The following is a 57,671-nucleotide window of genomic DNA, read 5'->3' on the forward strand; positions in this document are numbered from 1 at the left end:
GAACCTATCTTTTTGCTCTCTTCATCATGTCAAAGAACGTTGCTTCGGACTTCCCGAAACTCGTGGCCCTGATCGTTTTCAGTGCCGTTGTTCCCCGATTGGGAGTGCAAAAGTGGGGGGTTAATTTTTAAGAAGCAAGCGCCGAATGCAAAAATTGTAAAAAAACTTTTTCACTTTTTCGCAACCGATTGATAACCAGAAATTACCGATCCGTAATTCTTTCACAAATTTTTGAAGTACTCGATCACGTGCATCTTCAAAAGCGCTTCCTGCTTCAAAAGATCGCCCGGAGGCAGGGCCCGTTCAAGTTTGTAATGCGGCCAGCCATCTTTGTCGGTGTATTCAAGACTATAATAAGACGACAGGCTTAGTACTTTGCATATTCCAATATGCATGAGATCCTGTTTCTGCTCTTTGCTAAATCGCTTTGCGCCTTGCCCCAATTCCTGCACACCTATTAAGAAAAGCACGCCGTTCAGATCGCCGGGGCGCTTGCCTACCATTTCTTCCAGCTGCCCGAGCAGGTGCTCCCATTGTACTTCCAGCGGTTGGTCTTCTATATTCATTGTACTCATGTGCTCTGTTCGCGTGCGGGCGATGCCCTATATATATGATGAAACTTGAAATTGTTGTTAGTTAACCAACAATGCACACCTTATGTTCTGATCCCGGAATAATATTTCTGGGAGAGGTCGCTCTTACAGGCGCGGAGTTTCAGGATGCTTTTGACGGTTTTTCCTAACTTTGGCTTTTGCTATATATTATAAGTAATTGGAAAAGCATACAACTTTGAACCACAACGATTATCTCTCGACCTTGAATGAGCCCCAACGGGAGGCTGTGCTGCATGGAAATGGCCCTTTGATGATCATTGCGGGCGCGGGTTCAGGGAAAACCAGGGTACTTACCTACCGCATTGCGCGGCTGATCGAGACGGGTGTCGACCCGTTTCGCATTTTGTCCCTCACATTTACCAATAAAGCTTCCGGCGAAATGCGCAGCCGGATCGAAGGTGCAGTGGGTACGGAGGCGAGGAATATCTGGATGGGTACTTTCCACTCCGTTTTTGCTAAAATACTCCGCATCGAGGCCCGATACCTGGGCTATACCAGCGATTTCTCTATCTATGATACCGACGATTCAAAGTCATTATTAAGAAGTATCATTAAGGAATTTAACCTCGACGACAAGGTTTATAAGGCCAATGTGGTGTTTAACCGGATATCGGGCGCAAAAAACCGTCTCATTTCCGCGGACGACTACAAGAATAATGCGGTAATCCAGGCTGATGACGATGCAGCCAAGATGAAGGAGATCGGCAGGATTTATAAAACCTATGCAACGCGTTGTTTCCAGGCCAATGCCATGGATTTCGACGACCTGCTTTTCAATACCAACGTCCTTTTCCGCGATTTCCCCGACGTATTATATAAGTACCAGCACAAGTTCCAGCATGTGATGGTGGATGAGTTTCAGGATACGAACGTTTCCCAATACCTCATTACCAGGAAATTATCGGCAGTGCACCGCAACATTGTGGTAGTAGGTGACGATGCGCAGAGTATTTATGCATTCCGCGGCGCGAACATCGAGAACATCCTCAATTTCGAAAAAGACTTCCCGGATGTGCGTGTGATCAAGCTGGAACAGAACTACCGCTCGACAAGCACGATCGTGAATGCGGCGAACTCGGTGATTGCGCGTAACAAATCACAGCTTGAAAAGCATACTTTCACTTCCAATGAGGAAGGCTCACTGATCGACGTGATCAAGGCGGGTTCGGATAATGAGGAAGGCCGGTTGGTAGCAACTGCGATTTTTGAGGAGAAAATGCAGAAATCGCTTCGTAACGAAAACTTTGCGATTTTGTACCGTACCAATGCGCAGTCCCGCTCGTTTGAAGAAGCTTTGCGAAAACTGGGCATCAAGTACCGTATCGTCGGCGGGCAGTCATTCTATCAAAGGAAAGAAATCAAGGATTTGCTGGCTTACCTGCGATTTACAGTGAACCAGCGTGACGAAGAAGCTTTCAAACGGATTATTAATTTACCCAAAAGAGGAATTGGCGATACGACCGTCGCCAAAATCGCGGTGACCGCTTCGGAAAATAACGTGGCGATCTGGGATGTGGTGGCCAATATCAACCAATTCGGTTCCGGACGTTCTATTGCCCCAATCGAAGGGTTTGCCACGCTGATCAAGAGTTTCAAAATTCTGGTCGAAGAAGGTAAGGATGCTTACGAAATATCATCGCATATTGCCAAAGCCTCTGGAATCCTGCGGGAGTTGTATGAAGACAAGACCGTTGAAGGCCTTTCGCGTTACGAAAACGTGCAGGAATTGCTGAATGGTATCAAGGAGTTTGTCGATAGCGACGAAACGGAGGACAAAACGCTCAGCGCATTCCTGCAATCGGTTTCCCTGTTGACGAATGCCGACGAGCCGGACGATAACAACGACCACGACCGAGTGACGATGATGACGATCCACTCGGCTAAGGGTCTGGAATTCAGGAATGTATTCATTGTTGGGCTGGAAGAAGACCTTTTCCCAAGCCAGATGATGCTCGAAAGCCGGCAGGATTTGGAGGAAGAAAGAAGGCTTTTCTACGTGGCGATCACGCGCGCGGAAAAGAAATTGTCATTCTCCTACGCCGAAAGCCGCTACCAGTGGGGCCGCCTGAAAATGTGCGAACCGAGCCGTTTCCTGCTGGAAGTCGATCAGAAGTATTTGAATGTCAACAGAATGGTGCAGAGCGCGTTGGAACGCGATACTACGCCCCCTGTAACGACTTTTGCACGTAGCCTGGTGCAACGGAAAACGGAGGCAAGGCCGGTTGCTACGGCCGCCACCAGCCACGTTCCGTCCGCGGATTTCGTACCGACCGATACGTTCGACCTGGCCGAAGGCGACAAGGTGGAGCATTTGAAATTCGGTTTCGGGGTGGTGACAAAAATGGACGTCAATGGTACCGATAGAAAAGCGACGGTCAAGTTTGACCTGGTGGGTGAAAAAACGCTGCTTCTCAGCTTCGCCAAGTTGCGGGTGCTGAAATAAATGCGGTAAAAATTGATGAAGTTGTTAAAATTCCAAGCTTTTTTTGTAATAAATCTTACCCTAAACTTCACTGATTAAAACCATACATTATGTTTATTGAAAACGATATTCAACAGATAAAGGAAAGAGGAAGCGATTTAAGCGTCGTGGAAGAACAAGTCCGTTATTTTGAAAAGGGCTTTCCGTTTTTGCAGTTGTCGAAAGCCGCTACGGTGGGTGACGGCATTATCAGGCTTACGGACGAAGAGATCGCACAGGTAATCAGTGAGTTCGACAAAAGTGCCGCCGATGGGGAAATTGCACTTTTGAAATTTGTACCGGCTTCGGGTGCGGCTACGCGCATGTTCAAATCGCTGTTCGGCTTCTTGCAGGAAGATAAGAAGGACAAATCGGTAGACGAGTTCTTCGCAAAGCTGAAAGATTTCGCATTCTACGAGGATCTGAAAACCTCACTGGCCGCAGATGGCTACGAAATCGACTCTGCCGATGAGAAAACGATTGCTTCGTACTTCCTCACCGCCAAGGGGCTAGGCTACGGAGAGCTGCCGAAGGGTTTGTTGAAATTCCATAATTATACCGAGCGCTCGCGCACGCCGCTGGAAGAGCATTTGGTGGAAGGTGCGAAATATGCGAATGCGGGCAGTAATGTGCAGATCCATTTCACGGTTTCGCCCGAGCACCGCGACAAGTTTGAAAAGCTCGTCGTGGAAGTGCTGCCAAGCTACCAGACGCAATACGGCGTTCGCTACATTGTTTCTTTTTCAGAGCAAAAAAGCTCTACGGACACCATCGCGGTGAATCTCGATAACACGCCTTTCCGCGAAAAGGACGATTCACTATTGTTTCGCCCGGCTGGCCACGGCGCATTGCTGGAAAACCTCGGGCAGCTCGATGCGGACATTATTTTCATTAAAAACATCGATAACGTCGTTCCTGACCGCATTAAGGGTGATACCATTACCTATAAAAAGGCATTGGCAGGGATCGTTTTGAGATATCAGAAGAGAGTTTTCGGGTACCTTGACAAGCTCGCCGGAAATGCTGATTCAGCGTTGCTCGCGGAACTCGACAGCTTTTTCCGCGACGAACTTTGCGTGATTCCGCCGGCCGGTTTTGAATCGTGGAGTGACGAAAAGAAGAAAGAATATTTTGTAGGAAAGCTCGATCGCCCATTGCGTGCGTGCGGAATGGTGAAAAACCAGGGCGAACCGGGCGGCGGGCCGTTCTGGGCCGAGAATGCCGACGGATCATCGTCGCTGCAAATCGTGGAATCGGCGCAGGTGGATGTCGATAATGCGGATCAGAACAGCATTTTCAAGAACTCGACGCACTTCAACCCGGTGGACCTGGTGTGTGCGGTGAAGAATAAAAAAGGCGAATTGTACGACCTGAAAAAATTCCGCGATCCGCTAACCGGCTTTATTACAGGCAAATCCAAGGATGGTAAAGAACTGAAAGCCCAAGAGCTCCCAGGTTTGTGGAATGGCTCGATGGCCGACTGGAACACGCTTTTCGTAGAAGTACCACTGATCACTTTCAACCCCGTGAAAACGGTGAATGATCTGCTTCGCGAGCAACACCAATAGGTTTCAATGCATACCAAATAAAAAATGGTCGGAACTGCTTCCGACCATTTTTTATTTCAAATGACTTTATCAAATCAAGGTATCGGTAATACTTTGCTTTCTTTGAAAGTCGACAGGATTACCATCGTTTGTGTGCTGGCAACCTCTTCGATTTCATTGATTTTTTCGAGCATCAGCTTCTGATAAGTGCTGATGTCTTTGGAAATTACACGAAGGAGAAAATCGCCCGTTCCTGTAATGTGGTGACACTCAATGACTTCTGGAATTGCGTGAATTTTCTCAACAAATGACTCCGTAACTGCTTTACGGTGCCCTACCAGCGAAATCTGAACAAAAGTGCTTACGCCCAATCCTACCTTCTCAGGTTCCAGCTGCGCGTGGTAGCTTTTGATGATCCCCGACTGTTCCAGTTTTTTCACACGTTCCAGCGTGGGAGCGGGTGAAAGTCCTATTTCTTTGGAAAGTTGAGCGTTGGTTATCTTCGCGTTCGTTTGTAAAATCTCCAGTACTTTGCGGTCTATCTGATCTAACTTAATAATGGCCGACATTTCTCTATGACTAAGGTTTATATGACGTGCCCATTTAGGGTACGGCGCAAAACTAATTAGTTTCCCGAAGATTCTTGTAATATTATACTGAAATTTTGTCTAAAAATAGAATTATCGTGGGTGAAATAGGATTTTAGTATTGAAATATTAGGCTATACCAAATGTAACCTGTCTTTGCATACTGGTTACACGGCATATGTTTCTATTTTTTCGAGAAAATCCTGGTATGTCCGCGTAATACCTTCTTCCAGGTCGATGGTGTGCTTCCAACCCAATGCGTGCAGCTTACTCACGTCCATCAGTTTCCGTGGCGTACCGTCGGGTTTATCGGTATTCCATTTGATTTCACCTTCATATCCGACCACTTGCTGGATCATTTCTGCCAGATGCTTAATGGTTACGTCCGCGCCTACCCCGACGTTCAGGAAGCCGGCCTCGTTGTAATTCTGCATTAAGTAGTAGCAAGCAGCAGCCAGGTCGTCGGCGTGCAGGAACTCGCGGAGCGGCGATCCCGTACCCCAGAGCTCCACAAACGGCTTACCATCCTCTTTTGCCTCGTGAAACTTGCGGATCATCGCCGGCAAAACGTGCGAATTGTTCAGATCGTAATTATCATTCGGTCCATACAAATTGGTAGGCATCACGGAAATGAAGTTACTGCCATACTGTGACCGATATGCCTCGCACATTTTAATGCCTGCAATTTTCGCAATCGCGTAAGGTTCGTTGGTAGGTTCCAAAAGACCTGTCAGGAGCGAATCTTCCTGCAAAGGCTGCGGTGCGAGTTTCGGATAAATGCAGCTCGATCCGAGGAACATCAGTTTTTTGGCATCGGTGCGGTAAGCACTATCGATTACGTTGTTCTGGATGAGCAGGTTGTCGTTCAGGAACTCTGCTCGGTAAATATTGTTTGCCATGATGCCGCCCACTTTGGCAGCGGCCAAAAAGATATATTCGGGACGTTCCGCTTCAAAAAATGCCCTTACATCGGCCTGGTTGCGGAGATCGAGCTCGGATGAAGTTCTGGTGATGATATTGTGGAAACCTTCTTTTTCCAATTTTCTGAGAATAGCGGATCCAACCATTCCCCTGTGCCCGGCAATATAAATTTTAGCGCTTTTTTCCACGGTGTTTTTTTAAATTTGTCTTGGAAATCAATATAGAAAAAACCAATTCGTTACAAAAGTAACAATCTTGCCCTGAAGAAAAATCCTATATACATGCAAAGAGTAGCACTGTTCTGCGGCTTTTTTTCGATCTGTCTGACGGTTTCCGTTTCGGCCCAGAATGGCCAGAAGGATACCTCTACCCCATCCTGGCTGCCCAAGGAACAGGTGAAAAAGGATACGGCAACGCGTTCCAATGACCTGAAATCGTTCGTTTCGGGCCTGGATCCGGTGGTGGGAGCTTCTGTGCCGGGGGGTAAAGGCAAGTCTACCAACCTCTCTACACTATTCGGCGAAACGATCCCTGATCTCGGGCTTCGTGTAAAAGAATACAAAAGCCAGAAAAAAGACCGCAAAGCTAAAAAGGAAAAGGCGCGTCTCGCCAAAGTACAATATGATGGCATTCCAATGCAGAGCATGTCCGTCAAATACGGCAGCGGCGACCGTGCCACGGTGGAGAATTTCCATGTATTGAAGGAGTATAAGCCCATGAACGAGTACGTACGGGCTACTGAAACGCGCTGGTACGACAAGAAATCCAGGAAATTGAGTTCTTCGGTGATCAAGGACAAGGCACAGGCGCTACCGCTCCATGGCTCATATAAAAAGTACAGCGGCGAAAACCTGATCGAGGAAGGCTACTATTATATGGGTGTGAAGGACGGCCGCTGGGTGAAATATGATACCAAGTACAATCTGATCGATAAGTCGGTTTGGAACCGCGGATTCCCCGCCGAATCGCGTATTACCTACTACGACTCCGCGCATACACAGGTAAAAGAAGTAATGCCGGTCGCATTCGGAGAAGTGGAGGGCGAGTACCTGCAATTTTATAAGGAAGGCCAGCTGGCCGTCGATGGTAAATATGATTCAGGGAAAAAGGTAGGCCGCTGGGTGGAATATTACCAGTTCCGACGTCAACGCAAGAAAGAAACCCAATATCCGAAAACCGCTTGGGACGAAGATTTCGAGCCATTCATCCTGAGAGAATGGGACGACAAAGGCAAACTCGTCTACGATCATACCAAAGATCCCCGTGCCTCCGCTGAAGAGGAGGAAACTGAAAATTAGGCAGCGCATGGTTGAAAATCACGGCTCACCTGCTTAATTAGCACGCATGTTTTCATCTTTCCTCCGTTTTGTCAGAGAAAAAAGCTGGCTGGCATGCTTGTTGGGCCTGGTACCCGTTCTGATTTATATTTGGGTATTTAAAGTCATTGCATTGAATGTCAACTATGTGGCATTCGATGACATCCTTATCCTCGGTATCATCCCCGAATTTTCGAAGGCCGATCTGGCAGGTAAATGGAAACTGCTGACTACCCTTTTTCCCGAACACCGGCTGGTATTCTCCCGCTCGGTAATCCTTTTGCTTGAAAAGACATTCGGCACGGTCAACCTGGTTTGGCCCATGATCATCGCCAACACATGCTGGGCGCTTTGCGCATGGGTTTTCTACCGCGCGTTCAGGCATTTACGGTTTTCGATTTGGTATTTTGTGCCGGTTATGTGGCTGTGGTTCAATATACAGTCATTTGAAAATATCTTCTGGGGCGTAAGCTCGCTTTGCAATTTCGGTGTGATCCTTTTTGTACTTTCCGCGCTCTATTTTGCGGTTTACAAGCCGGAGCGGATTGCCATTTCGCTGCTTTTCGCCGTCGCAGCTACATTTACATATGGTAATGGATTGATGGTTTTTCCGGTGATCGGGCTGCTGTTTTTGCTGAGTGGCTACCGCAAGCAATTCTTTATTACCCTGGCGACAACACTTATTATTGCGGGCATTTATTTCATCGACTTCACCCCTATTACGCAAAATCTTGACTTCTCGAATCCGCAGCAGGTAAAAGAAGGTTTCTTCGGCTTCTTCGGGTTTATCGGCTCATGGGCAACGCTTTCCGCCTACGGTACGCCTGCGTCGGGCTTGTACATTGCCGTGGCGATGGGAATGCTGATGATCGCCGCATTACTTTTCTTATACCGAAACCAATACATTTCGCTCTGGAATTCGACCTGGTTGAAAGGACGCTATTCCAATCAAACGGCTCTTTTTGCACTCGGAATAGCCATTTTTACGGGTATTACAGCTCTCGCGCTCACGTATAAGCGCATACCTACGGATACATTCGAAGGGATGTTTAAAGGGCGTTACCGGATGTACTCGGCGCTCTGGTGCATTGCCTTGTATTTTGGATTTCTGGCAATTGTACAGAATGCAATCAGGAGAAAGTTGGCCCCTGGAATGCTGGTGGCTGCCATTATCATAAACCTCGTATTACTGCACAGCAACTTCGCCGAAGCTGTCAACGGCCGTCGCGCAGCTATTGCGCAGGAGTTTAATGCACGTTACAATGCCGATTGGCTGGGGATCCGCATGTTTTCGATGGATCAGCAGCATTTCGAGAAAATCCGCTCCTATTACCGCTCGGCGGATCCGCTGGCTGAGGATTGGAACCCGCGGGCAGATTCGGTATCATGCGCCAGCACATATCCTCCTGACGAAGTCGGGCAGCTTGGAGATCACATTGTGGTTGGTTTCCACCAGGAATTCTTCCCACCCGAAAAAGACTATTCCGATGGTGCATATGTGATTCTGAAATCAACGGAGCATGTATACGCAGCACAGCCCAACCAGGCCTCCGTGCCGTTGAAAACGACGATCCGCCGCGGAATGTATTTTAACAAAGGCGTAAATGCGAGCTTCCATAAGGCTAATGTAGAGCCCGGGCTGTATCAGATTTACCTGCTTGTTCGCAAAAATGGACGCAATACCATCTATTGCACCGGCAAAACCTGGGAAGAAAAAGAGTAATTAATATTTGTTGCGGACGCTGGTCAGAATGCGTTCCACTTCCTTGCGCACATCGGCGGTAGGTTTGGTGAAATTGTTATTCATAAAACTGAAAGCCAGTATCTTACCTTTTTTTGTAATCAAATAGCCACTCAGGTTATAAACATTGCTTAAACTGCCTGTTTTAGCGAAGATAAAAGGAGGTTCCTCTTTGAACAGGTTCTTTAAAGTCCCGCTCTTCCCGCCCGCGGGCAATATGTGGAACAATCTTTCCTGCGGCACTTTCGCGTAGATCTTTTGCAGCAAGGCCACCATGGTGCGCGGCGTGAAAAGATTATAGCGGCTCAATCCCGAGCCATCTTTCCAGACCGGCTTATCGGGCAAATCGGCCAAATGGTGCTCCAAGGCATGGGTAATGGCTTTTTCGGTGCTCAACGGCAGCTTGTTTGCCGTCGCGTAAAGCAGCATAAGCTGCTCGGCGAGCATATTGTCGCTTACCTGCATCATACGCGTGTACAACGAGTCGGAAGGAATGCTGTTGACGGTCTGCAATTCGATTTCGAGCGGGATATTGATCAGTTTGATTTCTTTTTTCAGAGTATCACTCAAAAGCTGCAACATCACCTGGTCGGTCATGTGAACGGGGACATCCTTGGTAACAGCCTGTGAACCTGATAGTTTTGAATGGTGAAATACATTCTGCAATTCTTCTCTTTCAATTCCGGAAACCGCCGTATCCATTACCAGTGCTTTTTGCCAGAAGCGCGGATTGGCCCGGTATTGGCCTGCCGGTGTGCTTTTGAAACGGGCAATATTGCCGTAAATCGGCATAGCCGTCACTTCGGGCTGGTAGTATTCGTTATAGTCGCTCCAAGCCCAGCCTGGGCCGAAACGTTTATTTTCAAAATGGTATGGGGTAAAGAATATCTGGTCTTTGCGGCCTTTGAGAAAGTCGAAAACCTTGCTGTGCGGCAAATCGGGATGTAATAGCGAAGGGTCGCCGGTGCCGCGAATGATCAACAGTTCGCCCCATTCGAGGTATTCGAGGCCGGGAACGGAATCGCCGAGGGCCGATAGGCCTGCATAAAAGCTGAACAGTTTGGTGTTGGATGCCGGCACGAAATATTTATTGTCCTGATACGAAGCCAGCGACTTCTGATCGCCGATGCGCGCGATGGAAACGCCCGTGTGTTGCTGGCTGAGGACCGCCGAGCGGTCAATTTCACGTTTCAGATAGTGGGAGGCCGAACAGCCCGACAGAGCAATAATACTGATGAAGAAGAGCAGCGTGCGCATGGAAATGGTTTAAAATGAACTTTAAACAAAGATAATATTTTCGGTGTATTGGCAAATCCGGATGTCAGGGGTTTTGAATGACCAGGAAGTAGCCGCCATGTAATGTGACAATGCTATCTCCTTTCATATCAAATTGCGGCAGGCATGCTGAATCGGCCAGAACATATTTCAGGGAATCAGTTCCCGTGGAAAGCGATAAATGATGGTAGCGCTGAAAATTGGCGTGAATATCGGCTCGCTGGAATAAATCATGGCAAATTCCGATCATAGCCGCTGACGGTACCAGTGTACGTAGCTGTTTTGCATTAGCCGAATGGACATCGGGCGGAATAGTGGTCAGCTTTCGGAATGTAGCGCCCCAGCAAACCAATGTTCCGATACTTAATGCGATGATAGTCAGCTGCCTTTTGAATGCCATAATGAATGCGATTCGCTGCACCAGTAGCAGTGCGAAGAGCAGTGCCACAAAAGGCAGCGCAGGCAAAAGATAATGCGGATATTGCTTGATACTCACCAGCATAGGCACAATGCCCGAAGCGGCAACCAGCGCGGTCAGGATAATATTTTCGGATATTGCTCTTTCCCGGGTAATTTTCCATTTCAAACCGAAGGATAATCCGTACAATGCGGCACATGTTGCCAAATGCGGCAACAAATTTCGAAAGAGTTCCGATATGAGTGTAAAATGGGCTGCCCAACCCGTGCCGGCTTTTTCACGCTTCTGTAACAATGCCTGCACCACCTGACCATTGAAATAGGTCGTCATGAACTCGCGGGCGGGCGTATACGCGAGGATGCAGGCAATGCCAACTGCGATCATTGCAAGCATCATAAAGGTCGGCCGGAACATCTTTGAGAGGCTGTAATAAGGCGTAGAAATAGCATAGATGGCCGAGAATGCGAGTGGATAAAGCCCTACCGGGCCCTTGGTTAAAAACGCCAGGATAATGCAAATACCGGCCAGGAGTAGCCACAACACCCGCTGCTTTTGGGTAGATTCTTCTTTCAAATACATCAATTGAAAATAGCAGGAGGCAAGGCAGAATAGCCCCATGGTACTGTCCAGAAAGTTGTTTGGAATACTGTAATAGACAATCACGATGGCATACCAGCATAATACAGGTAACCATCCAAATGCACGGAATGAGCTTGCCGGGCCGAGCAGTTTTTGCCATATTTTGACGATGAGAAAGATGTAGCCGGTTAAAATCAGCAGGTTATAGCCGTTTTCCACGGCAGACGTGTCTCCAAAAATCCGGAAAAGAAGGGACTGCAGCCCGAATTGCAGCGGCGGGTGCCCTGAAAAGTAAGGACCGTTATCATAGGGAAGCCAGAATGAATGCGCGAAAAATGGCCGCCAGAATGAACCGATGCCCTCCGACATATTGCGGGCAATGGCAGCATAAGTGACGCCGTCCATAAACATCGTATCGTCTACCGACCGCGGCAAGAATGTGATCAGGATGAAGCTCAGCGTAAACAGCCAGGGTAGCCACCACGGGTAATTTTTGGGATTCGAACTCATGATGCGGAGTGAAACTTTACCGTTAAATAACGGCTTTTACGCGTGGGAGAATAGTCTATCGACATTTCTTTTTATCAAACGTGCAGTTTCCCGCTTCCGATAACGCAGTTAATGCAATTACTTTGCAAAATCTGATCACCACACCGCAAAATGCATTCTAATGGCTGATATCCGGTCTGTCCTGAAACAATATTGGGGTTACGACGCTTTCAGGCCGTTTCAGGAGGATGCCATTCAGGCGGTCCTGGGCGGTATGGACGCGCTGGTACTGCTTCCTACCGGGGGCGGAAAATCCATTTGTTTCCAGGTGCCGGTTATGGCTTCCGAAGGTGTTTGCATTGTGGTAACACCGCTCATCGCCCTGATGAAAGACCAGGTGGAGCAGCTCAAACGCAGGCATATACCTGCCGCAGCGATCCACTCGGGTATGAGCAAGACGGAGATTGATATTACGCTGGATAATTGCGTTCACGGCAGTACGAAGTTTCTGTACGTGTCGCCTGAGCGCCTGCGTACGGACATTATGATCGCGCGCACGAAGCGTATGAAGGTGTGCTTGCTCGCGATCGACGAGGCGCACTGTATTTCGGCCTGGGGCTACGACTTCCGCCCCTCCTACCTGCTTATCGCCGATTTTCGGAAGCTTTTGCCCAAAGTGCCGGTGATGGCGCTTACGGCCACCGCCACCGAGGAAGTGAGAGCCGACATTCTCGACAAGCTCGAAATGCGCAACGCGCGGGTATTCAAACAGTCGTTCGCGCGGGCCAACCTATCCTATTCGGCATTCCCGGAGGAAAGTAAAGAGCGAAAATTATTACAGATTTTACGCAATGTGCAGGGAACGGGGATCGTATACGTTCGCACGCGCAAGCGCACAAAAGAGCTCGCCGACTGGCTGAGCAGGCAGGGCGTTTCGGCTACCAGCTACCACGCCGGACTGCTTTTCAAGGACCGGTCCGAGCGGCAAACGGCCTGGATACAGAACCGTATTCGCATTGTGGTGGCGACGAATGCATTCGGTATGGGGATTGATAAGCCGGACGTGCGGGCTGTGATCCATTTCGATTTGCCCGACAACCTCGAGGCCTATTACCAGGAAGCGGGCCGTGCCGGAAGAGACGAAAAGAAGGCTTATGCCGTGGCGCTTTTCAATAAAATTGACCTGGAAGAACTCATTGACAGCATCGAACGGAAATATCCGCCCGTAGAAATGCTCCGGCGGGTATACCAGGCCCTGGCGAATTACTATAAGATAGCGATCGGTGCCGGCGAGTTGTCGGGCTTTGATTTTGATATTCAGGAATTCGCGGGAATATTCGGATTACCGGTAAATGAAACGCATTATGCATTGAAACTGCTTGAAGAAGAGGGTTTTGTGCAGCTCAGTGAAAGTTTCGGCGATTCTTCCAAAATCCATTTCCTGGTCGATAACCGGCAATTATACGACTTCCAGATACGCTATCAGGAGATGGATTCGTTTATCAAACTGATCTTGCGGATGTACGGCGGGGAGCTTTTTACCGAGTATGTGCGCATTTCCGAAACGGAGCTGGCGCAGATTCATTTCGCCAATGTCCCCGAGGTTCTGAGGAAGCTGAAATTCCTGGCCGAACGTGAAATCATCGATTACGAGCCGAGGAGAGATAAGCCCCAGCTCACATTTCTGACACCGCGCTATGATTCTTCTTTACTGCCGCTGAATGTTTTTGAAATACAAAAGAAAAAAGACCGCGACCTGCAAAAGGCGCAGGCGGTGATCCGCTACGCGTCGCATACCAAACGGTGCCGGACGTTGCTTTTGCTGGAATATTTTCACGAATACGATGCGGAGGAATGCGGTGTGTGCGACATATGCATCCAAAACCGAAAGAATGAGACGATCCGTGATGCCGGTCTGGCGGAGCAGATCATAGATTTTTTGTACCGTGAGGGCCCTATGCTGCCCGCGGAACTCAGCCAGGCATTCGAAAATTTGCCCGACGATGTGTTCCTGAAAGCATTGCAAGAACTAATCCAGGAGGAGGCGATCCATTACAACGAACAGGGAATGCTGACCCCGACTAACAAAACTCAACCTTGAAAACCTCATTACTTACCACAGCACTATTCGCTTTGACGGCGTTGCGATGCGCCGTTGCCCAACAGATTCCCGGCCTGCAATTCAGTAATTACGGCGGTTTATACCGGTCGACCTACAATCCGTCGGTGCTCGGCGGGCCGAAGCATAAGTTTCAGATCAATGTGCTTTCGCTCGGCGGCAGTATCAAATACCGCTATTTCCGTTTCATCGGGGAAAACTCATTTCTATATCCCATCCTCGCGCCGCATTCCACGAAGGAGCTTTACGGGCGCTCGCGTACGATGGGCTCGCTTACTTCTAAGGACCCTATTTTCCTGGCCGGTGAGATCCGCTGGCCGTCGGTATCTTTTGCATTGGGTAAATACCATGGCGTGGCCGTACAGCTGCGCACGCGTGGGTTTGTGCTGGGGCGAAACATCCCCTCGGCCATCGATAATTTGTACATGAAAAGGCTCGATACAGGCAGTACGCCGCCAGTTTCCGATGAGGCATGGGGCGATTTCAGCCTCGTTCAGCAGAGCTTTTCCGATCTCAGCTTTTCCTATGGCGCGCAGCTTCTGGATATTGAAGGACATAAATTCCGCGTCGGTGTGACGGTAAAGCGGGTCTTCGGGGCACGTGTGGCTTATCTGAAAGGCAATGCGGACCGGTATAGCATTAATCCGGTCAGCAGCAGCAACCCGGATGTGAATGAGCTGGAAATCGACAACTTGACCTATGAAAGCGGATATAGCACGCCTAACCGTAAAATGAGTATAGGAAACCTGTTCGATTCAGGTAAATATGGCTCTGGTTGGGGATACGACCTCGGTTTTTCATATGAAATCGGCTCGGTTTGGAAGGACCGTAAGGAAGTTTACAACGACAGCCCCGATTACCTGATCCGCCTAGCGGGCTCACTGACGGATATTGGCTCAGTCAAATACAAAACGGCTGATTCGAGGGTCGTGAAAGGGACGCATAGCCATGCGGTAGTAGGCCAAACGGAACTGGAAACGATCAGTGACCGTGGCCCGGAAGGTTTTATGACCCTGTTCCCGAGTGACACGAGCTCCGTGTTGGCCCAGAAGGCAAAACTGCCTCAAGCGCTTAATCTCGAAGCTGATTTGCAGGTTTTCCACGGTTTCTTCCTGAATCTTTCGCACACAAGCCGACTGAGCGGCGGCGGCAAGCAATCGAACGGGAGCTCTTCATTAGATATGTATGTGCCTGTTACTTTTATCATTACGCCGCGTTTCGAGGATGAAGACTCCGGCCTTTCTTTCCCGATCTCTTTCATACAGGGAAACAACAGGCCGTCGATTGGCCTCGCCGGGCATTTCGGGCCGGTTTTCCTCGGTTTCAGCAATGTAAATGGCCTGATGAAAAGCGGCGGAGCGCGCGGGAGCATGATGTACATCGGCTTCACCGCGTGGAAGGCATCTCGTAAAAAAGACAAGGATTGATATGAAAACATCGTCTGCCCTACTCCTTTTAGCAGTTTTCTTCCCACTGATGCTGCTCGGGCAGCACGATCAGCACGCCAATCACCCCGTTGCGGCCGATGTGGAGCCGCAGCCTTTGCTGGCGCAGACAATGCGTTTGCAGGAAGCGCTTTCGTTTTCGGGCAATGCGTTGCAAGCTGCCGATGCCGCGAAACTGAAAGCATTAGAACGCGGCCCGTTGTCGAAAGAAGCCGTCACGCAAATCCAGGCTATTCTCGACCCCTATTGCCTGAATGAGGTGCATATTAACCCCGAAGGACGCGTAAAAGTGGATCGCGGTGCAGCGAAGGCGGTGTTGGTGCAAGGTGGTTGGACGGCATTTCTGGTTAAAATCCATAATGAGGCGGGTATTACGGCCAAATTCGAAGCCACGAGCCCGAACGCTTTGAAGCCATACCATTCGCCTTCCTTCGAGCACAGGGTAAAAGAGGAGCATAAACTCACCGAAGGCCAGGTTGCCAATCGCTTTCTCGACATTCAGATTTATGCCGGGCGACCTTTGCAAGCGAATCTATCGGGCTTGAAGCTCGAATATGCGGTGGTTCAGATCTATTCCAAAGATGCAGGCAAACGTGAGGCGGAAATCGCTTACAATGCCGGCCAGGGTTCGCAGGATATTGGTTTTAGAAATTCCACCCATATTTTATTTGATGTAGAACCTGCCGTAAAAGTCGTTTTCGATGTCAAGGACGACGACGGGACGCCCACTATGGCCTCTTTTCTGATTACTGACAGTCAGGAGCACGCATCGGGCAGATTCAAAGGCATTTACCCGCTCCCGTCACGGCGCGTGGCGGCATTCGACGAATATCCCGATTTCTTCTTCCAGCCGCAGATTTACCGCAAAAGCGGTGAGCATGTGACATTGCCGCCCGGCAAATATAAGGTCACCTACACGCGTGGGCCTGAGTACATTCCTCAAACGAAGGAAATCATTGTTCCCGAAGGAAAAGCCTCGGTTAATGTCGCATTTCAGCTGAAAAGGTGGATTCAGCTGGCGAAACTCGGCTGGTTCAGTGCGGACCACCACATTCATGCGGCAGGTTGCAGCCATTATGATAGCCCCACGGAAGGTGTTGACCCGAAAGATATTTTCCGGCAGGTGCTGGGTGAAGATTTGAATATGGCGGCCAATCTGGCCTGGGGGCCGAGCTGGTACCATCAAAAGACCTTTTTTACGGGTAAAGATCACCCGCTGTCAGTTCAAAAGGCGGTCATGCGCAATGACGTGGAGGTTTCGGGTTTTCCCTCCTCACACGCGGGGCACATTGTTTTGCTGAGGATCAAAGAAGACGATTACCCGGGTACTACCACCATCGAGCAATGGCCCAGCTGGACGGCGCCGGTACTTTCCTGGGCCAAATCGCAAGGCGGTGTCGTCGGTTATGCGCATTCGGGCTGGGGATTGGAACCGATGGAATCGACGAGCAAGCTTCCGAACTACATCACACCCAAAATGGATGGAATCGGCGCGAATGAATACATTGTGACGGTTACCGACGGCCTGATCGACTTTTTCAGTGCCGGCGATACTCCCGCACCCTGGGAGCTCAATATGTATTACCACACGCTCAATTGCGGCTTTAAAACGAGACTCAGCGGGGAAACCGACTTCCCGTGCATTACGGATGCGCGCGTGGGCCAGGCGCGAAGCTATTTCAAACCTAAGAATGCCATGGATTATGACGGATACGTGGAAGCTTTGCAACTGGGGAGAAGTTACGTTTCAGACGGGAAATCGCATATTATGGATTTCAAAGTGGAAGGCGTCGAGGCAGGCATTGGCGAAAGCGAAATACTCTTGAAATCGCCGGGTAACGTGAAGGTGACGGCCCGAATTGCCGCTTACCTGCCGGAAAAGCAAGACAGCATAGGAGGAAAAATAGCAAAGTCGCCCATTACTGACAAGCCGTATTGGGATATTGAACGGTCGAGGATCGGGCAATCGCGGGCTGTACGGGCTGAACTGATTTTCAATGGAGTACCTATCGATACCGTTGAGGTACAGGCAGATGGAAAATTGACAGACATTCGTTTTTCACCCAAAATAACCAGATCAGGATGGCTGGCTGTGCGTATTTATCCCAGTGCGCATTCAAATCCGGTTTTTGTAAAAATCAATAACCAGGCTATTGTCGAAAGACAGAGCGCGGAGTGGTGCCTGGCGGCTTTGGAGCAATGCTGGAAAATGAAGGAGCCGAATATTCGTGCCGGGGAGCGAAAGGCAGCCGCAGAGGCTTACGAGAAAGCGCGGAAAGTATATCGCGGGCTGATCGCCACCGGAAGCAAATAGGCGTTATTCAGGCGTTGTTTCGGCCTTTTTGGAGCGGAATAACCCTCCTATCCGGCTGAACATCCGTTTTTCAAACTCCCAGAAGAACGTGAATTTACCCCATATCCAGCCCCAGGCCAGTAATATGACCTGATACAGCGGAAGAATGATGAGAATATTCACCGACCAGCGAAGCCAGCCCGGGGAGCTTTCAGTAAGCCCGATCAGCTCGAAGAGCCAGCGTTTTACGTAGAGGACCGAAAAACCGGTACACGCAAAAACGACCAGAATAATGAGTACATCCCACCCATTCCGGACGTTCCAGCGTTGTTTCAGTTTTTCGATCATGCGATATTATTCGTGAAAGAAATCCAGGTGCTCAGGTTTGATCACCTCTTTATCCAAAGTTAAGAATTCTTCCCAAAAGGCATCGTTCGGAACGCCGGCGCGGCAGATAACCGGCTCTTTTTTAACGGGATGCTCGAAATACAACCTCCGTGCGTGCAAATTGATGCTGCCATCCGGATTGCCTTTGGGGTAGCCATATTTGACATCTCCGCGGATAGGACAATTCATCGACGCCAGCTGCACGCGGATCTGGTGCGGCCTGCCCGTTACCGGCATTACTTCCAACAAATGGAATTTGTTGATCTCCCCCACCCAACGGTACGAGAGTTCCGCACGCTGAGAGCCAGGAACTTCCTCATCGTGCGCGGTGGTCACATTGCGGGCCTCGTTTTTTGTAAGCCAATGCACCAGCTTGCCTTTTTTCTCGGCCGGTTTGTTTTTTACAACTGCCCAGTAGGTTTTCTGAACGTCGCGTTTGCGGAAAATCTCGTTCATGCGTTCGAGCGCCTTGGAGGTGCGTGCGAACACCACGAGCCCGCTCACGGGGCGGTCGAGGCGGTGTACAGTGCCGAGAAACACGGCTCCCGGCTTGTTATATTCCTCCTTAATATAGTCTTTGACCATATCGAGCAGGCACGTATCGCCGGTAACATCTGCCTGAACCAGAATGCCCGGCTCCTTATTGACGATGATCAGGTGATTATCCTCGTAAACAACCCGAAAAGGTTTTTTAGCCATATTATTAGTTTAATACTTTTTAAAAGGTCAGTATGATTCCGATTCGTTCGGGAATGACCTTCCTTTTACATCTGAAATATAATTGGTGATGGCGTTGGTCATAACGCCATTCAAATCGGCATAATGGCGCAAAAAGCGCGGTTTAAACTCCTTGTTGATACCCAGCAAATCGTGGATCACAAGCACCTGGCCATCGGCATGAGGCCCGGCACCGATCCCGATCGTCGGGATTTGAATGCTTTCCGAGACTTGTTTGGTCAGTTTGGCCGGGATTTTTTCGAGTACTACCGAAAAGCAGCCTACTTCTTCGAGCATTTTGGCGTCTTCGATCAGTTTCTGCGCTTCGGCCTCTTGCTTGGCACGAACGGTGTAGGTCCCGAATTTGTAAATAGACTGCGGCGTGAGCCCTAAATGCCCCATTACAGGTACTCCTGCGCTCAATATCCGCGTAACGGAATCTTTAATCTCGAGACCGCCTTCGAGCTTCACGGCGTGTGCGCCGGATTCTTTCATAATGCGGATCGCGGAGTTCAACGCCTCGCGGGAGTTGCCCTGGTAGGAGCCGAACGGCAAATCCACGACCACCAGTGCACGTTTCACAGCCCGCACCACCGATGACGCGTGGTAGATCATCTGATCGATCGTGATCGGCAGGGTCGTTTCGTGGCCGGCCATGACATTGGAAGCAGAATCGCCCACCAGGATCAGCTCGACGCCGGCTGCATCCACGATTCCCGCCATAGAGTAATCATAGGCGGTAAGACAGGTTATTTTTTCGCCACGGTTCTTCATTTCCTGAATCACGTGGGTCGTAATGCGCTTGATATCAGCAGTATGTACAGACATGGTGGTTATCGGTAATGGTAACTAAAAATCCGACCGTCTAAATGGTCAGGTATTGTCATGTGTGGTCATTTGTGGTCAGGTATTGTCACGAGTAGTTAGGTGTGGTTAAGTTTTGTCAGGAGGAGAACTTGTTTTATGGTACATTACACCCTCTGACCATAAATGACAATTCTTGACTACTCTTGACAACGTCTGACTATTCTTGACTCTCCTCCCCAAGACGTCACAGCCAAGTAGAAACGCTACCGGTGCAACAGCCAGTTTTCGGGGTTTAGTCGGGAGGTATTTTTCCAAATCTGGAATTGCAATTCCGAGGTGCCGTCGCTGTCGGTGGCTACCCGGCCGATATTTTCACGTGCTTTTACCTTTTGTCCGGCACGTACAGCCACACCGGTCATTTTGGCGTAAATCGTCATATAGTTCCCGTGCTGGATCGCCACCACGCTCCCCATTCCGGGCAGCTCGGTTACGTCGAGCACCGTTCCGTCGTAAACCGACCTCACCGACTCCCCGGCGGTCGTTTGAATGTCAATCCCCAGGTTATCCACCATCACACCCTTCAAAACGGCGTGCGGGCGCTGGCCGAAATGGCTGGATACAAAACCTTTTACCGGCCAGGGCAGGCGATTCTGCGAAGCAGTGAACGACGAAGCCAGGGTGGTTTCTTCTTCGCTCATACCGCTCGAAACGACCGGCTCCTCCTCCACTTCTTTCGGCGCTTCTACGGCTGCCTCGCCTTTTTTCTCCCGTTCGGCATTTTCCCGGGCAATTCTTTCGCGTTCTGCCTTCCGGCGCGCTTCACGCTCCTCACGCTCGCGACGCTCCCTTTCGAGGCGTTCCTTACGTTCCCGCTCGGCAATGCGGCGGATACTGGCTTCCAAAAGGTCGGTAGCGCGTTTATTTTCAGCAATTTGCTTCCTCAGCTCCACTTCTTTCAGCGAAAGTTCCTGGATCACCTCGTTCTGTTTCACTTTCAGGCCTTCCAGTTTGGTATTCTCGGTTACACGTGTGTCGAGAACGTTTTTCTGCTGATTCTTTTTGGACGTAATGCGTTGGCGTTCAGCCATTACCTGTTTTTGCAAAGCATCAATCTCCTTGGCACGACCCTGACGTGCTTCCGTATATTGTTTCAAATACTTGTACCGGAGCACAAACTGGTTGAAAGTGCCCGCCGAGAAAAGGAAAACAAGTTGATTGAAATAGGCGTTCCGTTTCGATGCCTCATAAATCATATGGCCATACTCCTGTTTCAGCACCGCGAGGCTGCTGTCCAGCGACTGGCGCCGCTTTTCAAGTACTCTTAATTCGCGGTCGAGGATTTCCAGGTCGTCGGTAAGGAGGTCTATTTGCTTTTTGTAGGTATTGATTTGCTGGTTCAGGGCTTTCAGCTGGCCCAGGTTGACGTTCTTTTGGGAAGAAGTCTGCTTCAAGATGCTCTGAATTTCCCTGATCTTGCCCTGGTTTTCAGCCTTTTCGCGCTCCAATTGCTCACGGGTCTTCTGCGCAAATGCACCTGCGCACGCACAAAGCACGAATGTAAGCACTAACCAAAAACGACGGCTACCAGGGGTACGAAAGGGCATAATATTGATTCTTGCGGCCAAAAATACATCTCACGGCGGGCAAAGTTAAGCAGACTTTCTGTATTTTACCTTTTACGCTTGTAGCTCGAAGGAACATTAAACGGAAAACCGGGGCTTTGGTTTACCAATTCCACCTTGCTGTGTTTGAGGCGCATGGTTGTTTCGAGTTTTTGTTGTTCTTTGGAAAGCACGTTCAGGTTGATATGACTCATGAACGGGAACAGAAAGCTACCCACCGCCCTGAAATCCTCATAATCCAGTGTAAAAGTGTTCTGCGTAGGCACTTCCGTTGCTTTCAGGCGAGAAAGCTTCTGGTTCTTTTCGGCAATATAGTTGTCCACTTCCAGCCTGTCGACGGCCTGTTTGAGGATGTAGAAGTCATTTTCCTTTACAAAACGGCCGTTTTCCTGCATTTCAAAAGGCATATTACCGATGATGACCGATTGCAGAAGGTCGAAATTCAGGTCGAAATTATATTGCTTGCTCAGCTGGTCGTAATTGAAAACGAAGTAATCGCGGTGGATTTTGTCCATAAACACAATGGAATCCCGCGTAATGATGCCCCGCGCCACTTCCAGGCCCACACCCGTCACCGACAGCCAGATAATGCTATCCTTTTTCATTCGGATATTGACATTGGTATTATCAAAATCCTGCTTGGCGCTTTTGAAAGAAAACTTGGATTTGGCCGTCAGGTAATCGAAATCAACTTCGGCGACTTTCACAACCGGCATGGGCTCGCCGGCATCGGGTACTACCGCTACCGTATCGGCTGCGGCGGTGTCTGCCGCTATGGTATCTTTGGGTTCCGGCCCCCTGGTAATCAGGGTTGTATCGCTATCCGGTTTTTGAGAAACACTTTTGGAAGTACGTGGTTTGTGACAAGCCGTGAACCACATCAGAGATATGGCTACCAGCCCGACCGTAATTTTACTGCTCATGTAATGCACCTGTTGCTATTTTTTTGTCAAGAAGTTCGGTGGTCTCTCCCATTCTCTTGGCTTTTTTCCATTGGGCCACCGCATTGTCCCGTTCTCCTAGTTTGAACAGGACGTCCCCGTAGTGCTCAACAATTGTGCCACTCACACCACTGCTGTCGAGCATTGCCTTTTCGAGGAACTCCTTGGCTTTTTTGTAGTCTTTACGAATGTATAATACCCAGGCATAGGTGTCCAGGTAAGTGGGGTTGTTCTGATGCTGCTGTACGAGTCTTTCCGACATTTTGAGTGCCAAATCGAGCTTTTCTTTTCTCAGGGAAAGAAAATAGCTGTAATTGTTCAGGACGTGATCGTTGTCCGGGTCGGCTTTCAATGCGAGCTCATAGGCGGCATCGGATTTATCGTGGTCGCCAATCCCGTTGAACGCGTCGCCGAGTTGTGCGTGGATCAAAGGCAGCAACTGGGGATTTTCGCCGATCATTTTCAGGCTTTCCTCGAGAGACGAAGTAGCTTCCTTATAATTTTTCTTCATCAAATTCGCCGTGCCATTGAAATACCAGAACATGCCTTGGTTCGGGAACAATTCCAGTGCTTTTTCGGAATGCACCAGCATGCTGTCGGGCTGATTGAGCTGGCCGTCGAGCTGCATAATGGCAATCCATACTTGAAATACATTGGGATCGGCCGCTGCTGCTCTGAGGTATAGCTGCCGGGCTTCGGGATATTTGCCCTGGCGTGTGAGCAAATCGGCGTAAATCACAGTCGCTTTGGACTCGTTCGGGTGTGTTTCCGAGAGCTGGCGGGCGAGTGAAACGGCTTCGTTCACCTCATTTTCGGTTTTCAGCATCGTCAGGTAGCCCGAAAGCACGCGAATTTTAGGGTCAGCGTCGAGGTTCGGGTTAGCAAAAACCTGTTTCAACTCCTGGTTACATTTCTGCACGTCGCCATTCCTGCGGTAGATATCCGCCAGCAACACGTGCGCCTGCGCTTCGTCCGGGTTAATTTTTAATGCTTCTTCCAACGGTGCCACCGCTTCCACAATGCGGTCGTTGGCGATCAGCATTTCGGCCAGTTCCACGCGGTAGCTAACCTCGCCGGGTTCCGATGCAATCAGTTTTTTACCTTCCTCTAATGCTTTTTCAAGATTATTCTGGCGGAGATACAGCTGTTGCTTCTGGTGCGTGATTTCCTCGGTCACACCCATCGATTTTTCCAGCTTGTTGTAAGTTTCGATCGCTTTGTCGAACTGGTCGGCAAAAACGTACACGGCTGCCAGTTCTATTCCGTACTCGATATTTTCCGGGTTTTTGGCCACGAGCGTTTCGTAAATCTGGGCTGCTTCGGAGTATTTCCGGCGTTTCGCGTAGAGTTCTGCGAGCTGCTGGGAATAGAAGATATTCTCCTTATCGAGATCATGCGCCTTTTTGGAGGCATTGATCGCGTCGTCGTATTTTTCGAGTTTGATGAGCGCCGTAGCCACCAGGTAATGCGCGGCAGCGTCCTGCGGGCTGAGAAGTGCGAGCTTTTCAAACACCGGTAACGCGCGGTCGGGCTCGTCTTTCATCATGAATTTCATCCCCTCGGTCGCCATCGACTCCCCTTCCAGCCTTGTGAGCACGCCCTCCTCTTTAACTTCCTGTTTGTCACGATCCTTGCGACGCTGGGCATGGGCCGGCGTCATCAGCCAGGAGGCCGATACGAGGCAAATAAGAAGGGTTATTTTCAAATATTCGGTCCTCATATATGAATCGTGCGCCATCAGATCGTGGGTCATGACCGGCTATTTCAGTGTAAATAACAAAGTTACCAAATTTTGTCAGTATGCTCTGCCCAAATGTCTTTGCAAATAAGTATACTAACGTGGAAATACGGATAATCTTATGCCGGAATCAGCCTCCATTGCTTGGTTATCGCACCGGATAGGCCGATTTTCCAAAACCTGGCAGTCCGGTCGGGGTTAGCGCCTCCACGTGGATGTCGGCCGAGCCGGTGGCATCGGAATGGTAATAGCTTACCCGGGCCTTGCCGTCGCTACCGGTTTTGAGCATAGGTGCCCAGAAAACCGTCGACCGGAAATCGGGATTCGGGGCGGGAGGATTGGTTGGCCCGTATTGAGGTTTATAAAACTCGCGCGGGGTATGAAAACCGGCGATTTTGGTCACCAATACACCCGGAACAATGTCTTGTGAATAGTCGTAGTTCTCATTTCCGCGTTTGGTTAGCACCGAAATGACCCCGTTTCCTCCCCTGCTGCCGTATATCGCCGCCGAGGCACCTTTCAGCACATCGATCGACTCTACATCAAACACGCTCAGCGACGTGATCAGTTGCTTATCCACCGGCATACCATCCAGTACGAAAAGTGGCTCCCCTCTGTTGCCTCGTATCGACACCACCGCATTCATCCCCGAGCCCATCACCGATACGCCCGCAACGCGCCCTTGGAGCATATCCAGAATGCTCGTATAGCCGGCAGACATCTGAGGCGTCACTTTCAAGGTAGCATCAGCTGAACTATATAGCTTTCGCGAGTCGCGGGGTACTTCCTTTTTGGCCTTGATAGTGACTTCCCGCAGGAGCCGCTCCCGGTTTTCCCGGATTTTAGTGGAAATCTCCTGATCTCTGGCCGCATTTTTTAGGAAATCGGCGAGCCGTTGCGCGTCCACGGTTACAGGTTTGAAAGGAATTTTCACCACCGAAGCGCGCGGCGGATCGAACGGATTAAGAGTAAAGGACAGGTTTTGATTGCCCTTTTTATTCATCCCTTGCAGACGAAGCTGCAGAGAATCACTGAATGCCAGGTTGTAGACGGTAAAATGACCGTTTTCATCGGTTTCTGCCGTCAGGAAGTTGCTGAGGCTATCATTGCTGACAAAGAGCGACAGCACCGTTTTTTCGGTCAGTTTTTTATTATTGCGTTTCGTATCGCCTTCGAGCGTAATGCCTTGTTCCACATATCTTTTCGTCGGCGGAATGGAGTCGGCCAGCACATCTTCCCATTTGAAGCGCGTCCACCCTTGCGTCATCATGAGGTAATCGAGATGGATTTTACGCTGCGGTTTTGTCGGGTCGAGGTAATAGGCGGGTTGTTCTATAAATCCTTTTAAATCAGATGATAATAGCAAATAGGAGGCGATGTTTTGGTCCAATGGCTGCTGCAAAATCTGGCCGGCGTCGGTTACGGCCAGCGAAAGATTCGCCTCCACAGGTTTTCCCGCAGAGTCGGTGACGGTTACCTCCACATCGACTTTTTCACGCGGCTTGTACTCGGCCTTCGATGGCTTGATATTGACACGCAGGCTCCTCGAATGATCCACGAAAACCAGCCTTTCGCAAACGGGCTTGCCCGCGTCGTCGAAAAGCGTGAGATGTGTAATGCCGTCGGGCAATTCGGTGGTCGGTAGCTGCATCATTAACCCGCGGTTGGTGACCTTTCCTTTCGCCACAAACGCGACAATGCCGCGCGAATGTCCCACGACGTGAACCGGTATTTCTGTTTTTCCGGGGATTTTTGCATAAGCTATTACCCTCATTTTGAGTGGACTCGATAGGTTGTCGACCAGCATCGTAAAACCCGAATCGTGTATTTTCGGAAATGCAAACGGAGTGACTTTCCCGTCGTTTTCTTTTAAAAATGCCCGGTACGACTCCCCTGTTTTGGGTGCAAACTGAAACCGGCCCATTCCCAAATGCTCGCTTTTGAATGAGGCAACGGTATCGCCGCTTTGGCCTAGTACGAAGCCCGCCACCTCCTGGGCCAGCCCGGCTTCATTCACAGCTTTGAATGCAATGCGCGTGTTGATGTCCGCAACCAGCTGTCCACCCTCCGGGAAAAATTGCAGGTCTGTCTTTCCGGTATTGGTATTGGACGAGTTATTTTCTTCATAATCAAATACATATAAATTCTTTTGGAAGAAGAAATCTTCGGAAGAATTGCGCATCCAGTTGGTGTATGCGCGTATCATGTAAGCTCCGGGTGCGAGCGAGTCGGTGAGGACGAACTCGCCGTGGCCCACGCCTCCGGTCAATTGTACACGTTTCAAGGCCGCATTCCTGCCCGACCGCTGCTCGATCAGGTCCACGTAAAGGAGGTTGCTGGCGCTATCCGCGAGGTGCAGCGATCCTTCGGTAAGGTAGGCCTTGAACCAGAGCGTATCGCCGGTAACATAATAGGGCTTGTCGAGGTGGAGGTAGGCTTTTTCGACGGGCCGCGCGCTACGGTATTTAATTAATTTGTTGGAAATGAATTGTGTAAAATCTTCTTCCGACCATTGGAATGCAGCAAGTAGTAATGCAATGGCGGCTAATAGCGCACTGTTGATGAAGGGTTTTTTCCACGGCATGTTGTTGATCAAGATTTGTTATATATGCAATTTACCTAAAATAAACTTGCAAAATAATTCTATTGATTCAGCTTACTAACCAGCAAATAAACCGGATAGCTTACCATAAGGAACAGCAGTGCGTACTGACTGCTGGGAAGGTCCTGAACGATGGCGCCGACCAGGAAAGCAATGGACAGAATCAGCATTAATATAGGCAGAAAAGGGTAGGCGGGGACCTTCCACGGTCTGGGCAGGTCGGGTTCCTTTTTTCGCAATGCCAGCAGCGATGCGAATCCCGAGGTATAGCCTAGTACAAAAAAGAACGTGGCGATGTCGGATAACTTTTCCGTCGCATCTTTTCCAATGAGAATCAATGTGATAGCGACAGCGGAGGTAATGAGCATTGCTACCGCCGGCGTGCCGCCCTGGTTGACGGTAACCCCCGATTTGAGAAACAGCCCGTCGCGGCTCATAGAGTAAAGCACGCGGGGATTGAACAATAGCTGCGCGTTGACAATGCCCAGGATTGAAATCATGAGGAACAGCGTCACAATTTTGCCTGAACCTGCGCCGAAAATCAAGGTAATCGCATCCGCGGCGGCCAGTTTTGACTGGGCAAGCCTATCCATCGGCAATACATGGAGGATCGCCAGGTTGCAGAGCAGGTAAATCGCAATGATTACCAAAACGCCACCGATCATCGATTTGGGCAGGTTTTTGGAGGGATCACGGTCTTCCTCGGAAAAATAGGCCGCGGTATGCCAACCGTCGTAGGTGTAGAATATGGCTTGTAAGGAGAAAACCACGGGTGCTAGCCAGGAGCCGGTTTCGATGATTTTGCTCGTTGTTACCTGCGCTTCTGCTACCGTAACCGCATCTCCATACAAATAACAAACCGCCACGAATGCAAAAAGCCCGATACCTTTCAGCAAGCTCATGATGTTCTGAAAACTACTCGCCAATGCCAGGCCGATCCAGTGAATGACCGTGAGTGCAAGCAGGATAGCCGCCGCGACGTACGATTCGTAGCCGGCAAGCGAGGGGATTAGCAGCGCGAGGTATTCGCTCATGGTATACACCCCGAAACCGAGCGCCGAGCAAGTGCCGAGCCAGCTGTTGATCCCCACTACAAAGCCCGCGTAGTTTCCGAACGCACGCTGTGCATACACGTACCACGCACCCGCCCGCGGGACCGACGTGCCGAGTTCGATCGTACATAACGTCCCGAGAAATGCGTACAGGCTCACCCCGACCCACAAAGCCATGATCAGCCCCGGATCGCCCAATTGCGCCGCAATGGGGCCGGGCTTCCGTAGAATGCCGGTGCCGATGGTGCCGCCGACTGTCACGGCAACGCCGAATCCGACGCCAAGTATCTTGAAAAGTTCGTTTCGGGTAGAAGGTTGCTGCATTGCGGGAGTGAAAATGTGCTTTTCGAAAATAGGAAACTTTTTCTGAATGTAACTCCTATCTTCGTCATCAAATACAGGCGTAACCGCCAATCTCCATCGTACCGCCATGTTTAAGGTTAAGAACCTTTGGATCATTCATTTGCTGGGATGGGTACTGTTCATGAGCCTGCCGCTCACGATCGTTTCGCGTGCGCCCCGTGCCGACTTTCCGGTGCAGGTGCTGCAATCGGGTTGGTTCTGGCTTTTTTTTCTGGTATATGCGGCGTTGTTTTACGGCAACTTGCTGGTTTTGATCCCTAAATTGTACCTGAAACAGCATTATGTGGCCTACGGTGGCGTATTTGTGGGGCTATTCGTGCTGATTTATTTCTCACAGCCCTTTGAGAAGCTCATATTCAGGAAGTTTCAGCAGGAACAGCAGGGTAGGGAAGTGATGCCCGGGCCACCGCGGGAAGGATTCAGAGAGGGTCGCCCGCCGGGCCTGCCGCCCGGTCCTGAACCTCGCCGGATGCCGCGGCCCGCGCAGGAAAGGGCGGTCGATTTCGTGAGTTTGACGCTTTTCATAGTTGTTTGGGCAATAGCCATGGCGATCCGTATTTCGCGGGAATGGCGGCAATCGGAGCGGAGGGCGATCCTTTCCGAAGCAGAGAAGGCACATGCCGAACTTTCGTTCTTCAAAGCGCAGATCAACCCGCATTTTCTTTTCAATACCCTTAACAACATTTATGCTCTGGCCATTAGCAGCAGCGCGCATACGGCGCCGAGTATTCTCAAATTATCGCAAATGATGCGGTATATTACCGAGGAGGCGACCGAAAACTATGTTCCGCTGGAAGATGAGCTTGTCTGTCTCGAAAACTATGTGGAGCTCCAGAAGTTGCGGTTGAGTGCCAAAACCAGCCTGGATTTCGGTGTGCAAGGGCAGCCGGGAGGCATCAAAATTGCACCTTTGATCCTGATGACTTTCGTGGAGAATGCATTTAAGTATGGTGTAAGCAATCACCGAGAGTCGATGATACGCATTGCAGTAGAAATAATCGGGGACTCCATTCAATTCTTTTGCCAAAACCGGATTATCGAGCGGAGCAAAGATGAGGAACGTACCGGTGTAGGAATTTTGAATACTCAAAAGCGGCTGGATTTGCTTTACGGTGGGTCGTACGACCTCGATATACGTAACGACGGGGAAGTGTTTACGGTGAATTTAAAACTTTCGGGACGATGAAATGCGTGGTTATAGACGATGAGCCGCTGGCCTTGAGCGTACTCGAAAAATACATTGCAGCATTTCCGGTACTGGAATTAATCGGAACATACGACGACGCGATTGAAGGCGGGCGGTTCCTGAAATCCAATGCAGTGGATTTGCTTTTTATCGATATCAATATGCCCGACTTGTCGGGATTGGAGCTGGTTGCCAGGCTGGAAAACAGACCGATGGTCATATTTACGACCGCTCATAAGAAATTTGCCTACGAAGGATTTGAGCTCGAGGCGGTGGATTACCTTCTGAAGCCTATTACGATCGAACGGTTCGAAAAGGCTGTGCAAAAGGCCTCCGAGCGTTTTGAGCTGAAAAAGCCGAGGGAAAAGGAAGAGTCTATTGTGGTCCGTTCGGAGTACAAGGCGATCAAGATTGCATTGCATGATATAGCGTATATCGAAGGAATGGAGGATTATATTAAAATCCATTTGCTGAGTTCGCGGCATCCGGTCATGACGCTCATGTCGTTGAAAGGGATTCTTGAAAATTTACCTGAAAACGGGTTCAGCAGAATTCATCGCAGCTATATTGTGCCCAATTTTCAGGTAAAATCCATTCAGAATAAGAAAGTTAAGCTTTTGTCGGGTGTGGAGTTACCGGTAAGCGACAGCTATGTGGACTTTATTGAAAAGTGGAAGAACCAGCAGGCCTGATTTCAGAAAACTTGCCGATTCACCGGCAAAATCGGGCCGTTGACCGACACATTCCGCCTGTTCCGCAACAAAGGGTGAAACGAATACGATAATGTATTTAAACTCACAGAACTGCTGCAATTATGGAACGCAAAGAATTTTTGAAAAGAGGTTTTTCGGCATTGGGATTCGCGGCTATCATACCCGTGATCAGCTGCTCCAATGACTCCGTGGACCCGGTAGAAACCTCAACTGATACGAGCGGCTCTACGTCCGGGAGCACGTCGGGCTCGACTTCCGGAACCTGTACCGCGACAGCCTCTGAAACAGAGGGCCCATTCCCGACAAAATCGCCGGCGAGCCTCGTTTCCAACGACATTACCTCAGATCGCACGGGAACCAAGTTAACGGTCAACATCACCATTCAGGATAAAAACAATAGCTGCGAGGGCCTGGCGGGTGCATTGGTGGATATCTGGCATTGCGATGCGGCTGGTAATTACTCGGAGTATGGCGGTACAGGTATGCAATCGACCAACTACACCAGTGTGCATTTCCTCCGCGGTCGCCAAACGACCGATGCTAACGGACTTGTGACGTTTACCAGCATTTATCCGGGCTGGTATTCGGGTCGCGCGGTGCATATTCACGTGCATGTCTATAATGCGAGCGGGAAGTCGTTACTGGTGACCCAAATCGCATTTCCGGAAGACATCAGCAAGGTCGTATTTGCGCAGGGTGTGTACGCGAGCCACGGCCAGGCCGATACCACAAATGCGAAAGATAACGTCTTCGGCGACGGCGTCAGTACTGAGCTCTCGACTGTTACGGGGAGCGTTTCTGCCGGGTATGTGCTGACTCATGCGATTGTGGTGAGTGCCTGATGAACGTCGCCGACTGACGGCCCACCGCCGATGTCGAGCGAGGCAACGGATTGCCGACCGTGGACAATGATATACCCCTAAAATTCGATACGATGCTGACCCAAACTGATGCTCAAATATATCTGGAAAGCCTTCGCGGACGGTTTCAGACGGAGGGTTACCGGAGTTTCAGGACCTTCAATTTTGAGGAATACCATGCTGCCGATCGCGAGCCCTTTGGCACGCTGGAAGCAATGAACGACGAGACTTTGATGCCTGAATGCAGCCATACATTACGGGTAGAGCGGGTTTGCCAGGTCATTTTGTTGCCCGTGGTTGGGGCGATCGAGGTCGGGGAAAAGGGTGGGGAGCCCAGATTTGTCAATTCCGGTGAGGCGCTGTTCTTACTCGCGTCTCCCGATGAAGTATACATGATTACCAATCCGTACCCTGATGAAGCGATCAACTATTTGCAGATCAGGATCAATGACAATACGTCTTTAAGCACCCCGATGCCATTATCAGGCGTCACTGTTCAGTTTGATTTAAGTGAAAAAAATGTCCTTCTCCCGGTCAGGGGCCATAACGGAAGCTCCGCCCATCTGTTTATCGGCCAATACGACGGCCGGGAAGAAGGCATTTTCACCAGTTGGAGCCCCGATCACAGCGCATTTATTTTCGTGATTGAAGGGGCTTTCGAAGTGCAGAACCGGTTGCTCGAACGGCGGGATGGTCTGGCCTTGGGGAATGCAGAAGCAGTAGAATTCGAGGCGTTGTCGAATGGGGCGATTTTGCTGATTATCTCGGGGTTAGCCTTGGAAGGTAACCAAAGTTGATGTTTCCATGTTATATTGGTAATGCAATAACGTGCGCATTACTATGGAAATAATAATCGATATCCCTGAAAAAAAAGCTCCATTCGTATTGGAGTTGTTGAAAAGCCTGAAATTTCTAAAAATCAGACAGCCTGAGCCACAGGCTTCTTTCGTCGATTTCCGCAATGAATGGGCTGAGCTATCAGGCCGATTGCCACAGACGGATCCCGACATCACCGAGGAGGAGATTCTTGCCGAAATAAAAGCAGTTCGGGCGGCCAGGAGCACGAAGAAGTGAAAGTTGTTATTGACACAACAGATTACATAAGCGCCCTCATTGGAAAAACACATAGGGCTAAGTTGGAGCGTGTTCTGTTAAATGAAAGCGTCCAGATATTGGCTGATATTATTCTTCTGGAAGAGATCCGAGATGTCGCTTATCGTGATAAATTCCGAAAATATATTACAATAGAGGAGGCAGACCTGTTTATTGGTTCTCTAAAACGGCGGTTAAAGCCAATCATCGTTACTTCCCATGTCGAGGCGAGTCCTGACCCTGATGATAATTTTATCCTCGCATTGGCCAAGGATGGGCAGGCTGATTTCATAGTCACGGGTGATAAACCCGGTCTACTGAACCTCGAATCTTTTGAAAGCATTCCGATTGTTCGCTTACAGGCATTCTTAGATATTGTTGAGGGCAATTTGCCGTAACCTGTTCTTAAATATCATAATAACCCTCAGGAAGAGAAGTTTCGATTGAAGGTTGATAGTGAACAAAAACCAACTCACGGATTTTCTGAAAATGAGCATTCTGTGAAAGGAGTGGGATCGCCAGCGACATGGAAGTTGCTGCGACGAGCGCTTCCTGCAAGTTCAGATTGTAATGCCATTGAATGTAGGCAGCCAACTCTTTGACGCCGAAATCGACTTCCACAACGTAGCATTCTTCCAGAAACGTATCAACCCAGTTTTGATCCTCAGGATTGACATGTTTGGACCCCAGCAATTCGATCTCCGAAGCAAATGAAAGGTAAGCCTCGACATTTTGCAGTAGAGATCCAAGGTTGGCATCGCCTTCAAACAGGGAGACGACGATGTTGGTATCGAGCAACAATTTAGCGCCTTTCATCCCTTAGCTGGTTTTGAGCGTGTAGTCGGTGCTCCGTGGATTTTCAATATTCCAACATATTGTTCGGCATTAAGCCGCTTGCGGGTCTCCGGATATTGTGAAGCGGGGAAAAGTACCTTCCATTTGTTGCGCGGGAAGATGTCTGCCAGTGTCTGTCCTGTTTTTAATGTAAACGTCATGGTTCTTGCGGGTTTGTTGCGGCAAGGTTACCATGAAAATCGGAGTGCGATTGGACAAATGAGCTAGGTGGTGGGATGGATTATCCACCGGTCGTGCGCGCCATTTGATATAAAATGTTCTGTAAACAAAAACGCGGATGCCGTTTTCACAGCATCCGCGTTTTTGTATTCAATGTATATTCCTTAAAGAACGGCTTCGGCGAGAACCAATACTTTGTTATTCAGCACTTCCACAACACCACCGTCGATGACGAAGTTTTGCTTTGCAGCGCCGGTATCGACTACCACATCACCTTTGCCCAGCGTGCTGACCAGCGGCGCGTGACGGTTCAGAACCTGAAACTGTCCTTCGGTACCCGGTAATGTAACGGCAGTTGCCTCGCCGGCAAATACCTTTTTATCTGGGGTAATGATTTCTAAATGCATGAGTCAAAAGTTTTTGCTTATCTGCCTGCTTCCGCCAGCATTTTTTCTCCTTTCGCCTGAGCGTCTTCGATGGTTCCAACGAGGTTGAAAGCCATTTCAGGAAGGTGATCGTAAGCACCGTCCATGATCAGGTTGAAGCCTTTGATGGTATCGTTGATATCAACCAAAGTTCCTTTCAGACCTGTGAACTGCTCTGCTACGAAGAACGGCTGGGAAAGGAAGCGCTCTACGCGACGTGCACGTGATACAACCAGTTTGTCCTCTTCTGAAAGTTCTTCCATACCAAGGATCGCGATGATATCCTGCAATTCTTTGTAACGCTGAAGAATGTTTTTCACACGCTGCGCGCAGTCGTAGTGAGCTGCACCCAAGGTTTCAGCATTCAAAATACGTGAAGCGGAGTCAAGTGGATCCACAGCAGGGTAGATACCTTTCTCAGATACTTTACGGCTCAATACCGTTGTTGCATCCAAGTGAGCAAATGTTGTTGCCGGAGCCGGGTCAGTCAAGTCATCCGCAGGTACGTAAACCGCCTGTACGGAAGTGATTGATCCACGTTTTGTAGATGTGATACGCTCCTGCATCTGGCCCATTTCAGTAGCAAGCGTAGGCTGGTAACCTACCGCAGATGGCATACGTCCCAAAAGAGCGGATACCTCTGAACCAGCTTGTGTAAAACGGAAAATGTTATCAATAAAGAAAAGGATATCGCGGCCTTGTCCTTCGCCATCTCCGTCGCGGAAATACTCAGCCATTGTCAAACCTGACAAAGCAACACGAGCACGTGCGCCAGGAGGCTCGTTCATCTGGCCGAACACGAATGTTGCCTGCGAATCTTTCAGTGTATTGTAATCAACTTTGGAGATATCCCAGCCGCCTTCTTCCATGCTGTGCTTGAAATCCTCGCCGTATTTGATGATACCCGCTTCGATCATCTCACGCATCAGGTCATTACCTTCACGTGTACGCTCACCCACACCAGCGAATACCGAAAGACCGGAATATGCTTTCGCGATGTTGTTGATCAGCTCCTGGATCAATACGGTTTTACCTACACCCGCACCACCGAACAAACCGATCTTACCACCTTTTACGTAAGGAGCAAGAAGGTCGATCACCTTGATACCTGTGAAAAGTACCTCGGTAGCGGTTGCCAGCTCTTCGAATTTCGGAGCCGCGCGGTGGATAGAGATACCGGTTGAAGAATCAAGCGGAGTAAGACCGTCGATCGCTTCACCGATTACGTTGAACAGACGTCCTTTGATACCTTCGCCGATAGGCATCTTGATAGGTGCCCCGAGCGGAGTAACCTCCATGCCGCGTTGCATACCTTCAGTACTGTCCATCGCGATAGTACGGATACGGTCTTCGCCAAGGTGCTGCTGGCACTCGAGAACTACTTTCTGACCGTTTGGTTTGATGACTTCCAACGCATCAAGGATCGCAGGGATACGTCCGCTGTCCTCAAATGATACGTCTACAACCGGGCCAATTACCTGCGTAATTTTTCCTACGTTTGCTGCGTTTGCCATTATATAATTTTGATTATCTCGGATGAGGTTTTTTTCAGACCGCAAAAGTAGGAGATAATTTGGTCAGTACCAATAGCAGACGAGGCGAAAATTTGGATATTTTTTAGAAAATCACCCGTTTTTCCCGAAAACTGTGTTTAATATTTCCGGAAAGTGGGTTTGAGAGAGGTGAAGCGGGAACTTTTTAGGTGGGTTCCCAACAACTTCGGGGGTTGAGATAGTTATTAAAATCGCCTAAATTTGAATTGAACACCGATGAAAATGCAGATGAACACGCAACTTCTGGAACGAATTACATTTAATCCCAAGCAATGCGGGGGAAAACCTTGCATCAGGAATATGCGTATCCGCGTGACCGATGTGATTGAATTACTGGCGGCAGGTCTTACGCCGGAACAAATTGTTACAGAAGAGCTGCCGGACCTCGAACCGGAGGATATCACCGCGTGTCTGCTTTATGCAGCGGCCAAACTGAACCGCCCCGTTTTGCAAGCGGCCTGATGATCATACTCGACGCCCAACTGCCTCCGGCGCTCGCTGTCTGGATCACCGGGAATTTTGAAATCCCATGTTTTTCGGCCCAATTTCTTAATCTTCGTCATTCCGAAGACGAAGAGATATTCGCCTTTTCCAAAACAAAAAATGCGATTGTCATAACGAAGGACGACGATTTTGTCTCCTTACTCAATCGCTTCGGCAGTCCGCCGAAGGTCATTTGGTTGACTTGCGGAAATACATCTAAAAATAGATTGAAAGAAATTTTGGGGCAAATTTGGCGTCGGCATTGGCTTTGCTCGAAACGAACGATTTGGTGGAGATAACCGGTCTCTGACCGATTTCCAATATAAAATACATGATATGAACGAGTTACTTTTTTGGAAGGTATGGTCGCCGTCCGAGCGACGGATGGCTGTTGGTGCTTTCCTGATTTTGATTTTGGGGCTGGCTTTTCTGGTTTGGCAATGCATTGATCCGCTGGGGAATGTGGTGCGATGGAATGTGGTGAGCGAGTTGTCGGAAACGACGGCGGTGGTGGATGTGCTCCAACTCGGCCCATGGCAGTACGGCATTTCGACGCCGACGCACCTGGTGACGGAAAGTTTTATGGCGTCGGTGATGGAGGTCAATGCGATGACGATTTACTTGTTCTGGATAGGGGCCCTCATCGGCCTTTCGCTCGTGCTGGCCGGGCTGACCACCCTGTCGCGGTTTTGGTACCTGGCCGGAACGATCCTTTTTATTTTATTCCTCGCATTTGCGAGATTGGAGACATTACGTGTCTTCGGAGCTGAGAGCCGTCTGTTGTTCCTGCTGGCTACTGCGCTGTACGGCGGTGTTTCCTACTACTTTCATGCGTTTCGGCCCGATCTCGGCATTGGCAGCCGCGTTGCGGGTATTGCTGGTGTTTCATTAATGTTAGCGGGGCTGGTTGCATTCGGGTCGGTATCACCGGTTCCGGCGCTTACGGCTGCGGTTTATTCTTTTCCGCTATGGCTCGTTGTTACAATATTATTTTTGCTGGTTTCAGCGACTGAAATCATGGCGGGCCTCGTTTGGCTCAGCACGAGCGGGCAGGCTGGGAAGGGCCGCTCGGGTCTGGTACAGTTCATCGTAATCAGCGTGCTGTATTTGCTGCTATTATTATTGATATACCTCCAAAATACCCGGCAGATAGACTGGAATGTGACCTTGATCAATCCATTTTACCTGGCGTTGGTATCGGGCGTGCTCGGAATCTGGGGATTCAGGCGCCGCGCCGATTCTACCCAGGGTGTTATTCCGTTCAGGAGTACCGGCTTTTGGCTTTATATCGGATTGTTTATTGTTGCAGCTTCCTTTGGAGGCTTGATGGCCGGCACCGCAAACGATCCTGTGTTAGAAACGCTGGAAGATACGATTGTTCAGGGGCAGTTGGCTATGGGCTTGCTTTTCCTGTTTTATGTGTTGATCAATTTCTACGAGCTATTTCAGCAAAAGCTAGCTGTTTACAAGGTTTTATACAAACCACTCCGCTTCGGTTTGACGCAGACACGGCTTTTTGGTTTTGCAGGGGTGGTCATATTGTTTTCCATGCAACGACTGCTGCCTGTTAACCAGGCAATTGCCGGGTATTTCAATGGGCTGGGCGATCTGCATGCCACTACGGAGGAGTTTCCCCTTGCCGAGCAGTATTACAAACTCGCGCTGCAGCAGGAATTTCAGAACCATAAATCGAACTATGCGCTGGCATCCATTGCATTGAAACAGGGTGACCGCAATGCAGCAGCTTACTATTTCAGGCAGGCATTGCTGAAAAACCCTTCCCCGCAGGCTTACGCGGGGCTAAGCGGTATCCTGAGTCAGGAAAGCCTGTTTTTTGATGCCGTATACAGCTTACAGGAAGGCCTTCGCCGCTTTCCGGCCAATGGAGAGTTGCTGAATAACCTCGGGATGCTTTATTCCAAAACCAATGTGGCCGATTCGGCTTACTATTACCTGGATTTGGCAAAAGCGAATGCGGCCCGTCCGGAAATTCCGGCCACGAACTTGCTCGCAATTCTCGCCAAAAGCACCGATGCCGGCCTGCTCGATTCCCTCGCAGCGAGTTCCGACAAGCATGATTACATTTCCTGGCAGGCCAACTGGCTGGCGGTTCAGAATTTGAGACAGCAGTTTCAGAAAGAAGATTTTAACAAGAATGCGGTCCCGAAAGATTCGCTTTTAAGTGTTTCATCCCTGGCCTATTTGCTCAACTACGCCACAAACCAAGCCGCATTTGACTCCTTACCAGCCACATTCTTGCCGAAATTGGCGGTGAAAAATCCGGTTCTGTCGCAGGATTTGTCGCTGGCAGCTCTTTACCCGCAGTTTTATAGCGGAAACAAATTGAAAGCGCTGGAAACGCTCACCGCGTGGACGGCAGAGGAGGGGGAAAAGAGTGATTTGTACCACAAAATACTGGGACATTGGCTGCTCCAACTCGGGTTGTACGATAAGGCCATCGAAGCGTTGTCTCCCGTGGAAGGCATTGAAGGGACGATCGGGATGGCGGTAGCGAATGCATTGTCGGATAAAAAGGAGGTCGCCGTGGTATTGCTCGACAAAATTCAGGATAAGGAGCCGAATGCCGCGGTTGAACAATTGAAACAGTCGTTGTTCTCGGGCGCCAGGCCGAAATCGATAACGGACTCGCTGTTTGCGGTGGTTTCGAAATCGCCTACTGCGCAAAATATTCAACGCGCCGTGCGCGCTAATCCGTTCGATGCGCGTATTGTATCGGCAGCATCGGAATATTATCGTGGCAAGAAGCAGGTGAAACAGGCATATCAATTGGTGCTGGACGCATTGCGATACAATGAATACGCTCCCGAACTTTGGGAACAATATGCATTGCTGAGTCTCGAACAGGGCTTGCTCGGACAGGCTGCAGAGGGAGAAGCGAAGGTAAAACAATATGCATTGCCTGCCGGTTATCAGCGTTTTCTGACGCGCTATCAGCCGATGCGGGCACTTATCGAAAAACAAAGAGCAGAATTTTGATGATTTAATATTTTAGCCATCTCAAAATTACTCTTCATCAATGGCGGCTTTGTCCTGGAAATCCAATTTCACTGAAACGGAATGCCGGATTTTCCGGGGTAAAGTCATTGCCGGGATCCTGAAAACATCCCCCTGGAAATACGACGGTCGGGGCGAGCTCGACGGTCACATGCTCACATTCAAAAGCAAAGGGTTTTTCCAATCGCGCACCGAAATATGTGACATCGAAGGGAAAAATGTGCTGGGCAGCATCGATTACAACGTTTTTCGGAGCAAGGCGCAGATCACCTATGACGGCGTACAATATTACTGGCGGCTTGATTCGTGGCTGCGGGGCAAATGGGCAGTGAGCGATGGCGAATCCGAAGCGCAGTTTGAGTCTGCGGGGTTCTGGAAGCGGGAGGGACAGGTGACTAATGAAGATATTCCGCCGCCGGTGATCCTGGCTTCATTTTTTGTGCATGGGTTTTTTCATAAAATTTCATCCGCATCCTGACTCATAACAGCTATATTCCTACTGAAAAATCGTCTTCATGAAAATCATAGAAACCAGCGAGATCGCCAAACGTTACGTAATGGGCAGCGAGATCATCCAGGCGCTTAAATCCGTTACAATTTCGGTTAATAGAGGGGAATATGTGGCGTTTATGGGACCGTCGGGCTCGGGGAAATCAACCTTGATGAACATTATCGGTTGTCTGGACACACCGACGACCGGGAAATACATCCTCAATAATAAGGATGTTTCGGATATGACGGAGAACGAGCTCGCCGAGATCCGGAACAAGGAAATTGGTTTCGTATTCCAGACATTTAACCTGCTTCCGAGGATGTCGTCGCTGGATAATGTGGCTTTGCCGCTTATTTATGCAGGATTGAGTAAGGCCGACAGAACGGAGAAAGCGATGCAATCGCTCAAAAATGTCGGATTAGAAAACCGGGCAGGGCATAAGCCGAACGAGCTCTCGGGTGGCCAGCGCCAGCGCGTCGCGATCGCCCGCGCGCTCGTGAACGATCCCAGCATTCTGCTTGCCGATGAGCCGACCGGTAACCTCGACACTAAAACTTCCTACGAAATCATGGACCTGTTCGACCAGCTTTACAGCAAAGGCAATACGATCGTGATGGTAACCCACGAAGAGGACATCGCGCACTACGCGCACCGCATCGTGCGCCTTCGCGATGGACTTGTCGAATCGGACACGATCAACCCGAACCCTACGAAGGTGAGTGCGTTGGTTTGAAGTCTAAATTTGGCTAACTTGAATAAAATTCAAAAGGGATTGTGTTATGAAAGGAGTTAGCTATCTGACAGATGAGGTTGGTCAAAAAAAGGCTGTCGTTATAGACCTGGAATTACTGAAACACCGGGAAAATCTGGCTGATATACTCGAAGATATTGAAGATGCGGTTGCCATCGAGACCAGAAAGGACGAAGAGTCGGTTAGCTGGGACGAAGCACGTAAGGGCCTTTTGTCAATGGATTGACCCATGTATAAGGTCTCGATTAAAAACTCTGCTTTAAAAGAGATTCAGCAGATTCCGAAGGACTTCAGAATTAAAATAATAGAAACAATTGATTCCTTGGCGAATAATCCCAGGCCTGGCGGAGTCAAGAAGCTGGAAAATTTTAGAAATAGTTACCGGGTGAGAGTGGGGCAATACCGCATTGTTTACGAGATAGAAGACAGGCAGCTCGTAGTTGAGGTTATCAAAGTAGGGAACCGCAAAGAAGTTTACAGAAACAAATAGTATAATTATCTTTGTAGCGGATAAAGGCCAGTGGCCGAGAGAATCCGGATGAATGGCCCGATGAGGCGCATCATCCGGATTATTTTTATAACAATATCATGAAGATCAATTTCAAAGACATTATCATATTCGAGGACGAGGATTTTTTGGTGGTGAATAAGCCGCCGCATCTGGCAACGCTGGATGAACGCACGGCCGACCGCGGCGGAAGCGTGCTGAGACTCGCCAAAGAATATAACCCCGAATTGCAAGCGGCCCACCGCCTCGATAAGGAGACATCCGGTGCCCTGGCATTTGCCAAGAACCCGGCTGCTTACCGGCATTTGGCGATGCAGTTTGAGCACCGTGAAGTTACCAAACGCTATCACGCAGTAGTCAACGGTATCCACGACCTGGAAGGGGTTTCGGTATACCTTCCGATCCTGCCTTTGAAAAACGGAACGGCGGTGAAGATCGACCGGGCGGAAGGGAAGGAAGCAGAGACGATATTCAATACTTTGCAGGTATACCGCGGCTATACTTTAGTGGAATGTATCCCCATTACAGGGCGTATGCACCAGATCCGGGTACATTTGTCGTGCCTCAAAGCGCCGATCGTCAACGATCCCCAATATGGCGGCGAGCCTATTTTCCTTTCAGGTCTGAAAAGGAAGTTCAATCTCAAAAAAGACACGGAAGAACAGCCTCTTATTCAGCGTGTTGCGTTGCATGCGCGGTCGCTTTCATTTGCGGTTATGAACGGCGAGGATATACGTGTGGAGGCGCCTTATCCCAAGGATTTTGAAGTGCTGGTGAAGCAGCTCAATAAATTCGGGGTGTAATAGCACGGTTTTTGTTGAATCTTAAAAGTTGTGTACGTTTAAACCATCTTTTTCCATTCAAAAAACCTAAAACTATGCGGGCACACACGTTACGACCTACCTCTTTCCTGCCGCTTACCCTGCTGTTTGCATTGGTGAGTTTCGCTGCCATGGCGCAAACCGGCCGGAAAAATGACGTGATCATCAAGCGCGATAGTTCGCGCATTCAGGCGCTCATCACGCAAATGAGCTACGAGAAGATCAACTATCGCGACCTGGGCAAGGCCGATAGCGCAGCTACCTACATTTATTTGGACCAAGTAGCGCGCGTTTTGCTAAAAAGCGGCAAGATTATCAATGTAAAGGACTCTATTCCGCCGGGCCGGATCCCGCCAGATAGCGTCGGGCAGTATGCGGATATGAATAATCTGCCGACCGATCCGTTTGAGAAAAGTGTGGTGATGGCTAATTCAGATCAGCTACGGGATAAATATGAGTACCACCATAACCGGGCGATGGATGGCAAACAAGGTGCCATTGTGTTTACTTCGGTGGCCGTGGCGACATTGGTATCCGGCATTATCGTGGCCAGTACAGGCGACAGCCCTGATAACAAGACGATCGGTGCCTCACTCGCGATTGCAGGTCCCGCGGTAGGGGTCGTTTTCGGGTTGATCGGTTTTAAGAACTATAAGATTCATAGCAAGAAGGCCGAAAAGATCAAGAACGAACTGCAACGACGGAACCAGCCGCTGACGACTTTCAGCATTACGCCGCGCGTCGACCCGTTCAATAAATCGGCGCAACTCGGACTGAGGTTGACGTTCTGATTCCGGTAAATTGATTACTTTCATAGGGTGAAATCAGTTACAAAAAGTCCTTCCCACATGAAAGTAATTTTACCCAAGCTGAAAAATCAGCTTCTAGCCATGTTAATGTTGCTATTTATCGTTCAGGCTAATGCACAAACGCCGCGAAAGGCCGATGTGATCAGGCTGCGCGACGAGTCCAAACTGGAAGTGTATATCCAGGAAGTGGACGATCAGGTTGTGAAATACAAGAAGATAAGCGACCCGGAAGGGCCGCTTTTTTCCGTTAAAAAGTCCGAAATCGCCTCTATCCTTTATGGGAACGGTGAAGAAGAAACGTTTGAAGCGACACTGGAAGTGCAGAATTACTATTCTCCTACCAATCCAGCTCCGGCTTCAAAACCGCAGGAGCCGCGCCCGGCGGCTCGCAAGCCTGCCACCGGACCGGTAAAACCGGCGGTTCAGTTCGCAGAGGATGTCAGGAACTCTTCGCCCGAGCATTTGCGGAGCATGTATACCTATTACAAGACGCGTTCAAAAGCGGGAATGGTCATGGGCATTGCGGGTACTTCGGTAGGCGTAATTGTGGCGGCTATCGGCACCGGCATTGTGGCCAGTGCTATGGACGATAATGGCAATTATAAGAGCTACCAGGACGAGCTGCGCGCGCGTAAGGGCGCATACATGATGCTAGGCGGCTTCGCTGGCGCGATCACATTCGGTACTGTCGGGTTTGTGAAAGGCGGTAAGAATGGCGCCAAAGCCAGCCGCATCCGTCGGGAGCTGATCCGTCGCGGAGAGCCTTTGACGATCAGTATCAGGCCGTCGTTCAGCCCAACACAGCGTGCCGGGAGCCTAACATTAGCATTGAATTTCTGAAATACCGAAAACAAAAAAATCGGGCTCCGAATACCTCGGAGCCCGATTTTTTATGATTTTGAATTTCTTAGAATTTGAAGGCGATACCTGCTTTCAATGGAGAAGCATTGTAACCAACTTCTGCAAATACGCCCATGTTAGGCTTGAAGTAGTAACGTGCTCCTGCGAAAACACCGAAGAAAACACCGCTGCCGTAGCCGTCATCGTAAACGCCTGACCAGCCATCAGGATCGCTGAAAGATGAAACACGGTAACCCAACGAAGGACCTGCGTACAAATCAAGGTTATCCAGTTTCAGGAAGTGCTTGCCATAGTGGTAAGAACCTCTTGCTGCGATTGTGAAGAAGTTGTATCTCCATTTGTAACCAACATAACCGTAGTTCCAGGTTGTAAAGTCAGCCTGGCCACCAACGCTGATGAAGTCGTGGATACCTCCTTCGAACGAAGCACCAACACCGACGCCACCGCCGCCGTACGTACCACCAAGGTTGATACCCGCATTCAATAATTTATCTCCTTTCTCGAATTGGGCGAACGCCTTCTCGGAAGCTGCGCTGAAAAGAGCGGCAACTACCAGCATGAATAGAGTCTTTTTCATCGTAATAGATTATTTATTGTTAAAGAATAATGGCACAAATTAAAGCCTTTATTTCAATGCTTCAAAACTTGTGCCATTTATAGTTATTAACCGGAGAAGGTTACTTTATAAGTGGTTCCGGCTTCTTTATTTAATCCAAAATCAGATGTGCTTCCGGAGCTTATCCTTAAATACCTTTTTGAATTTGTCCAGTTTTGGTGCAATCACGAAGGCGCAGTAGCCCTGCTCGGGATTGTTGGCAAAATAATTCTGGTGGTAGTCTTCGGCCGGGTAAAACTTCTGAAATTTGGTGATTTCGGTTACAATCGGATTCGCATATGCGCCCGATTTGTCCAGCTCAGCCTTGGCTGTTTCCGCAAGCTGCTTCTGCTCGTCGGTATGGTAAAAAATGACTGAACGGTATTGCGTGCCTACATCATTTCCCTGGCGGTTCAGCGTAGTGGGGTCGTGGCTGCGGAAGAAAGCTTCCAGCAGGTCAGCGTAGCTGATCACCTTGGGATCATAGGTCACTTCCACACACTCCGCGTGGCCGGTTGTGCCCGTGCATACGGCTTTATAGTTGGGATTGGGGTCATGCCCGCCCGAATAGCCCGAAACCACTTTCTTAACGCCTTCCAGTGATTCCATCACGGCCTCGGTGCACCAGAAACATCCCGTACCAAATGTTGCGACTTGTGTGTTCGCGGTATCAACGTTGCTTTCGTCGAGTGCGCTTGAGGCTGTTTCTTTGTCCATTTTGCTCTTGTGTTTTTTGTCTGTCTGTGCGCACGATACAAGGGCCGCGCAGCACAAAAATATAAACGTGAAAATCGGGATGGTGGTTCTCATCTTCAAATACGGGTTATCACTGTTTCGGTAACGATTACGGCGTCAATAAAGTTTTATCACCGTAATCCTATAATATTTACGAAATTTGAGGGCCAAAAGATCGGGAAGAGTGAAATCCCGCCGGCACCAAATCTGTGGTAGTTTATGACCTATCTTCATTTCAAAGCGCTTCATATTATATTCGTAGTGAGCTGGTTTGCAGGGCTTTTCTATATGCCCAGGCTGTTTGTGTACCATACCGAGGCCAACGACAAGCCCAGCCCCGAGCGCGAAATCCTCCTTGCGCAATTTACAAAAATGGAGAAATTGCTTTTCAATGCGATTATGACGCCCGCATGCTGGCTCGCATTGCTGTGCGGTACCGCCATGCTTTATATCACACCCGCATGGCTCGATCAGGGTTGGATGAAGCTGAAACTCGTATTTGTATTAGGGTTATTGGCGTATCATTCCATTACCCGCAAGATATTACTCGAACTGCGTGCCGGTAAGTTTCGGTACAGCTCATTCCAATTGCGGCTTTTTAATGAGGTAGCGACGATATTCCTGTTCTCCATCGTGTTTCTGGTCGTGTTAAAAAATACGGTCGACTGGCTATGGGGCGTGCTCGGATTGATTGCGTTTGCGATCGTGATTATGACTGCGGTGCGGATCGTGAAGCGAATGCGGGAGAAAAAGGCAGGCGCTTAGCAGTCTGTTATAATATAAATAGAAGAAGCCCTGGGAGTTATCGTCCGAAGGGCTTTTTATTTTACTAATCTCAGTCTACATTACTTGTGTTTCGTTTTATAACTAAAATTTAGTTATAAAGATTAAAAATTTTTAGAGCTTTCTGTACTCATAAAACACGCGGCCTGCTGAAAGCTTTTCATCCGCAGAATAATGCTGCCAGGCTTCCATGTTTCCATTTCCGTCGCCTTCAAGCTGCAAAGAAATGACAGACGTGCCCGACGTTTCATTGTTGCAGAAAAGCTGAACTTCATTGCCTGCGCTGTTACTTTGCCAGGTGCCGGTGAGTTTGTTGGTATTCGCGGCATCCTGCATTTCGAAATGGCCGTCGGCACGAAGTTCCAGTTTGGACAGGCATACTTTCACGTCGCCCGAACGTTCGGGGAAATCGCGGGGTGTTTTGCCGTCGTTGTCGTTGATCGTCATGCGGTTCATATTTTCCCAAATGCCGACGAGATCTTTATTGAGATATTCTGAAATACTGCTTGCTTCTCCGTCTGGTCTTTCGCAGGCGAAAAGGAATAGTATTAATGCGGCTACTGGCACTGTTGCCAGGAAGCGGAGCCCGTTCACGGCCCTGGATGGAGTTTGATGTAACATGATAATCCGTGATTTGATTTGACCATAATATGAAAAGTAATGCGGGGTTGAGATTTGCGTGGATGATGAAAGGTCCAGGAGTAAATGCGTGTAGCGAAATCTCCCGGCCCGCAGGGCGGCCCGTTGGTCGGCGATAAACTCATGATTGACCGTGATTGCCTCCCGCCAGAAACGCATCAGCGGATTGAACCAGCAACACGCGCTGAGGAAGCGGACGAGCAGCCAATCGCCCGTGTGCCCTTGCTTGCAATGCACGAGTTCGTGCGCGAGGCACGTGCGTAGGGACTCGCTGTTGAGTAGTTTTGGGTTGATAAATATGTAATTGAAAAAGGATGAAGCCGGTATTTCATCATTGACCAACACGAGGCGCACGTTTCCCAGTTTTCTGGAAGTGTGTTTGCGGATCAGTCGGACGGTCGCGAAAATGTCTGCAAACAATTTGTACAAATGCCAGGCGGTAATGCAGCCATAAATTATCCAAAGGATGTACAAAAAGTCGGACAAGTGCCATTGAGGAGAATGACCTGCTATGGCTTCGGGCAATGCAGGTTGGGTAATAAAACGCATGGCTACGCCCGAAGATGCTTCCCACCGGTCGGGCAAGAGCGGTAGTTTCAGCATGGGTGCAGCAATGCTGAATACCATCGCGAAGAGAAGGTATAACCGGTTGGCTGCAAAGAAGGTCAGGCCTTGAAATGCGGTTCTGTAAAGCAGGATTGCAACTGCAAGGCAGACGTTCACTTCCAACAGATAGATACCGGCCATAGCGATCAGGATTTGGGATAATAGGAGTCTATCAGTTGCTTTAAATCATCGATTTCGTCCGGTTTGAGGGTATTTTCCTCCATCAAGAACGACACGATATTCTTCGGGGAGCCCTGGAAATAATGCTTCATCAAATCGGAAAACGAGCGCCGTGCATATTGCTCGCGGGTAATGGCAGGGTAGTACACATAGGTTTTCCCATAGGCCTTGTGATCAATAAAGCCTTTTTTTTCCAGCAGCCGCACGATGGACGACACCGTGGTGTAAGGCGGCTTAGGCTCAGGCAATTTTTCGATAATGTCATGCACAACCCCCTCTCCAAGCTCCCAGAGAATGCGCATGATGTTTTCCTCAGAATGAGTAATCGGTTCCATGATCCAAAGGTATAACTAAAATTTAGTTATCAAACTTATATTTCGTTAAAATCTTTGAAATGTAAGTGAACATGGAGGGGAGCGGCTTGCCGATCATTATGTAAGCCCGGGAGAAAGCCTGGCGATGCCGTTGAAAATTGCTGGTTTCGGAGATTTGTTAAAAATTCTTAAACCCGAATTAATTGGAACGTAGGCTATTATTTTAGCGAATATCAATCGTTAAGGTGCTCTGAATGAAGACAAAACTGCATCTCTTAGCCATATTTTATCGTTCAATCGGATTTTACCTATGGGCTATTCCAATGACTGCGTGGTTCGCGTTAGGCCGACCGACAGGCCGTGATCTGTACGTATTAATACCCGCGCTGATCCTTTTCAAATGCTTCTTGCAAGGCATTACCGTTTACATTTTGCGTCGGCGGTATGCGCATTTATTTTTCTTCTATGCGAATGCAAATCTTTCCCGACGGCAGCTTTTCACCTCGGCTTTCATTACTGATTTTGTCCTCTTCTCTTTATCAATTGTCACTATCCAATTATCTGCCGAATGGATGAAATAAGCAGTCGCATTCTCGAAGCGGACAGTATGTGGCTGGAATATGAAGGACAGAAAATTCTTCAGAATATTTACATTAAGCTGCAAACAGGCCATGTTACCGGGTTGCTGGGCCGTAACGGGACTGGGAAATCCAGCTTGATGCAAATGATTTTCGGTACGCTCCGGGGCCAGAGCCAGTCCGTGCGGGTGGATGGAGACTATTTTTCGCATCCTTACCAACATCGCGGGCTGATCAGCTACTTGCCTCAGCAGCCGTTTTTACCTGCGGGCCTGCGCGTGAGCGATGCATGCAGGTTGTATGATGTCGATTTTACGGCTTTATGCCACCACTTTGAAGGTCTTGAACAATATGGACGCACACGAATAGGGGATTTGTCGACAGGTAACCGCCGGCTCGTCGCGACACTGCTCGTGTTGCTGATGCCAGTCGCTTTTACGCTGCTGGATGAGCCGTTTGCCGCACTCTCACCCATTAATGTCGAGCAAATGGGAAAGGCAATTTCAGAACAAAAGGCCAGGAAAGGCATTCTGGTTTCTGACCATTTCTATGAGGAAGTGCTGAACCTCGCCGATGAAACGTACCTGATTGTGCCGGTTGGACGAAGCGTTCTGCTCAAAAACGTGCATTTGGAGCTTGAACAGTTTGGCTATATATGAATCAAGTCCCGTGCATGTCTTAAAAAGCAGTTTACTTCTCAAATACCAACGTTTCCGCCTTCGCACCGAGCTCTTCGAGTGCTTTCAAGATCGATTCCGTGAATGCATCCGGCCCGCAGACATAGAATGGCTGGTCGAAATGGGTAATGTGCGCTTGCAGGAAATCCTTGTCGATGCGGCCGTGATAGTAACCTTCTGCATTTTCATCGGAGATAAGGTTAAAGAAGCGGTCGCCGAGGATCTGTTCAAGTTCTTCTTTGAGGATGATGTCGGCCGTGGTGCGGTTGGAGAAGAAGAGCTGGTTCGCCCCGACCTCTCCTTTGGAATACAAATCCCTGAAAATGGCCAGGAATGGCGTAATACCGGCCCCTCCCGCGAGAAACACACCTTCGCCTTTGTATTCGATGGCACCCCAGGCGTCGCTGATTTCGAAATGGTCGCCCGGCTGGACTTTTGTCAATGCGTTGGTTACCCCATCGTGATCGGTATAGGATTTGATCGTGAATTCAAGCGTATCCGCCGTGGGCAGCGATGTAAAAGTGAACGGCCGTTTCTCTGCCGTCCATGGGTCTTTCTGAATCGAGAAATCCGTTGCCTGTCCCGGTGTGTAGGAGAAACCCGCCGGTTTCTCCACCGTATAGGCATTTACATTATGGGTAACAGGCTTTTTGGCGAGCAGTTTGACGGAATAATCGGCCATGGCGGTAGGTTTTGGGGACGTTGTGAATGCAAACTTTATGCAAAATACGCACTCCCGCAACCGCTGTCAAGGACGGATTTGTTCCAAAGGTCAATCATTTTACTTCCTGCCAGCCAGCAATTCCGAAACCAACACGCCATCGATCCGTAGCCCTTCGATATTGCAGCCCGAAAACTCCACGCCACGGAGGTCACAGTTTACAAATTTGCTGTTGTGCAAATCGCAATGCTCGAAATGCAAAGGGCGTTGCTCGGCATTCGGATCGTACATCGGGTGGTCGGGCGGGCACATACCGATATTTTCGAACACCGCTCCGCCCAGCTGCGCCCCTTCGATCTTCAAGTCGCTCAGATTGGCATCCGAAATGGATACGTTGCTCATATTGACATCATTGAATGTGGAGTTGGAAAGCATGACCTGCCGGGCAGTAATCACCACGCATTCACTATTCAGGCTGATTTGTTTGATGGTCTCCATGATTTCAAGTCGCTTTTCGATGAAATTGATCCTTTCGATTCTGTGTGGAATCCCCGGTCTGTTTTATGTAAAAATAAAAGAGCTTTGTCGGAACAGGAGGGGGTATTAGCGACGAATTTGATGTGGAATCAGGACAAAAACCCGATTTATTGAAAGAGGCAATCCATACTGAAATGAATTGCCTCCTTTCATTGCTATGCTCTCAGTTTCTGGGCCTTTTGAAAAAAGAAAACCAATTCCCTGAAAGTCTCGAAAATCTCTGTACATCGCGGATTATATCCCGCCTCCTTCTCAAAAACCATATAGCCGCTATAAATCGACCAAAGGTCTCCAATCCACTCATCCGGACTGGTTTGAGATAGTAAATCTTGAACTAGCTGGCCGTAGCGGGCCAGACGAGACGAATCCGCAGAATCGTCGGCAATAGATGTGTGCATAATAGTTGTGAATTTTTAAGGATTAAAGAGCCCTGTCTAAGGTGTCCTTAATGCTCACAACAAGCATTCCGGGGGCTTTCGCTACTCCCGCACCATAACAGGGCATTTCTTTTAAGGTTTTTCATAGTTGTTGTGAATTATAAGGAATGTGAATATTCTTAATAAAATTGATCAAAGCAAATTCGAATAAAAATGTAATTCACTTATTAATGACAAAGTTTAATAAAACTAACGAATTTGTTTCGTTAAAACCCCTCAAAAATTGAGGGGTTTTTTAACATATGATAATTCATCGGTACCGTTCGGACATTCACCGGTCTGTTACTACAAATGAATGGTTTTTTGTTTTATACATTTCGCCATGTTTCAATTCAAAATGCGCGAAACTATGAAATGTATACATCTCAAAACTTCCATTTTGCTGTTGTTATTGCAGCTCGTATTTATTACGATGAGTTGTATGGACGACGTCGATACCAACCCCAAAAACCTGATTGGCCGATGGCGAATGGAGAAGGTAATTGATAAAGGAAAGACGTATTCGAAACCAGATTCAAAGAATTGGCGGTATAAAGATGTCGAAATCGAGTTTATGGCGGATGGGAATATCGAGGGCACCTTGTCGTACGACACATTCACGGGTGACTACAAAACGGTTGAGGATTCGATTGCATTCACTTATTGGCCAAGCAACAAAGTAGGAGATAGCGAGTGGGCCTATTTACTTGATGGTGTCATTCGCTCCGTTAACAGATTTTCGCTCAGGAAAAATGCGATCAATTTGAAGTACAAAGAATTGAGATTGATTCATCAAGACGGAGAATTGGTTTTTGACAGAGTTAAATAATGTACACACATTAAAATCAAACATTATGAAAAATGTTTTAGCCATCATTACCCTTTCTATTTTGATAGTACAACAATGCTGGGGCCAGATAGGCATTGAGAATAGTAGAAGCATTTCGCTAAATTCGAAACAGGGATTTTACATTAACGACCACTTTGCAGCGGTCTATCAATCAGAAGTTCCGGACCGACGGAAAATCGATGCGCTTTTGCGGGAAGATTCTTTGGATATGGGGTCCAAAACTTATCGCTTTGCAACAGCAACGAAAATAAATGTGGACTTTGTAGCATCGGCTCATTGGGTAACGAGAGGCGCATTGACCTACGGCAGGCTATTGATCGTAGCGCCCGATGCAAAGTCGCTAAGTCTGAATTTTAGTGCATTTGCGATCCCCGACTTCGGCGAGCTGACAATTTATAATGCGAGCGGTACCATAGCGGGCCCGATTACTTCCAAAGAAAATAACGATAGCAAGACCTGGGCCAGTCCGGTTTTCAATGGGGATTCGATCTGGATCGAGGCAAAGTTGCTGACAAAACAGAAAGGAGCTCTTAAACTTGGAATCTCGGCACTTGCCTATGGATACCGTGATTTTGATCTTAGCAAGGTCGGCGGATTTGGTGCTTCCGGCAGTTGCCTAGCGAGCAACAATGTGGTGTGCTTTGGAAATGTATGGGAAGTTGAGCGTAATGCGGTTTGCCTGCTTTTAGATGCGAATGGGGAGCGATTTTGTTCAGGTTCGATGATCAATAATTCGTGTAATAATAATGTCCCATATATACTGTCAGCCAATCATTGCTTGCCGGGCGCAGGCCCTGTTAGCCAATGGCGGTTCATGTTTCAGTATTGGAGCCCTGTTTGCAACCCTTCGCAGGATGATCCAAATTATATCCAGTTTTATGGTTCAACGCTACGTGCAAATGCAGACCCATCCGATTTTGTGTTGTTGCAATTGAATCAAATGCCGGATCCGAACTCCGGAATCACCTACCTGGGCTGGGATAGGACGGTCAATGCCGCAAGCAGCGGTGCAACCATTCACCACCCTAAATGCGATGTAATGAAGATATCCACGTTTAACAGCGCCCCTCAAAGGCAGGACAACTACTTGTTTGTCAATGGAAAAAAGCCTGCCGGATCATTACATTGGATCGTTTCATGGAATAATGGTGTCACAGAAGATGGTTCATCAGGTGCACCACTTCTCAACCAATCCAAGAAAATCGTTGGCCAATTGTCTGGCGGCCCGTCATATTGCAACGCTCCTGCCGGACTTATGAAAGATGCCTTCGGTCGCTTTGATAATTCATGGACAGGTTTGGGGACTAATGCTACAAGACTAAGTAACTGGCTCGACCCATCAAATTTCGGCAACACCACTACTCCGAGCATTAACCTTTCACATATTGCGGGGAGCGGCTTTGTTTGCACAACGTCATCGTATTCTGTTGCCAATTTGCAGCCGGGCACGTCGGTCGTCTCGTGGAGTTCCAGTAACAATTCGATACTTACGATAAATGCAGCGGGAACCGCGAGTCGTGTTGGAAGTGCGAATGGACAGGTAACCATTACGGCTACATTGAATAACGGGTGTGGTAACTTCACAAGAGCCAAGACGGTGCACGTAGGCAAGCCGCTTGTCGGCAGTATCAATGTCGATTCCGATGTTTGTACGGGAGAAGGGCAGGATGTTGTCGCTAACCTTACCGGAGCGACGAGCGCGAGCTGGGCAATCACGAGCGGTAATGCCTTCAACGCTACGCTCATGGACAACGGAAATGGGATAGCTTATTTCAATAGCTTCGTGCAGGACTGTTATGGGTTACAAATTAGTGTTTCCAATGCCTGTGGATCCGTTATTGATGGAACGACAATCTGTGTGAACAGCTGTTTCGGAGGGCTTATTGCCTATCCGAATCCCGCGAAAGATATGGTGACGTTTGATTTTTCGAATTTTAACGATAGCGATCTGCCAGACCAGATTCAGGTATTTGAAGAAAAATCAGCAGAGTTGAAATTGTCGACAGATATTACGGCAAATTCGCTCATAGGTCGGAAAGTGCAGATTGACACTCACAATTTGCCGCGGGGAACGTACTATTTCCATGTCATTAAAATCGATAGTACCCGGCAGAAAGTGGAGAAAATGAGGGTGGTTTTGGAATGATATTTCGGATGAGTTTTTATGGGAACGCTTTCTTGCGTGCGGGGTTGAGCAGTCAATCGGTTAATAAACGGGTGAATTTTGTCCCGCTATTTGTCCCGAAAAGCAAAAACGCCGTTCCTGATAACAGAAACAGCGTTTTGTGCCCGCAGCGGAACAAATGTCGAACCAGATTTTGGTTGATTTACAGAAGTTATCGAAGTTAGGTCGTTCGTAATCAACTTACTGCCCCCCGCACCTATCTTTTCAGTATTTTCAAACTTTGAGTGTGCGTGGCGGTGCTGACCCGCAGGAGGTACATTCCGGCTTGTTTTTGAGCCATCGATATAGTCTCCTGGTAAGTGCCTGATCCAGCAGTCACCACTTTATCCAGGATCGTACGACCAGAGATGTCCAGCAGCTGGAGCCTCACTTTTTCTCCCCCTGCACCTTCTATATTAACGGAAAACTGATCATTCACAGGATTAGGATAAGTGGTAGCGCTGAATGCAACTTCCGGGGTTTCTTCTTCGACCGCATTTTCGTCCATGGCGTTACTGCTGACAGTGCGTGCAGCTTCCTCGGCTGGCGAACCCGGAGTATCAGGATAATAATAGGGGTTAATCGACATCTGCAAAGCTCCGGAATTTCCTCCTGCAATATACCGGCCGTTGCCGTAAGTGACGGTATTGAGGTGCTTATAGGTGGATGAGGATGGATTTGACCACCATGTATTGGGTATAAATCTTACGATCTTACCGTTAGTACCTGTGATCAAAAAATGGCTTTCATAAATGATATCCGTATAGTCACTATTTCCTATCGCGACATTGGGGGTTAACGGTGTCCATTTATCTCCATTGGGGGAGGTGAGGATGGTATTGTTTTGTCCAACCACAATCCATTGGTTATGTCCAAACGCGACACCGTTGAGGTGGTTAGTGGTGCCACTGTAACGGTACGACCAGTTACTGCCATCCGGCGATGTTCCAATAAGACCGTAGGGTCCGACGAGCACGAACATTCCGTTTCCATAAGCCACGGTCTTAATGGAGTAAAGGACCTTATTAGTCGATTTCTTCCAAACCATTCCATCGTAAGACCACATAATAAGGCCATGGAGCCCGACTGCCACAAACCTTCCATTGCCAAATGTGACGCCGTTAAGTTGTTGTCCAAACTCGACCTGGCGATAGGTCCAGTCTTTCCCATCCGGCGAAGTCTGGATCAATGCATCGGCCCCGACGGCTACAAATAAATTGTTTCCGAAAGCAACATCATGAATGGATTTTGCGCCACCGACCAGCTTGACCGTTTGCCCGACCGTATAATTCACCCCGTCTGTGGAGGTAATGGCGAGGTTTGTTTGACCCAGCCCTGTCGCTCCATTGTCCAGCGGCGCACTTCCTACCGCTACAAAAGTCCCGTTTCCATAGGCCGCGCCATTCAGCTGCATAGTCCTGAAATTGGTGGTTGGTGAAGACCAGGAATAGCCGTTGTTATACGATGAACGGAACGTTCCCTTGCCTCCAACGGCTAGAAATGAATTTCCTACAAATCGGACTCGGTTAAAATACCAGGCCGATCCGGTTGGGACGGGTGCGTCACCCCAGCCTTCACCATTGCCAGAAACTAGTGCTATATTTTTATTTGAGCAAACGGCCACAAAACGGCCGTTCGACGGATTGCATTCGATACCACTGAGGGATAATGTTTTGTCCTGGTTTGGAATAGACGTCCAGTATTTACTATTCTTTGAATGCAAGATGGTTCCCTTGTCACCTACGATCACAGAACTTCCGTTAAAGCCACCCTTTACAGCCCGCAACTCGTTAACAGTTCCCGAGCTTTTTACGGACCAGTCTATTCCCGTTTCAGAAGATGTTTTGATCAATCCGTTCGGCCCCACAGCAATAAAACCGTAATCCACATAGGCAACGTCATTCAGGTCATCCAGGCCATTGGGCAGTTTTGTCCAGTTTTGTCCGTCTGTCGACGTCAGTAATGCGCCTGCTGAGCCTACGATTACGAATGTTCCGTAACCGTAAGCGATACTCTTGAATTTCTGTGTGGTGACCATCGATTTTGGGATCCACGAAATCCCGTCCGTAGAAGTGACGATCAAGCCCGAACTGCCGACCGCAACAAACTGGTTATTGGCAAAAATAACACTGTATAATGTGCCACCGTTGGCCAGGCCTAGCTGCAGCGTTTTCCAGGTTTCGCCGTCTGTCGAAGTGCGGACGATATTATTTTCACCCACTGCAACATATCTGCCCGCTCCAAAGGCTACGTCATGAAGCTGTTGCTCCGGGCTCAGCGTCAAGCCTGTCCATTGAATTTGAGCATCCGCAGTGAGGATTTTTAATAATAAAAAAACAAATGTCAGTGTGTGAATGAAATAATGGAATGGTCTGGTGGTAATGATTCTTTTCATGACTGATAGTAATTTGAAATAATGGCTGAACTGCTCTTCTAGAAAACAGACCAGAATGTCTGTTCCCGAAGGCAATGCAAACCTAAGGCGTACAAATGCCGACAACAATTTCAGGGGGTACACAAAAGGTAAACGACCTTTAAACGGGGGTATACAAAAAGTGGATAAGGACAGCTTGAAGCCTTAGGGTGAGGTAGCCTTTCGAAAGCTAACTACTATTACTCGGTGAAAATATGTTTCCCACCCTTCCAGAAGACAAGTTAATGACTTTTACTTTTCGTAAAAACGTCTCCTTTTTGCCGACTTTTGTATCCTAAGAGTCAATCAGTTTCTGCTGAGATTTGCCTTATTATTTAACATAGTTTAAAGCAATGGCAAAAACAATTTTTATTACAGGGGCATCCCGCGGATTGGGGCGCATTTGGGCAGAGGCATTTTTAAGTGAAGGTGATCAGGTAATCGTAGCAGTAAGAAATACGGATTCATTGCAGGCACTGGTTGAAAAGTATCCATCTCATTTGTTGGTTTTAAAATTAGATGTAACTGATAAAAAAGCTGCGTTTGAAGCCATCAAAACTGCAAAAGCACATTTTGGAAAGATCGATGTTCTGATAAACAATGCCGGATACGGGCATTTTGGTGCAATCGAGGAGTTGAATGAGCAGGAGATCAGAGAGCAGTTTGAAACCAATGTTTTTGGCTTATTATGGCTGACTCAGGCAGTAATTCCCATTATGCGTGAGCAAAACTCAGGTCATATTATTCAGGTTTCAAGCGCATTAGGGTTAGTAGCGTTTCCAACGCTTGGCATTTACAGCGCATCCAAGTTTGCGGTCGAGGCGATCAGTGAAAGCCTTTCAAGTGAAGTGAGCGGCTTTGGAATAAAGGTAACTATTGTCGAGCCAAACGGTTATCTGACAGAGTTCAACACTTCTTCCGGTGTACAAAGCGAGCCAATAAGTTTGTACGATGGGGTGAGGACTGCGCTGAATGAATCAAACCATCTGGAAGACTGGGGCGTGCCGGAAGCCACCGCCGAAGCCATGCTCAAACTTGTTAATTCGGAAAACCCGCCTTTGAGATTAATATTAGGCAAGGCCGGTTTACAGTGGATTAAATACACTTATGCAGAACGTATGAAAACGTGGGAAGAATGGCAGGATGTTTCCATTGCAGCACACGGTAAATAAAACTTTAATTGGTAGCCCTCAAAAGGGGCTACTTAACTGATCCTAAAAATGAACCATTTCGAAAGTATCAGCGCGTTCAACCAGGCTACCGGGGTGAAACCACCGGAGCATCCTATGTTCAGTATTTTGTCTGCCAATAAAGATGACCACTGGGCCGGTGACTTTGAGTTTATTGCTGATTTTTACATAATTGGTTTTAAAAGACTGACCTCGGGAAGCGTGCTTTACGGAAAAACAAAATATGACCACGACCTTGGAACGATGTCATTCATCAAGCCGCGTCAAAAAGTTATGTTTAGAGATATATACTTAGAAGAAGCTTGTTTTCTTATTCTTGTTCATGAGGATTATTTATCAGGCTCGGCGCTGCACAATGAAATAAAAAAATATCATTACTTCGATTATGATATTAATGAGGCGCTGCACCTTTCGCCAAGTGAGGAGGAGACGATCTGGACGCTGATGCAAACCATGAATAAGGAGCTTCACAATAACACAGATGCATATAGTAAAACCATTATTCTGAGTCATTTGGATACGCTCTTGAAATATGCAGAGCGTTTTTACAAAAGACAATTTATCAACCGGGCGGAGATTACGGGAGCAATTGCTACCAGGTTCAATGAAATGCTGACAGCCTATTTTGCAGGAGATGAAGCTCATAAATCAGGTCTTCCGACCGTGAGCGCACTTGCTGAGAAGCTGAATTTGTCGCCAAGATATCTAAGTGATCTGCTCAAACAGGAGACGGGTAAAACGGCATTGGAGCTAATTCATCTTTATTTAATAGCAGAAGCTAAAAATTTACTAAAAGGAACGGCCCTGAACATCAATGAAATTTCTTCCGAACTTGGTTTTGAAAATCCCAACTATTTCTCTCGTTTGTTTAAGCGAACGGTTGGGCTTACACCACATGTTTTTCGGGAGCAAAGTATGAATTAGTAACGCCTTCAAAGGGTTGAATTAAACGCCTATTTCACTACTACCCGCACCCGGTCCAGATTTTGGATGCGGGTGTATGGTGTCTTGGCGTTTCCATCCCGCTGGGAGGCAACCCTGAGCGTTGGGAAATAGCTGCCGGGTTTTGAAAACTTATAGGTAGTCTCGATGGTAACACGAGAACCGGTCTTGCCTGCTGGGACGATCTTACCTGCAACGGGGAAGGCATCAGCGTTTTCAAAGCTCCATCCGGACTGCTTTTCGACTTCTTTTGGCAAACCTTCGAAATTCCAGGCGGCGGCAACGATCTTTCCCATATTTTCAGGGACTTCAACTTCCGCCGTAAAAGTGACCGATTGGCCAGCCTTTATCTCAGCTCGCTTGCCTCCGTTGGCCATTAACATCACGACGGGCTGAATACCTTTGCGTTCATTTGCCGTTTTGGGTACAATTACCTGACCTTCATCAATTTTATATTGTGTGGTCGCAGCGGGAGCAATGTCTTTTTCAACCCAGGCACTCAGATCGAGCAGGGCCTGCTGCAATACACCCAGATAACCCACTGTCCTGGTTGGATCGTCTTCAACAGACACATCTCCGTGAAGCGCGTGGTCGGTATACCAGAGCCTAAAATTATCATCCAATTTGTCACCGAGATTGGCATATACCTTCGAGCGATACCAGTCTGCCTGCCATGGGAAAGCTTCCCGGTCCCAAAGTGACTCTAATAATATCATTTTGCCTGTAAACTTACCTGTTGGCAGCACGCCGGCAGCTCCACGCGTAAACAGTGG

55 protein-coding genes (1 of these 55 running past the window's edge) are annotated in these 57,671 nt (G+C 48.7%); 29 read left to right on the forward strand and 26 right to left on the reverse strand.

Going from position 1 to position 57,671, the window contains the following annotated elements:
- Positions 1–221 precede the first annotated feature (221 nt).
- Positions 222–566, reverse strand: coding sequence for a hypothetical protein (locus tag CLV60_RS31805; RefSeq protein WP_106599443.1), 345 nt, complete (start codon positions 564–566; stop codon positions 222–224).
- Between the two features lie 205 nt (positions 567–771).
- Between CLV60_RS31805 and CLV60_RS31810 the strand changes: the two genes are divergently transcribed.
- Positions 772–3,057, forward strand: a complete 2,286-nt coding sequence (locus CLV60_RS31810) for an ATP-dependent helicase (RefSeq protein ID WP_229211224.1) — start codon at positions 772–774, stop codon at positions 3,055–3,057.
- 89 nt (positions 3,058–3,146) lie between these two features.
- On the forward strand, positions 3,147–4,643 hold the full coding sequence (locus tag CLV60_RS31815) for a DUF4301 family protein (RefSeq protein ID WP_106599445.1): 1,497 nt from the start codon (positions 3,147–3,149) through the stop codon (positions 4,641–4,643).
- 74 nt (positions 4,644–4,717) lie between these two features.
- Here CLV60_RS31815 and CLV60_RS31820 read toward each other — a convergent pair whose 3' ends face one another.
- Both CLV60_RS31820 and fcl read right to left on the reverse strand, forming a co-directional pair.
- Positions 4,718–5,191 (reverse strand): Lrp/AsnC family transcriptional regulator, encoded by a 474-nt coding sequence (locus CLV60_RS31820; RefSeq protein WP_015813234.1) that lies wholly within the window; start codon positions 5,189–5,191, stop codon positions 4,718–4,720.
- Between the two features lie 185 nt (positions 5,192–5,376).
- On the reverse strand, positions 5,377–6,318 hold the full coding sequence (gene fcl, locus CLV60_RS31825; RefSeq protein WP_106599446.1) for a GDP-L-fucose synthase: 942 nt from the start codon (positions 6,316–6,318) through the stop codon (positions 5,377–5,379).
- A 93-nt stretch (positions 6,319–6,411) separates the two neighbouring features.
- On the opposite strand from fcl, the gene CLV60_RS31830 reads away from it, so the two are divergent.
- The gene (locus tag CLV60_RS31830; protein WP_106599447.1) at positions 6,412–7,428 is read left to right on the forward strand and encodes a toxin-antitoxin system YwqK family antitoxin; all 1,017 of its coding nucleotides are present in this window, start codon (positions 6,412–6,414) and stop codon (positions 7,426–7,428) included.
- 46 nt (positions 7,429–7,474) lie between these two features.
- Entirely contained in the window at positions 7,475–9,169 is a 1,695-nt protein-coding gene (locus CLV60_RS31835) for a hypothetical protein (protein WP_106599448.1), read from the forward strand.
- Here the strand turns inward: CLV60_RS31835 and dacB are convergent, their stop codons facing one another.
- Together dacB and CLV60_RS31845 are read right to left on the reverse strand one after the other, a co-directional pair.
- A complete protein-coding gene (gene dacB / locus CLV60_RS31840) occupies positions 9,170–10,444 on the reverse strand; it encodes a D-alanyl-D-alanine carboxypeptidase/D-alanyl-D-alanine endopeptidase (RefSeq protein WP_106599449.1) in 1,275 nt (424 codons plus the stop codon).
- A 64-nt stretch (positions 10,445–10,508) separates the two neighbouring features.
- Positions 10,509–11,969, reverse strand: a complete 1,461-nt coding sequence (locus CLV60_RS31845) for an ArnT family glycosyltransferase (protein ID WP_106599450.1) — start codon at positions 11,967–11,969, stop codon at positions 10,509–10,511.
- A 160-nt stretch (positions 11,970–12,129) separates the two neighbouring features.
- On the opposite strand from CLV60_RS31845, the gene CLV60_RS31850 reads away from it, so the two are divergent.
- The 3 genes from CLV60_RS31850 to CLV60_RS31860 are packed head-to-tail and all read left to right on the forward strand — an operon-like array spanning position 12,130 to position 17,826.
- Positions 12,130–14,049: a RecQ family ATP-dependent DNA helicase gene (locus tag CLV60_RS31850; protein WP_106599451.1), complete on the forward strand. Its 1,920-nt coding sequence runs from the start codon at positions 12,130–12,132 to the stop codon at positions 14,047–14,049.
- Positions 14,046–15,494: a DUF5723 family protein gene (locus CLV60_RS31855; RefSeq protein ID WP_106599452.1), complete on the forward strand. Its 1,449-nt coding sequence runs from the start codon at positions 14,046–14,048 to the stop codon at positions 15,492–15,494. Before CLV60_RS31850 ends, CLV60_RS31855 begins: the two co-directional genes overlap by 4 nt.
- A 1-nt stretch (position 15,495) precedes the next feature.
- A complete protein-coding gene (locus CLV60_RS31860) occupies positions 15,496–17,826 on the forward strand; it encodes a CehA/McbA family metallohydrolase (RefSeq protein ID WP_229211226.1) in 2,331 nt (776 codons plus the stop codon).
- A gap of 3 nt (positions 17,827–17,829) precedes the next feature.
- On the opposite strand, the gene CLV60_RS31865 is transcribed toward CLV60_RS31860, so the two are convergent.
- From CLV60_RS31865 to CLV60_RS31900, 8 genes are all read right to left on the reverse strand, one after another.
- A complete protein-coding gene (locus tag CLV60_RS31865) occupies positions 17,830–18,153 on the reverse strand; it encodes a DUF6787 family protein (RefSeq protein ID WP_106599453.1) in 324 nt (107 codons plus the stop codon).
- A 6-nt stretch (positions 18,154–18,159) separates the two neighbouring features.
- Positions 18,160–18,891: an RluA family pseudouridine synthase gene (locus CLV60_RS31870; protein WP_106599454.1), complete on the reverse strand. Its 732-nt coding sequence runs from the start codon at positions 18,889–18,891 to the stop codon at positions 18,160–18,162.
- 27 nt (positions 18,892–18,918) lie between these two features.
- On the reverse strand, positions 18,919–19,737 hold the full coding sequence (panB, locus tag CLV60_RS31875) for a 3-methyl-2-oxobutanoate hydroxymethyltransferase (protein WP_106599455.1): 819 nt from the start codon (positions 19,735–19,737) through the stop codon (positions 18,919–18,921).
- A 242-nt stretch (positions 19,738–19,979) separates the two neighbouring features.
- On the reverse strand, positions 19,980–21,320 hold the full coding sequence (locus CLV60_RS31880; RefSeq protein ID WP_106599456.1) for a murein hydrolase activator EnvC family protein: 1,341 nt from the start codon (positions 21,318–21,320) through the stop codon (positions 19,980–19,982).
- Positions 21,321–21,385: 65 nt separating this feature from the next.
- Positions 21,386–22,261: a lipoprotein insertase outer membrane protein LolB1 gene (lolB1, locus tag CLV60_RS31885; protein ID WP_106599457.1), complete on the reverse strand. Its 876-nt coding sequence runs from the start codon at positions 22,259–22,261 to the stop codon at positions 21,386–21,388.
- Positions 22,251–24,032: a tetratricopeptide repeat protein gene (locus CLV60_RS31890; RefSeq protein ID WP_229211227.1), complete on the reverse strand. Its 1,782-nt coding sequence runs from the start codon at positions 24,030–24,032 to the stop codon at positions 22,251–22,253. Before CLV60_RS31890 ends, lolB1 begins: the two co-directional genes overlap by 11 nt.
- A 133-nt stretch (positions 24,033–24,165) precedes the next feature.
- On the reverse strand, positions 24,166–26,601 hold the full coding sequence (locus tag CLV60_RS31895; RefSeq protein WP_106599458.1) for a TonB-dependent receptor plug domain-containing protein: 2,436 nt from the start codon (positions 26,599–26,601) through the stop codon (positions 24,166–24,168).
- A 59-nt stretch (positions 26,602–26,660) separates the two neighbouring features.
- Positions 26,661–27,995, reverse strand: a complete 1,335-nt coding sequence (locus CLV60_RS31900) for an APC family permease (RefSeq protein WP_106599496.1) — start codon at positions 27,993–27,995, stop codon at positions 26,661–26,663.
- Positions 27,996–28,101: 106 nt separating this feature from the next.
- Here CLV60_RS31900 and CLV60_RS31905 point away from each other — a divergent pair, with 106 nt between their 5' ends.
- The 6 genes from CLV60_RS31905 to CLV60_RS31930 all read left to right on the forward strand — a co-directional run bounded on the left by CLV60_RS31905 (position 28,102) and on the right by CLV60_RS31930 (position 32,283).
- Positions 28,102–29,220, forward strand: a complete 1,119-nt coding sequence (locus CLV60_RS31905) for a sensor histidine kinase (RefSeq protein ID WP_106599459.1) — start codon at positions 28,102–28,104, stop codon at positions 29,218–29,220.
- Positions 29,217–29,912 (forward strand): LytR/AlgR family response regulator transcription factor, encoded by a 696-nt coding sequence (locus CLV60_RS31910; protein ID WP_106599460.1) that lies wholly within the window; start codon positions 29,217–29,219, stop codon positions 29,910–29,912. The genes CLV60_RS31905 and CLV60_RS31910 overlap by 4 nt, the downstream gene beginning before the upstream one ends.
- 122 nt (positions 29,913–30,034) lie before the next feature.
- Positions 30,035–30,775 carry a dioxygenase family protein gene (locus CLV60_RS31915; RefSeq protein WP_106599461.1) on the forward strand — a complete coding sequence of 247 codons (741 nt, stop codon included), beginning with the start codon at positions 30,035–30,037 and terminating at the stop codon, positions 30,773–30,775.
- A 92-nt stretch (positions 30,776–30,867) separates the two neighbouring features.
- The gene (locus CLV60_RS31920) at positions 30,868–31,590 is read left to right on the forward strand and encodes a pirin family protein (protein ID WP_106599462.1); all 723 of its coding nucleotides are present in this window, start codon (positions 30,868–30,870) and stop codon (positions 31,588–31,590) included.
- A 43-nt stretch (positions 31,591–31,633) separates the two neighbouring features.
- Positions 31,634–31,867 carry a hypothetical protein gene (locus CLV60_RS31925; RefSeq protein ID WP_106599463.1) on the forward strand — a complete coding sequence of 78 codons (234 nt, stop codon included), beginning with the start codon at positions 31,634–31,636 and terminating at the stop codon, positions 31,865–31,867.
- Positions 31,864–32,283 carry a putative toxin-antitoxin system toxin component, PIN family gene (locus CLV60_RS31930; protein ID WP_170118922.1) on the forward strand — a complete coding sequence of 140 codons (420 nt, stop codon included), beginning with the start codon at positions 31,864–31,866 and terminating at the stop codon, positions 32,281–32,283. The genes CLV60_RS31925 and CLV60_RS31930 overlap by 4 nt, the downstream gene beginning before the upstream one ends.
- Positions 32,284–32,290: 7 nt before the next feature.
- Here the strand turns inward: CLV60_RS31930 and CLV60_RS31935 are convergent, their stop codons facing one another.
- The 4 genes from CLV60_RS31935 to atpD form a co-directional block, all read right to left on the reverse strand.
- Positions 32,291–32,701 carry a PIN domain-containing protein gene (locus CLV60_RS31935; protein WP_106599465.1) on the reverse strand — a complete coding sequence of 137 codons (411 nt, stop codon included), beginning with the start codon at positions 32,699–32,701 and terminating at the stop codon, positions 32,291–32,293.
- Positions 32,698–32,880 carry a hypothetical protein gene (locus tag CLV60_RS31940; RefSeq protein ID WP_106599466.1) on the reverse strand — a complete coding sequence of 61 codons (183 nt, stop codon included), beginning with the start codon at positions 32,878–32,880 and terminating at the stop codon, positions 32,698–32,700. Before CLV60_RS31940 ends, CLV60_RS31935 begins: the two co-directional genes overlap by 4 nt.
- A 183-nt stretch (positions 32,881–33,063) precedes the next feature.
- Positions 33,064–33,306 (reverse strand): ATP synthase F1 subunit epsilon, encoded by a 243-nt coding sequence (gene atpC, locus CLV60_RS31945; protein WP_090387034.1) that lies wholly within the window; start codon positions 33,304–33,306, stop codon positions 33,064–33,066.
- Positions 33,307–33,323: 17 nt separating this feature from the next.
- Positions 33,324–34,838 carry a F0F1 ATP synthase subunit beta gene (gene atpD / locus CLV60_RS31950; protein ID WP_106599467.1) on the reverse strand — a complete coding sequence of 505 codons (1,515 nt, stop codon included), beginning with the start codon at positions 34,836–34,838 and terminating at the stop codon, positions 33,324–33,326.
- Positions 34,839–35,105: 267 nt separating this feature from the next.
- Here atpD and CLV60_RS31955 point away from each other — a divergent pair, with 267 nt between their 5' ends.
- From CLV60_RS31955 to CLV60_RS32000, 10 genes are all read left to right on the forward strand, one after another.
- A complete protein-coding gene (locus CLV60_RS31955) occupies positions 35,106–35,339 on the forward strand; it encodes a DUF433 domain-containing protein (RefSeq protein WP_170118923.1) in 234 nt (77 codons plus the stop codon).
- The gene (locus CLV60_RS35115; protein WP_211302305.1) at positions 35,339–35,659 is read left to right on the forward strand and encodes a DUF5615 family PIN-like protein; all 321 of its coding nucleotides are present in this window, start codon (positions 35,339–35,341) and stop codon (positions 35,657–35,659) included. Before CLV60_RS31955 ends, CLV60_RS35115 begins: the two co-directional genes overlap by 1 nt.
- Before the next feature lie 37 nt (positions 35,660–35,696).
- On the forward strand, positions 35,697–38,357 hold the full coding sequence (locus CLV60_RS31965) for a tetratricopeptide repeat protein (RefSeq protein WP_106599468.1): 2,661 nt from the start codon (positions 35,697–35,699) through the stop codon (positions 38,355–38,357).
- A 40-nt stretch (positions 38,358–38,397) separates the two neighbouring features.
- Positions 38,398–38,853 (forward strand): hypothetical protein, encoded by a 456-nt coding sequence (locus tag CLV60_RS31970; protein WP_106599469.1) that lies wholly within the window; start codon positions 38,398–38,400, stop codon positions 38,851–38,853.
- Between the two features lie 37 nt (positions 38,854–38,890).
- On the forward strand, positions 38,891–39,601 hold the full coding sequence (locus CLV60_RS31975) for an ABC transporter ATP-binding protein (RefSeq protein ID WP_106599470.1): 711 nt from the start codon (positions 38,891–38,893) through the stop codon (positions 39,599–39,601).
- Positions 39,602–39,647: 46 nt separating this feature from the next.
- A complete protein-coding gene (locus tag CLV60_RS31980) occupies positions 39,648–39,845 on the forward strand; it encodes a hypothetical protein (protein ID WP_106599471.1) in 198 nt (65 codons plus the stop codon).
- 3 nt (positions 39,846–39,848) lie between these two features.
- Positions 39,849–40,109: a type II toxin-antitoxin system RelE family toxin gene (locus tag CLV60_RS31985; protein WP_106599472.1), complete on the forward strand. Its 261-nt coding sequence runs from the start codon at positions 39,849–39,851 to the stop codon at positions 40,107–40,109.
- Positions 40,110–40,207: 98 nt separating this feature from the next.
- Positions 40,208–40,930, forward strand: a complete 723-nt coding sequence (locus CLV60_RS31990; protein WP_106599473.1) for an RluA family pseudouridine synthase — start codon at positions 40,208–40,210, stop codon at positions 40,928–40,930.
- Positions 40,931–41,004: 74 nt separating this feature from the next.
- Positions 41,005–41,739 (forward strand): hypothetical protein, encoded by a 735-nt coding sequence (locus tag CLV60_RS31995; protein ID WP_106599474.1) that lies wholly within the window; start codon positions 41,005–41,007, stop codon positions 41,737–41,739.
- A gap of 57 nt (positions 41,740–41,796) precedes the next feature.
- The gene (locus CLV60_RS32000; protein WP_106599475.1) at positions 41,797–42,597 is read left to right on the forward strand and encodes a hypothetical protein; all 801 of its coding nucleotides are present in this window, start codon (positions 41,797–41,799) and stop codon (positions 42,595–42,597) included.
- A 67-nt stretch (positions 42,598–42,664) separates the two neighbouring features.
- Here CLV60_RS32000 and CLV60_RS32005 read toward each other — a convergent pair whose 3' ends face one another.
- Together CLV60_RS32005 and msrA are read right to left on the reverse strand one after the other, a co-directional pair.
- A complete protein-coding gene (locus tag CLV60_RS32005; protein WP_106599476.1) occupies positions 42,665–43,195 on the reverse strand; it encodes a hypothetical protein in 531 nt (176 codons plus the stop codon).
- A gap of 141 nt (positions 43,196–43,336) precedes the next feature.
- Positions 43,337–43,930 (reverse strand): peptide-methionine (S)-S-oxide reductase MsrA, encoded by a 594-nt coding sequence (msrA, locus tag CLV60_RS32010; RefSeq protein WP_106599477.1) that lies wholly within the window; start codon positions 43,928–43,930, stop codon positions 43,337–43,339.
- 237 nt (positions 43,931–44,167) lie between these two features.
- On the opposite strand from msrA, the gene CLV60_RS32015 reads away from it, so the two are divergent.
- Entirely contained in the window at positions 44,168–44,713 is a 546-nt protein-coding gene (locus tag CLV60_RS32015; RefSeq protein WP_106599478.1) for a CopD family protein, read from the forward strand.
- Positions 44,714–44,845: 132 nt separating this feature from the next.
- On the opposite strand, the gene CLV60_RS32020 is transcribed toward CLV60_RS32015, so the two are convergent.
- Positions 44,846–46,117 carry a M56 family metallopeptidase gene (locus CLV60_RS32020; protein WP_106599479.1) on the reverse strand — a complete coding sequence of 424 codons (1,272 nt, stop codon included), beginning with the start codon at positions 46,115–46,117 and terminating at the stop codon, positions 44,846–44,848.
- 5 nt (positions 46,118–46,122) lie between these two features.
- Positions 46,123–46,491, reverse strand: a complete 369-nt coding sequence (locus CLV60_RS32025) for a BlaI/MecI/CopY family transcriptional regulator (protein ID WP_106599480.1) — start codon at positions 46,489–46,491, stop codon at positions 46,123–46,125.
- A 547-nt stretch (positions 46,492–47,038) separates the two neighbouring features.
- Between CLV60_RS32025 and CLV60_RS32035 the strand changes: the two genes are divergently transcribed.
- Positions 47,039–47,707 carry an ATP-binding cassette domain-containing protein gene (locus CLV60_RS32035; RefSeq protein ID WP_229211228.1) on the forward strand — a complete coding sequence of 223 codons (669 nt, stop codon included), beginning with the start codon at positions 47,039–47,041 and terminating at the stop codon, positions 47,705–47,707.
- A gap of 31 nt (positions 47,708–47,738) precedes the next feature.
- Here the strand turns inward: CLV60_RS32035 and CLV60_RS32040 are convergent, their stop codons facing one another.
- The 3 genes from CLV60_RS32040 to CLV60_RS32050 form a co-directional block, all read right to left on the reverse strand.
- On the reverse strand, positions 47,739–48,407 hold the full coding sequence (locus CLV60_RS32040) for an FAD-binding oxidoreductase (protein ID WP_106599481.1): 669 nt from the start codon (positions 48,405–48,407) through the stop codon (positions 47,739–47,741).
- A 99-nt stretch (positions 48,408–48,506) separates the two neighbouring features.
- The gene (locus CLV60_RS32045) at positions 48,507–48,884 is read right to left on the reverse strand and encodes a pentapeptide repeat-containing protein (RefSeq protein ID WP_106599482.1); all 378 of its coding nucleotides are present in this window, start codon (positions 48,882–48,884) and stop codon (positions 48,507–48,509) included.
- Positions 48,885–49,078: 194 nt separating this feature from the next.
- Positions 49,079–49,321 carry a hypothetical protein gene (locus CLV60_RS32050; RefSeq protein ID WP_106599483.1) on the reverse strand — a complete coding sequence of 81 codons (243 nt, stop codon included), beginning with the start codon at positions 49,319–49,321 and terminating at the stop codon, positions 49,079–49,081.
- A 388-nt stretch (positions 49,322–49,709) separates the two neighbouring features.
- Between CLV60_RS32050 and CLV60_RS32055 the strand changes: the two genes are divergently transcribed.
- The gene (locus tag CLV60_RS32055) at positions 49,710–50,168 is read left to right on the forward strand and encodes a hypothetical protein (RefSeq protein WP_146151633.1); all 459 of its coding nucleotides are present in this window, start codon (positions 49,710–49,712) and stop codon (positions 50,166–50,168) included.
- Between the two features lie 25 nt (positions 50,169–50,193).
- A complete protein-coding gene (locus CLV60_RS32060; RefSeq protein ID WP_106599485.1) occupies positions 50,194–52,335 on the forward strand; it encodes a T9SS type A sorting domain-containing protein in 2,142 nt (713 codons plus the stop codon).
- 235 nt (positions 52,336–52,570) lie between these two features.
- On the opposite strand, the gene CLV60_RS32065 is transcribed toward CLV60_RS32060, so the two are convergent.
- A complete protein-coding gene (locus tag CLV60_RS32065; protein ID WP_106599486.1) occupies positions 52,571–54,748 on the reverse strand; it encodes a T9SS type A sorting domain-containing protein in 2,178 nt (725 codons plus the stop codon).
- Between the two features lie 371 nt (positions 54,749–55,119).
- On the opposite strand from CLV60_RS32065, the gene CLV60_RS32070 reads away from it, so the two are divergent.
- Positions 55,120–55,938, forward strand: coding sequence for an SDR family NAD(P)-dependent oxidoreductase (locus CLV60_RS32070; protein WP_106599487.1), 819 nt, complete (start codon positions 55,120–55,122; stop codon positions 55,936–55,938).
- Between the two features lie 48 nt (positions 55,939–55,986).
- Complete coding sequence (locus CLV60_RS32075; RefSeq protein ID WP_106599488.1) at positions 55,987–56,880, forward strand: helix-turn-helix domain-containing protein; 894 nt, start codon at positions 55,987–55,989, stop codon at positions 56,878–56,880.
- Positions 56,881–56,909: 29 nt separating this feature from the next.
- Here the strand turns inward: CLV60_RS32075 and CLV60_RS32080 are convergent, their stop codons facing one another.
- On the reverse strand, positions 56,910–57,671 hold the end of the coding sequence (locus CLV60_RS32080; RefSeq protein WP_106599489.1) for a hypothetical protein. The gene runs 1,413 nt beyond the window's last position; 762 of the gene's 2,175 nt are visible here — the last part of the coding sequence; the start codon falls outside the window, past its right edge — the gene reads right to left on this strand; it ends in the stop codon at positions 56,910–56,912.

The sequence above is a fragment of the Dyadobacter jiangsuensis genome (assembly GCF_003014695.1).
Taxonomy (GTDB): domain Bacteria; phylum Bacteroidota; class Bacteroidia; order Cytophagales; family Spirosomataceae; genus Dyadobacter; species Dyadobacter jiangsuensis.

Coding starts and splice junctions, on each gene's coding strand:
- CLV60_RS31850 (WP_106599451.1), top strand. CDS start 12,130: ATGGCTGATATCCGGTCTGTCCTGAAACAATATTGGGGTTACGACGCT.
- CLV60_RS31990 (WP_106599473.1), top strand. CDS start 40,208: ATGAAGATCAATTTCAAAGACATTATCATATTCGAGGACGAGGATTTT.
- CLV60_RS31905 (WP_106599459.1), top strand. CDS start 28,102: ATGTTTAAGGTTAAGAACCTTTGGATCATTCATTTGCTGGGATGGGTA.
- panB (WP_106599455.1), bottom strand. CDS start 19,737: ATGTCTGTACATACTGCTGATATCAAGCGCATTACGACCCACGTGATT.
- CLV60_RS31940 (WP_106599466.1), bottom strand. CDS start 32,880: ATGACGTTTACATTAAAAACAGGACAGACACTGGCAGACATCTTCCCG.
- CLV60_RS31900 (WP_106599496.1), bottom strand. CDS start 27,995: ATGCAGCAACCTTCTACCCGAAACGAACTTTTCAAGATACTTGGCGTC.
- CLV60_RS31815 (WP_106599445.1), top strand. CDS start 3,147: ATGTTTATTGAAAACGATATTCAACAGATAAAGGAAAGAGGAAGCGAT.
- CLV60_RS31895 (WP_106599458.1), bottom strand. CDS start 26,601: ATGCCGTGGAAAAAACCCTTCATCAACAGTGCGCTATTAGCCGCCATT.
- CLV60_RS31860 (WP_229211226.1), top strand. CDS start 15,496: ATGAAAACATCGTCTGCCCTACTCCTTTTAGCAGTTTTCTTCCCACTG.
- CLV60_RS31935 (WP_106599465.1), bottom strand. CDS start 32,701: ATGAAAGGCGCTAAATTGTTGCTCGATACCAACATCGTCGTCTCCCTG.
- atpD (WP_106599467.1), bottom strand. CDS start 34,838: ATGGCAAACGCAGCAAACGTAGGAAAAATTACGCAGGTAATTGGCCCG.
- CLV60_RS32050 (WP_106599483.1), bottom strand. CDS start 49,321: ATGCACACATCTATTGCCGACGATTCTGCGGATTCGTCTCGTCTGGCC.
- CLV60_RS32070 (WP_106599487.1), top strand. CDS start 55,120: ATGGCAAAAACAATTTTTATTACAGGGGCATCCCGCGGATTGGGGCGC.
- CLV60_RS31910 (WP_106599460.1), top strand. CDS start 29,217: ATGAAATGCGTGGTTATAGACGATGAGCCGCTGGCCTTGAGCGTACTC.
- CLV60_RS31845 (WP_106599450.1), bottom strand. CDS start 11,969: ATGAGTTCGAATCCCAAAAATTACCCGTGGTGGCTACCCTGGCTGTTT.
- CLV60_RS31965 (WP_106599468.1), top strand. CDS start 35,697: ATGAACGAGTTACTTTTTTGGAAGGTATGGTCGCCGTCCGAGCGACGG.
- CLV60_RS31830 (WP_106599447.1), top strand. CDS start 6,412: ATGCAAAGAGTAGCACTGTTCTGCGGCTTTTTTTCGATCTGTCTGACG.
- CLV60_RS32075 (WP_106599488.1), top strand. CDS start 55,987: ATGAACCATTTCGAAAGTATCAGCGCGTTCAACCAGGCTACCGGGGTG.
- CLV60_RS32020 (WP_106599479.1), bottom strand. CDS start 46,117: ATGGCCGGTATCTATCTGTTGGAAGTGAACGTCTGCCTTGCAGTTGCA.
- CLV60_RS32060 (WP_106599485.1), top strand. CDS start 50,194: ATGAAAAATGTTTTAGCCATCATTACCCTTTCTATTTTGATAGTACAA.
- CLV60_RS32065 (WP_106599486.1), bottom strand. CDS start 54,748: ATGAAAAGAATCATTACCACCAGACCATTCCATTATTTCATTCACACA.
- CLV60_RS31890 (WP_229211227.1), bottom strand. CDS start 24,032: ATGACCCACGATCTGATGGCGCACGATTCATATATGAGGACCGAATAT.
- CLV60_RS31870 (WP_106599454.1), bottom strand. CDS start 18,891: ATGGCTAAAAAACCTTTTCGGGTTGTTTACGAGGATAATCACCTGATC.
- CLV60_RS31805 (WP_106599443.1), bottom strand. CDS start 566: ATGAATATAGAAGACCAACCGCTGGAAGTACAATGGGAGCACCTGCTC.
- CLV60_RS31920 (WP_106599462.1), top strand. CDS start 30,868: ATGCTGACCCAAACTGATGCTCAAATATATCTGGAAAGCCTTCGCGGA.
- CLV60_RS31955 (WP_170118923.1), top strand. CDS start 35,106: ATGAACACGCAACTTCTGGAACGAATTACATTTAATCCCAAGCAATGC.
- CLV60_RS32035 (WP_229211228.1), top strand. CDS start 47,039: ATGGATGAAATAAGCAGTCGCATTCTCGAAGCGGACAGTATGTGGCTG.
- CLV60_RS35115 (WP_211302305.1), top strand. CDS start 35,339: ATGATCATACTCGACGCCCAACTGCCTCCGGCGCTCGCTGTCTGGATC.
- CLV60_RS31985 (WP_106599472.1), top strand. CDS start 39,849: ATGTATAAGGTCTCGATTAAAAACTCTGCTTTAAAAGAGATTCAGCAG.
- CLV60_RS32055 (WP_146151633.1), top strand. CDS start 49,710: ATGAAATGTATACATCTCAAAACTTCCATTTTGCTGTTGTTATTGCAG.
- CLV60_RS31835 (WP_106599448.1), top strand. CDS start 7,475: ATGTTTTCATCTTTCCTCCGTTTTGTCAGAGAAAAAAGCTGGCTGGCA.
- CLV60_RS31880 (WP_106599456.1), bottom strand. CDS start 21,320: ATGCCCTTTCGTACCCCTGGTAGCCGTCGTTTTTGGTTAGTGCTTACA.
- atpC (WP_090387034.1), bottom strand. CDS start 33,306: ATGCATTTAGAAATCATTACCCCAGATAAAAAGGTATTTGCCGGCGAG.
- msrA (WP_106599477.1), bottom strand. CDS start 43,930: ATGGACAAAGAAACAGCCTCAAGCGCACTCGACGAAAGCAACGTTGAT.
- lolB1 (WP_106599457.1), bottom strand. CDS start 22,261: ATGAGCAGTAAAATTACGGTCGGGCTGGTAGCCATATCTCTGATGTGG.
- CLV60_RS32025 (WP_106599480.1), bottom strand. CDS start 46,491: ATGGAACCGATTACTCATTCTGAGGAAAACATCATGCGCATTCTCTGG.
- CLV60_RS31980 (WP_106599471.1), top strand. CDS start 39,648: ATGAAAGGAGTTAGCTATCTGACAGATGAGGTTGGTCAAAAAAAGGCT.
- CLV60_RS32040 (WP_106599481.1), bottom strand. CDS start 48,407: ATGGCCGATTATTCCGTCAAACTGCTCGCCAAAAAGCCTGTTACCCAT.
- CLV60_RS32015 (WP_106599478.1), top strand. CDS start 44,168: ATGACCTATCTTCATTTCAAAGCGCTTCATATTATATTCGTAGTGAGC.
- CLV60_RS31915 (WP_106599461.1), top strand. CDS start 30,035: ATGGAACGCAAAGAATTTTTGAAAAGAGGTTTTTCGGCATTGGGATTC.
- CLV60_RS31865 (WP_106599453.1), bottom strand. CDS start 18,153: ATGATCGAAAAACTGAAACAACGCTGGAACGTCCGGAATGGGTGGGAT.
- CLV60_RS31970 (WP_106599469.1), top strand. CDS start 38,398: ATGGCGGCTTTGTCCTGGAAATCCAATTTCACTGAAACGGAATGCCGG.
- CLV60_RS31925 (WP_106599463.1), top strand. CDS start 31,634: ATGGAAATAATAATCGATATCCCTGAAAAAAAAGCTCCATTCGTATTG.
- CLV60_RS32005 (WP_106599476.1), bottom strand. CDS start 43,195: ATGAAAAAGACTCTATTCATGCTGGTAGTTGCCGCTCTTTTCAGCGCA.
- CLV60_RS31975 (WP_106599470.1), top strand. CDS start 38,891: ATGAAAATCATAGAAACCAGCGAGATCGCCAAACGTTACGTAATGGGC.
- CLV60_RS32000 (WP_106599475.1), top strand. CDS start 41,797: ATGAAAGTAATTTTACCCAAGCTGAAAAATCAGCTTCTAGCCATGTTA.
- CLV60_RS32045 (WP_106599482.1), bottom strand. CDS start 48,884: ATGGAGACCATCAAACAAATCAGCCTGAATAGTGAATGCGTGGTGATT.
- CLV60_RS31995 (WP_106599474.1), top strand. CDS start 41,005: ATGCGGGCACACACGTTACGACCTACCTCTTTCCTGCCGCTTACCCTG.
- dacB (WP_106599449.1), bottom strand. CDS start 10,444: ATGCGCACGCTGCTCTTCTTCATCAGTATTATTGCTCTGTCGGGCTGT.
- CLV60_RS31820 (WP_015813234.1), bottom strand. CDS start 5,191: ATGTCGGCCATTATTAAGTTAGATCAGATAGACCGCAAAGTACTGGAG.